General features: G+C 38.9%; 55 protein-coding genes, 1 pseudogene and 1 riboswitch (2 of these 57 cut by a window edge). Of the genes and pseudogenes, 12 read left to right on the forward strand and 44 right to left on the reverse strand.

Translation table 11 applies throughout. The features are described 5' to 3' along the window. The 5 genes from EL171_RS08185 to EL171_RS08205 all read right to left on the reverse strand — a co-directional run. Positions 1-1,108: the 5' portion of a glycosyltransferase family 4 protein gene (locus EL171_RS08185; RefSeq protein ID WP_005385419.1), read on the reverse strand. The gene continues 44 nt to the left of window position 1, outside the view; the window shows 1,108 of its 1,152 coding nt (coding positions 1-1,108); the start codon lies at positions 1,106-1,108; its stop codon lies off the left edge, out of view. Positions 1,109-1,140: 32 nt separating this feature from the next. After that, positions 1,141-2,499 (reverse strand): PFL family protein, encoded by a 1,359-nt coding sequence (locus EL171_RS08190; RefSeq protein ID WP_005385418.1) that lies wholly within the window; start codon positions 2,497-2,499, stop codon positions 1,141-1,143. Between the two features lie 8 nt (positions 2,500-2,507). Further along, positions 2,508-2,783 (reverse strand): ACT domain-containing protein, encoded by a 276-nt coding sequence (locus EL171_RS08195; protein ID WP_039968964.1) that lies wholly within the window; start codon positions 2,781-2,783, stop codon positions 2,508-2,510. 134 nt (positions 2,784-2,917) lie between these two features. Beyond that, positions 2,918-4,555 carry a phosphoglucomutase gene (locus tag EL171_RS08200; RefSeq protein WP_005385414.1) on the reverse strand — a complete coding sequence of 546 codons (1,638 nt, stop codon included), beginning with the start codon at positions 4,553-4,555 and terminating at the stop codon, positions 2,918-2,920. Positions 4,556-4,638: 83 nt separating this feature from the next. Continuing rightward, entirely contained in the window at positions 4,639-5,568 is a 930-nt protein-coding gene (locus EL171_RS08205; RefSeq protein WP_039968962.1) for a YitT family protein, read from the reverse strand. Positions 5,569-5,773: 205 nt separating this feature from the next. Here EL171_RS08205 and ispE point away from each other — a divergent pair, with 205 nt between their 5' ends. The 4 genes from ispE (at position 5,774) to EL171_RS08225 (ending at position 10,495) form a co-directional block, all read left to right on the forward strand. Further along, positions 5,774-6,670, forward strand: coding sequence for a 4-(cytidine 5'-diphospho)-2-C-methyl-D-erythritol kinase (gene ispE, locus EL171_RS08210; protein ID WP_005385410.1), 897 nt, complete (start codon positions 5,774-5,776; stop codon positions 6,668-6,670). Next, positions 6,667-7,359: a GntR family transcriptional regulator gene (locus EL171_RS08215; protein ID WP_005385408.1), complete on the forward strand. Its 693-nt coding sequence runs from the start codon at positions 6,667-6,669 to the stop codon at positions 7,357-7,359. The genes ispE and EL171_RS08215 overlap by 4 nt, the downstream gene beginning before the upstream one ends. A 145-nt stretch (positions 7,360-7,504) precedes the next feature. Beyond that, positions 7,505-8,965, forward strand: a complete 1,461-nt coding sequence (locus EL171_RS08220; RefSeq protein WP_005385407.1) for an alanine/glycine:cation symporter family protein — start codon at positions 7,505-7,507, stop codon at positions 8,963-8,965. 273 nt (positions 8,966-9,238) lie between these two features. Next, positions 9,239-10,495 (forward strand): Glu/Leu/Phe/Val family dehydrogenase, encoded by a 1,257-nt coding sequence (locus EL171_RS08225; RefSeq protein ID WP_005385406.1) that lies wholly within the window; start codon positions 9,239-9,241, stop codon positions 10,493-10,495. Between the two features lie 84 nt (positions 10,496-10,579). Here the strand turns inward: EL171_RS08225 and EL171_RS08230 are convergent, their stop codons facing one another. The 6 genes from EL171_RS08230 to EL171_RS08255 all read right to left on the reverse strand — a co-directional run bounded on the left by EL171_RS08230 (position 10,580) and on the right by EL171_RS08255 (position 15,045). Beyond that, positions 10,580-11,071, reverse strand: a complete 492-nt coding sequence (locus EL171_RS08230; RefSeq protein WP_039968960.1) for a QueT transporter family protein — start codon at positions 11,069-11,071, stop codon at positions 10,580-10,582. 579 nt (positions 11,072-11,650) lie between these two features. Next, a complete protein-coding gene (gene queC, locus EL171_RS08235; RefSeq protein WP_039968958.1) occupies positions 11,651-12,340 on the reverse strand; it encodes a 7-cyano-7-deazaguanine synthase QueC in 690 nt (229 codons plus the stop codon). 68 nt (positions 12,341-12,408) lie between these two features. Then, on the reverse strand, positions 12,409-13,164 hold the full coding sequence (locus tag EL171_RS08240; RefSeq protein ID WP_005385403.1) for an exodeoxyribonuclease III: 756 nt from the start codon (positions 13,162-13,164) through the stop codon (positions 12,409-12,411). A gap of 149 nt (positions 13,165-13,313) precedes the next feature. Beyond that, the gene (locus tag EL171_RS08245; protein WP_005385402.1) at positions 13,314-13,538 is read right to left on the reverse strand and encodes a hypothetical protein; all 225 of its coding nucleotides are present in this window, start codon (positions 13,536-13,538) and stop codon (positions 13,314-13,316) included. A gap of 13 nt (positions 13,539-13,551) precedes the next feature. Beyond that, positions 13,552-14,370, reverse strand: coding sequence for a sulfurtransferase (locus EL171_RS08250; protein WP_005385401.1), 819 nt, complete (start codon positions 14,368-14,370; stop codon positions 13,552-13,554). Between the two features lie 222 nt (positions 14,371-14,592). Next, complete coding sequence (locus EL171_RS08255) at positions 14,593-15,045, reverse strand: hypothetical protein (protein WP_005385400.1); 453 nt, start codon at positions 15,043-15,045, stop codon at positions 14,593-14,595. Between the two features lie 203 nt (positions 15,046-15,248). On the opposite strand from EL171_RS08255, the gene EL171_RS08260 reads away from it, so the two are divergent. Further along, entirely contained in the window at positions 15,249-15,590 is a 342-nt protein-coding gene (locus tag EL171_RS08260; protein WP_005385399.1) for a hypothetical protein, read from the forward strand. On the opposite strand, the gene EL171_RS10090 is transcribed toward EL171_RS08260, so the two are convergent. From EL171_RS10090 to EL171_RS08305, 9 genes are all read right to left on the reverse strand, one after another. Then, the gene (locus tag EL171_RS10090; RefSeq protein ID WP_005385398.1) at positions 15,565-15,714 is read right to left on the reverse strand and encodes a hypothetical protein; all 150 of its coding nucleotides are present in this window, start codon (positions 15,712-15,714) and stop codon (positions 15,565-15,567) included. The two genes, EL171_RS08260 and EL171_RS10090, sit on opposite strands and share 26 nt — an antisense overlap. A 17-nt stretch (positions 15,715-15,731) precedes the next feature. Next, positions 15,732-15,911 (reverse strand): hypothetical protein, encoded by a 180-nt coding sequence (locus EL171_RS08270; RefSeq protein WP_005385397.1) that lies wholly within the window; start codon positions 15,909-15,911, stop codon positions 15,732-15,734. Then, positions 15,904-16,122: a hypothetical protein gene (locus EL171_RS08275; RefSeq protein ID WP_005385396.1), complete on the reverse strand. Its 219-nt coding sequence runs from the start codon at positions 16,120-16,122 to the stop codon at positions 15,904-15,906. Before EL171_RS08275 ends, EL171_RS08270 begins: the two co-directional genes overlap by 8 nt. A 51-nt stretch (positions 16,123-16,173) precedes the next feature. Continuing rightward, the gene (locus tag EL171_RS08280; protein ID WP_050755788.1) at positions 16,174-16,389 is read right to left on the reverse strand and encodes a hypothetical protein; all 216 of its coding nucleotides are present in this window, start codon (positions 16,387-16,389) and stop codon (positions 16,174-16,176) included. A gap of 50 nt (positions 16,390-16,439) precedes the next feature. Further along, positions 16,440-16,655: a hypothetical protein gene (locus EL171_RS08285; protein WP_005385393.1), complete on the reverse strand. Its 216-nt coding sequence runs from the start codon at positions 16,653-16,655 to the stop codon at positions 16,440-16,442. Positions 16,656-16,751: 96 nt separating this feature from the next. Further along, complete coding sequence (locus tag EL171_RS08290) at positions 16,752-16,955, reverse strand: hypothetical protein (RefSeq protein WP_005385391.1); 204 nt, start codon at positions 16,953-16,955, stop codon at positions 16,752-16,754. 128 nt (positions 16,956-17,083) lie between these two features. Next, the gene (gene dcm, locus EL171_RS08295) at positions 17,084-18,376 is read right to left on the reverse strand and encodes a DNA (cytosine-5-)-methyltransferase (RefSeq protein WP_039968952.1); all 1,293 of its coding nucleotides are present in this window, start codon (positions 18,374-18,376) and stop codon (positions 17,084-17,086) included. A gap of 81 nt (positions 18,377-18,457) precedes the next feature. Further along, positions 18,458-19,288: a hypothetical protein gene (locus EL171_RS08300; protein ID WP_005385388.1), complete on the reverse strand. Its 831-nt coding sequence runs from the start codon at positions 19,286-19,288 to the stop codon at positions 18,458-18,460. A 7-nt stretch (positions 19,289-19,295) separates the two neighbouring features. After that, positions 19,296-20,681: a Sau3AI family type II restriction endonuclease gene (locus EL171_RS08305; protein ID WP_005385386.1), complete on the reverse strand. Its 1,386-nt coding sequence runs from the start codon at positions 20,679-20,681 to the stop codon at positions 19,296-19,298. A gap of 277 nt (positions 20,682-20,958) precedes the next feature. Between EL171_RS08305 and EL171_RS08310 the strand changes: the two genes are divergently transcribed. Continuing rightward, positions 20,959-21,894 carry a DUF3829 domain-containing protein gene (locus EL171_RS08310; RefSeq protein ID WP_005385384.1) on the forward strand — a complete coding sequence of 312 codons (936 nt, stop codon included), beginning with the start codon at positions 20,959-20,961 and terminating at the stop codon, positions 21,892-21,894. A 106-nt stretch (positions 21,895-22,000) separates the two neighbouring features. Here the strand turns inward: EL171_RS08310 and EL171_RS08315 are convergent. The 11 genes and pseudogenes from EL171_RS08315 to EL171_RS08365 form a co-directional block, all read right to left on the reverse strand. Further along, a pseudogene (locus tag EL171_RS08315) lies at positions 22,001-23,389 on the reverse strand (ABC transporter substrate-binding protein); the annotation flags it as partial. Between the two features lie 364 nt (positions 23,390-23,753). Then, positions 23,754-24,569: an ABC transporter ATP-binding protein gene (locus EL171_RS08320; protein ID WP_039968950.1), complete on the reverse strand. Its 816-nt coding sequence runs from the start codon at positions 24,567-24,569 to the stop codon at positions 23,754-23,756. Further along, positions 24,562-25,359 carry an ABC transporter ATP-binding protein gene (locus tag EL171_RS08325; protein WP_005385379.1) on the reverse strand — a complete coding sequence of 266 codons (798 nt, stop codon included), beginning with the start codon at positions 25,357-25,359 and terminating at the stop codon, positions 24,562-24,564. Before EL171_RS08325 ends, EL171_RS08320 begins: the two co-directional genes overlap by 8 nt. A 12-nt stretch (positions 25,360-25,371) precedes the next feature. Further along, on the reverse strand, positions 25,372-26,940 hold the full coding sequence (locus EL171_RS08330) for an ABC transporter substrate-binding protein (RefSeq protein ID WP_005385376.1): 1,569 nt from the start codon (positions 26,938-26,940) through the stop codon (positions 25,372-25,374). Between the two features lie 149 nt (positions 26,941-27,089). Then, positions 27,090-27,911 (reverse strand): nickel transporter permease, encoded by an 822-nt coding sequence (nikC, locus tag EL171_RS08335; RefSeq protein WP_005385374.1) that lies wholly within the window; start codon positions 27,909-27,911, stop codon positions 27,090-27,092. After that, positions 27,911-28,849, reverse strand: coding sequence for a nickel ABC transporter permease (gene nikB / locus EL171_RS08340; RefSeq protein ID WP_005385373.1), 939 nt, complete (start codon positions 28,847-28,849; stop codon positions 27,911-27,913). Before nikB ends, nikC begins: the two co-directional genes overlap by 1 nt. A gap of 148 nt (positions 28,850-28,997) precedes the next feature. Further along, positions 28,998-29,185: riboswitch (cobalamin riboswitch) on the reverse strand. A gap of 382 nt (positions 29,186-29,567) precedes the next feature. Continuing rightward, positions 29,568-30,884, reverse strand: a complete 1,317-nt coding sequence (gene potE, locus EL171_RS08345) for a putrescine-ornithine antiporter (protein WP_005385371.1) — start codon at positions 30,882-30,884, stop codon at positions 29,568-29,570. 618 nt (positions 30,885-31,502) lie between these two features. After that, entirely contained in the window at positions 31,503-32,930 is a 1,428-nt protein-coding gene (gene argH / locus EL171_RS08350) for an argininosuccinate lyase (RefSeq protein WP_005385370.1), read from the reverse strand. Then, complete coding sequence (locus EL171_RS08355; protein WP_005381291.1) at positions 32,930-34,141, reverse strand: argininosuccinate synthase; 1,212 nt, start codon at positions 34,139-34,141, stop codon at positions 32,930-32,932. The genes argH and EL171_RS08355 overlap by 1 nt, the downstream gene beginning before the upstream one ends. Positions 34,142-34,410: 269 nt before the next feature. Then, the gene (locus EL171_RS08360; RefSeq protein ID WP_005385368.1) at positions 34,411-35,109 is read right to left on the reverse strand and encodes a hypothetical protein; all 699 of its coding nucleotides are present in this window, start codon (positions 35,107-35,109) and stop codon (positions 34,411-34,413) included. Positions 35,110-35,227: 118 nt separating this feature from the next. Beyond that, a complete protein-coding gene (locus EL171_RS08365) occupies positions 35,228-36,034 on the reverse strand; it encodes a transglycosylase domain-containing protein (protein ID WP_039968945.1) in 807 nt (268 codons plus the stop codon). 372 nt (positions 36,035-36,406) lie between these two features. Between EL171_RS08365 and EL171_RS08370 the strand changes: the two genes are divergently transcribed. Beyond that, positions 36,407-36,685 (forward strand): metal-sensing transcriptional repressor, encoded by a 279-nt coding sequence (locus EL171_RS08370; RefSeq protein WP_004695033.1) that lies wholly within the window; start codon positions 36,407-36,409, stop codon positions 36,683-36,685. A 293-nt stretch (positions 36,686-36,978) separates the two neighbouring features. Here EL171_RS08370 and tnpA read toward each other — a convergent pair whose 3' ends face one another. The 3 genes from tnpA to ptsP all read right to left on the reverse strand — a co-directional run bounded on the left by tnpA (position 36,979) and on the right by ptsP (position 39,748). Further along, positions 36,979-37,440, reverse strand: coding sequence for an IS200/IS605 family transposase (tnpA, locus tag EL171_RS08375; protein WP_005380067.1), 462 nt, complete (start codon positions 37,438-37,440; stop codon positions 36,979-36,981). A 201-nt stretch (positions 37,441-37,641) separates the two neighbouring features. After that, positions 37,642-37,902 carry an HPr family phosphocarrier protein gene (locus EL171_RS08380; RefSeq protein WP_005385362.1) on the reverse strand — a complete coding sequence of 87 codons (261 nt, stop codon included), beginning with the start codon at positions 37,900-37,902 and terminating at the stop codon, positions 37,642-37,644. A gap of 118 nt (positions 37,903-38,020) precedes the next feature. Continuing rightward, positions 38,021-39,748, reverse strand: coding sequence for a phosphoenolpyruvate--protein phosphotransferase (gene ptsP, locus EL171_RS08385; RefSeq protein ID WP_005385361.1), 1,728 nt, complete (start codon positions 39,746-39,748; stop codon positions 38,021-38,023). Between the two features lie 338 nt (positions 39,749-40,086). Between ptsP and dapF the strand changes: the two genes are divergently transcribed. The 4 genes from dapF to EL171_RS08405 all read left to right on the forward strand — a co-directional run bounded on the left by dapF (position 40,087) and on the right by EL171_RS08405 (position 45,330). Then, on the forward strand, positions 40,087-40,920 hold the full coding sequence (gene dapF / locus EL171_RS08390) for a diaminopimelate epimerase (protein WP_005385359.1): 834 nt from the start codon (positions 40,087-40,089) through the stop codon (positions 40,918-40,920). 61 nt (positions 40,921-40,981) lie between these two features. Next, positions 40,982-42,319, forward strand: coding sequence for a Na+/H+ antiporter NhaC family protein (locus tag EL171_RS08395; protein ID WP_232013667.1), 1,338 nt, complete (start codon positions 40,982-40,984; stop codon positions 42,317-42,319). Positions 42,320-42,399: 80 nt separating this feature from the next. Continuing rightward, a complete protein-coding gene (gene pfkB / locus EL171_RS08400; protein ID WP_005385356.1) occupies positions 42,400-43,314 on the forward strand; it encodes a 1-phosphofructokinase in 915 nt (304 codons plus the stop codon). A 33-nt stretch (positions 43,315-43,347) separates the two neighbouring features. After that, positions 43,348-45,330, forward strand: a complete 1,983-nt coding sequence (locus EL171_RS08405) for a PTS fructose transporter subunit IIABC (protein ID WP_005385354.1) — start codon at positions 43,348-43,350, stop codon at positions 45,328-45,330. A 180-nt stretch (positions 45,331-45,510) separates the two neighbouring features. Here EL171_RS08405 and EL171_RS08410 read toward each other — a convergent pair whose 3' ends face one another. Together EL171_RS08410 and EL171_RS08415 are read right to left on the reverse strand one after the other, a co-directional pair. Further along, entirely contained in the window at positions 45,511-46,089 is a 579-nt protein-coding gene (locus EL171_RS08410; protein WP_039968942.1) for a hypothetical protein, read from the reverse strand. Between the two features lie 8 nt (positions 46,090-46,097). Continuing rightward, positions 46,098-46,679, reverse strand: a complete 582-nt coding sequence (locus tag EL171_RS08415) for a hypothetical protein (protein ID WP_005385350.1) — start codon at positions 46,677-46,679, stop codon at positions 46,098-46,100. A 291-nt stretch (positions 46,680-46,970) separates the two neighbouring features. On the opposite strand from EL171_RS08415, the gene EL171_RS09940 reads away from it, so the two are divergent. Continuing rightward, a complete protein-coding gene (locus EL171_RS09940; RefSeq protein ID WP_005385349.1) occupies positions 46,971-50,615 on the forward strand; it encodes a subtype B tannase in 3,645 nt (1,214 codons plus the stop codon). A gap of 150 nt (positions 50,616-50,765) precedes the next feature. Here the strand turns inward: EL171_RS09940 and cysK are convergent, their stop codons facing one another. From cysK to argS, 8 genes are all read right to left on the reverse strand, one after another. Next, positions 50,766-51,701, reverse strand: a complete 936-nt coding sequence (cysK, locus tag EL171_RS08425; RefSeq protein WP_005385347.1) for a cysteine synthase A — start codon at positions 51,699-51,701, stop codon at positions 50,766-50,768. A 15-nt stretch (positions 51,702-51,716) separates the two neighbouring features. Then, complete coding sequence (locus EL171_RS08430; RefSeq protein ID WP_004698292.1) at positions 51,717-52,166, reverse strand: RrF2 family transcriptional regulator; 450 nt, start codon at positions 52,164-52,166, stop codon at positions 51,717-51,719. 465 nt (positions 52,167-52,631) lie between these two features. After that, complete coding sequence (gene ahpC, locus EL171_RS08435) at positions 52,632-53,195, reverse strand: alkyl hydroperoxide reductase subunit C (protein ID WP_004698190.1); 564 nt, start codon at positions 53,193-53,195, stop codon at positions 52,632-52,634. Between the two features lie 605 nt (positions 53,196-53,800). Next, complete coding sequence (locus EL171_RS08440; protein WP_005385343.1) at positions 53,801-54,946, reverse strand: low temperature requirement protein A; 1,146 nt, start codon at positions 54,944-54,946, stop codon at positions 53,801-53,803. Between the two features lie 228 nt (positions 54,947-55,174). Next, positions 55,175-55,651, reverse strand: coding sequence for a helix-turn-helix domain-containing protein (locus EL171_RS08445; RefSeq protein WP_232013614.1), 477 nt, complete (start codon positions 55,649-55,651; stop codon positions 55,175-55,177). A 49-nt stretch (positions 55,652-55,700) separates the two neighbouring features. After that, complete coding sequence (locus EL171_RS08450; protein ID WP_005385339.1) at positions 55,701-55,916, reverse strand: hypothetical protein; 216 nt, start codon at positions 55,914-55,916, stop codon at positions 55,701-55,703. A gap of 9 nt (positions 55,917-55,925) precedes the next feature. Then, positions 55,926-57,536 carry a CTP synthase gene (locus EL171_RS08455; RefSeq protein ID WP_005385337.1) on the reverse strand — a complete coding sequence of 537 codons (1,611 nt, stop codon included), beginning with the start codon at positions 57,534-57,536 and terminating at the stop codon, positions 55,926-55,928. A 15-nt stretch (positions 57,537-57,551) separates the two neighbouring features. After that, positions 57,552-57,671, reverse strand: partial view of an arginine--tRNA ligase gene (argS, locus tag EL171_RS08460; RefSeq protein ID WP_005385335.1) — the final stretch only. The gene runs 1,614 nt beyond the window's last position; 120 of the gene's 1,734 nt are visible here — the last part of the coding sequence; its start codon lies off the right edge, out of view; its stop codon occupies positions 57,552-57,554.

Consider the following 57,671-nt stretch of genomic DNA (forward strand, 5'->3'; position numbering starts at 1 on the left):
ATTCTTCACGATCAAAGGAAATAGTTTCATCTGAATCGCTGCGTTCAATTGTAGGACGTGGTAGTGGATGACCTGCCGCATCACTGTGAGTAATAACACCAAGGCGACGAGCCACATAAATACTACCTAAGAAGATAACGAGTACTAATGCGATACCAATCCAAGCATTGACCTCTGCTACGATGACGGATACGCCACCAAAGAGAGCCGTTACAGCATACATCATTAGCACCGCTTGCTTTTGAGATAAGCCTTGTGCTAACAAACGATGATGCACATGGCCTTTATCAGGCTTGAAAATCGGACGACCGCTGATTTTACGGCGTACGATAGCAAATAATGTATCGAGAATTGGTAAGCCTAGCACGATTGCTGGTACTACTAATGCAATAGTAGCCGCCGTTTTAACGGCTCCCATTACAGAAATAGCGGCTAATGTATAACCAAGGAGCATAGAGCCCGTATCACCCATGAAGATTTTCGCTGGGTTAAAGTTATACCGCAAGAACCCTACTGTTGCACCTGCTAGTGCCAATGAAATACAGGCAAGGTCAGTTTGACCAAGTTGTAATGTCATAGCACAAACAGCAATACAAGCAATAAAGGAAATACCTGCTGCCAAGCCATCAAGTCCATCGATAAGGTTTACGATATTCGTAAAGCCTACAATCCAGAAAATAGTCAATGGAGCAGCCCAATATTTAAGATATACTACACCACCCCAAGGAAGGTTGATAAAGTCTACGCGAATATCGTAAGCTACCAAAATAGCTGCTGCTATAATTTGGCCCATCAACTTAGTCTTTGGCTCAATTTGTTTAATATCGTCCCAAATGCCAACAAGCACAAGGATAACGGTACCAAGTACAAAGCCAAATAGTTTATGGTCATGTGGGATAGATCCATTAAAGAGGACCGACCCGACATAACCGAGAAAGATTGCTAACCCACCAAGTCGTGGAATAGCACCATGATGTACCTTGCGGGCATCAGGTTTATCTATTGCCCCAACAGCAACGGCAAAGCGTTTCACCAAAGGGGTAAGTGCAAAGGTTATGATGAGCGCCAGAGCAAAGGCCCATACATAATCGAGCACATAATCACTCATAAGACACCTCCAACAACTGGGTTAAAACAATATTAGTTCGTTAAGCTACGAATAGGTGCAGGAATACGGCCACCACGTGCGATGAACTCAGCTGCACTATATGGACTCACTTCAATAATTGGAGCATAGCCTAACAAGCCACCAAACTCAACAACCTCGCCTACTGTTTTACCAGGTACAGGAATTACACGAACCGCAGTTGTCTTATTATTAATCATACCAATAGCAGATTCATCAGCAATGATTGCAGAAATTGTATCTGCTGTTGTGTCACCAGGAATAGCAATCATGTCAAGGCCCACAGAACATACGCATGTCATAGCCTCTAATTTATCGAGGGATAAACTGCCACAAGATACAGCATCAATCATACCCGCATCTTCAGATACTGGAATAAATGCACCACTGAGACCGCCTACGTGAGAAGATGCCATAAGGCCACCTTTTTTCACTGCATCATTAAGCAATGCAAGTGCTGCTGTAGTACCGTGACAACCACAAGAGGATAAGCCCATTTCTTCAAGAACGTGAGCTACCGAGTCACCTACAGCTGGTGTTGGTGCCAAGGACAAGTCAATGATACCGAATGGTTTGCCAAGACGGCGAGATGCCTCTTGTGCTACCAATTGGCCTACACGAGTAATTTTGAAAGCAGTGCGTTTAATTGTTTCTGCTACAACATCAAAGGATTGACCACGTACAGATTCTAGTGCGTGTTTTACAACGCCTGGACCAGATACGCCTACAGAAATGGCACTATCACCTTCAGTTACACCAAAGAAGGCACCCGCCATGAACGGATTATCCTCTACAGGGTTACAGAAAATAACGAGCTTAGCACAACCAAGCGCATCATTATCCTTTGTAAGTTCTGCTGTTTTCTTAACGATGATACCCATGTCGCGAACTGCATCCATGTTGATCCCCGTTTTAGTAGAGCCCACACCTACAGAGCTACATACGATATCTGTAGTTGCCAACGCTTCTGGAATGGAATCAATCAAAATGCGGTCAGCACGTGTAGCACCTTTTGTTACAAGAGCAGAGAAACCGCCGATAAAGTTTACACCTACTGTTTTTGCAGCGCGATCCATCGCTTCTGCAATAGGAACATAGGATGTTAAATCACTACCACCAGCCACTAATGAGATCGGTGTTACAGAAATACGTTTGTTAATGATAGGAATACCAAACTCGCGCTCAATAGCCTCACCAGTAGACACAAGGTGTTCTGCTTCTTTCGTAATGCGATCATAAATACGATCACACAACTCTTTACCAGAGCTAGATGCACATTCAAGCAAGCTAATACCCATTGTAATGGTACGTACGTCAAGCTTGTTATCATGAATCATCTGATTCGTTTCTAAAATATTGTCGATAGATAACATAGTGCCTCCTATCCTACACGGTGCATGCTTAAGAAAATATCAGCATGTTGTGCACGGATTTCAACACCAAGTTCTTTACCGAGTGCATTCAAAGCATCTTGAATAGATGTCAAATCTTTCACATCTTCAGACTTTGTTTCACACATCATAATCATATTGAAAACGCCATCAAGAATGGTTTGATTTATAGACATAATGTTTACGCCGTGGTTAGCAAGTACAGTACTAACCCCTGCAATGATACCAACGCGGTCAACGCCGACAACGGTAACAACTAATTTCATAACATCACCTTTTCTGAGCACTACAAACTATTTGCCCCATATAGGGTATTCAATAAACTATATTAATATATTATATCACATTTATTAATTTTCTACGGTGAAATCTTCATGAGTTTTCATGTAAAAATAGTATTTTACACTTCGTCGGATAATGCAGCCGTTACGATAGCCTCTCCTGCTGTCAATAACGCGACTAAACCTTTATCCCCTTTATAGCTTTCACCATAAATTTTATACAAATCCTCTGTACCGGACGGACGCGCTACAAACCAACCTGTTTCAGTTTCTACGCGAACCCCATCGATGGGCATATCCTTGTATAAGGATGTAGTGCGTATATTAGTAATAGCGTCTCCATCTACCTCTGTAGCCGTAATGGAACTTGCATTCAACTGTTTCAACTTAGCCTTTGCTGCCTTTGTACAAGCCGCATCAATGCGACCAAATCGTGGGTCACCACAACCTTCAACAATATTATTGTAGAGGCGATCAACAGTTGCGCCCATAACGGCATACATTTCCATTGCTAGAAGCGCCATTACCATGCCGTCTTTATCGGTAGTCCATACGGTGCCGTCCTTTTTAAGGAACGATGCGCCTGCAGATTCTTCACCGCCGATACCAATCTCACCATCAAATAATAAAGAGCTAAAATATTTAAAGCCTACCGGAACCTCATAAACCGGAATGTCTTTAACAGCCGCCCATTTATCAATCATAGTGGTACAAACAACGGTTTTACCTACCCCTTTATCTGTCCAACCACGGGTTGTAAACAAATAATCTGCAGCAACCGTAAGGAACGCATTAGGAGAAGCAAGTCCCTCTGCAGTAACGATACCGTAGCGATCATAATCAGGGTCATTGCCAACAGCGAGATCATAATTGCCAATTTGTTTAGTTACATCCGCCATCGCATATTCAGAAGAACAATCCATACGCACCTTGCCATCATGGTCATAGGTCATAAAGCTAAAGGTTGGATCGTACTCATCATTGATAATATCCATATTAAGATTATACCGCTCTTTAATAGCACGCCAATAACCAAGGCCACTACCACCTAATGCATTGACAAGAACCTTAGGTTTAGCACTTTGAATGGCCTCCATATTAATAATGGAGGATAGTTCTTCAACATATAAGCCCTTATAGTCATAAGGCACCTGTTGGTCTGGTTCAATATTATCAATACTAATGCGTTTGAACCCTTCTAATTCACAATAAGCACGAACGTACTCATTGGCGCGGGTTTCAATCCATTTTGTAATCAACGTATCTGCAGGGCCACCGTTGGTAGCATTATACTTAATGCCCCCATTATCTGGAGGATTGTGAGATGGTGTAATAACGATACCATCTGCTTTTTTATCGTTACTTTCATTATATCGAATGATTGCACGAGACACAGATGGCGTTGGAACAAAGTCCATATCCGCATCAACCATGGCAGTCACACCATTACCAGCAAGTACCTCAAGCACTGTTACTAATGCAGGCTGAGATAAAGCATGTGTATCTTGGCCCACAAAAATGGGTCCTGTCGCACCAAATTGACCACGACCATCACAGATTGCCTGTGTAATAGCCGCTACGTGTAAATCCGTAAAGGTACCATTTAAAGAGGTACCACGGTGGCCTGATGTACCAAAGGATACGAGTTGTGTCGGATCAGTTACATCTGGCGCATTGTCAAAATAGGCATCTACCAGAGTTTGTACATCTATAATATCTTGTTCTTGTACAGGCGTACCTGCTAATTTATGAGCCATAGGAACCTCCTAATCTCAAATGTATATGTCATTCATAAAATATTATATTTACACATGATTAAGATGAGATGACAAATACTTACTTATTGATTGTGTACAATCTCTGTATTGTCCTCTTGTGTAGTACTCTTATCTTTCAACTGTTCACATACTTCAGTCGGTATAATAGGCTGCGTAAAGCCTTGACCAATAACCTCTTGTGCATCGGTTATCAAGATAAATACATCTGGATCGGCCTCTTGAATAACCTCTTTTAATTTATTTACTTGCAAGAGATTAACGGCTACCATAACGATTTGCTTTGGCGTCCGTGTATAGGCACCCACACCATTAATAATAGTGGCTCCACGGCCAACCTTTTTGATGATGCATTCGCAGACATCATCGGTACGATAGGTAATGATGAAAGCTACCTTTCGTTGATTAAACCCGATAACCACCTTATTCGTAATGATGGTATACACATAGACACTAATAAGTGTGACCGCTACGGCTTCAAGGCCAACAACACCAATTGCGGCAACAAGAATGGCACAGTTTATGGCACTATTAATGGACCCCATTTGAAGTCCATAATATTTGCGTACAATGAGTGCAATAGGATCAAGCCCACCTGTGTTACCGCCTACGCGGTACACAATGCCAAGACCTACACCAGTAGTAATACCAGCCATCATGGAACTCAACAAAGGATCCTTAATAATCATGTCATATTGTAAGAAGTTAAATAAATCAACCATCCAAGACAGCATCAATGTGCCATACAAGGTTTTGATAACAACACGGGTGCCCAGCCACTTCCAAGCAGCCCAGAATATAGGAATATTTAAAATCATATTCCAAGAACCAACGGATAAGCCCGTTACATAATACAAAATCAAGCCTACCCCACTAATACCAGTACTCACCAATTTGTGTGGCAATACAAAGGCATCAAGGCCGGCACCAAATATGGCACATCCAAGAATGACCATAAGGCTTTCATAGATAACACTTTTATACTTAGCGAACATAGCTTCCTCCAAATTGCCATTTCACTATAAATATTCTATAATGAACTAACTAAAACATACGCTATTTACAATACATTTAGTAATAAAACAATATGCGTATACAAATTCATCATAAACCACTTAATGGTTATTTTCAATCACTTTATAAGAGTATAAAATAAACATATAAATTGCATATATTCTGTATGTTACAAACGAGGCTATCATGAGTAAAAGTTTTGAGCAACTCGGTTGCAGTAAAATCAATATTGGACTTGCTATTACGGGCAAGCGTGAAGACGGATATCACGATATCGACTCTATCTTCCAATCCATTCGCCTTAGCGACTCCATTTATTTTGCGAAGCATCATTCCGTAGTTTTCTCCGGTGGCGCTCCAGAATTACCTGAGTATATGCAAAAATTAGTTACTTACGGGGAAGAAAATCTTGCCCTCAAAGCATTACGGGCACTACAAGCTTATACCGGCTGCAAAGCGGGAGCTGCCATTCACCTATTAAAACGAGTACCTATTCAAGCCGGTCTTGGCGGTGGTAGTGCTGATGCGGCAGCTATGTTAGTAGGTCTCAATCGATTCTGGGACTTACGACTCACCCAAGAGGAACTTTTACAAATTGGTGCTACTCTTGGATCCGATGTGCCATTCCTATTGCAAGGTGGTACAGCACGTGGCACGGGGCGTGGTGAAATATTAACGTACGGAAAATCTCCAGATCCACATTGGTTATTGTTAGTAAAGCCAAGGGTATCTGTATCAACTGCAGCTGCTTATGGTCGCTTCACAAATAAGTCCGTAGCAACAAAACAAACCATCGATACAGTCCAACAACACTTAGAAAATAATGACTTAAAATCAGCATTCCTTACTAGTGCTAATACATTTGAAGAACTACTCTTCCCTGACCATGAAGAACTTGTCATTTGTAAAGAATTCTTCACTAGTCGTGGGTATCCAACGATTATGACTGGTAGTGGTCCTACAATGGTGGTATTGCTGGATAAACCAATGGAAGCATTACAACTGCAAGAAGAGATCAAAGCAGCAGGCCATGATTGGCTATCGCTCATTACAAAAACATGTACACAGGAGGACTTACCATGACAAAACGGTTACAACCAATACGCTTAGATGCGTATAAACCTCTACGCGAAGTCGTAAGTGAAACATTACGTCAAGCCATTCAAGACGGCGTGTTAAAACCGGGCGAACGCCTTATGGAAATCCCTCTAGCTGAAGAACTCGGTGTGAGCCGTACACCAATTCGCGAAGCCATTCGTAAGCTTGAGCTCGAAGGTTTTGTTGTCATGGTTCCTCGCCGTGGTACATATGTAGCCAATATATCGTTAAAGGATATTACTCAAGTATTCGAAATTCGATCTGCCCTAGAAGAACTCGCAGCAGGCCTTGCTGCCGAACGCATAACCGAAGAGGAAATCGAAACACTAGAACGAATGCTCGTAGAGATCGGCGACCATATGGAGAATAAAAATATGGAGTCCGTCGTAACAGCAGACGTAGAATTCCATGAAGTACTATATCGTGCATCTCGTAACGAACGTTTAGCAGATATCGTACACAACTTGCGGGAGCAAACCTATCGATTCCGTAGCTTCTCTATGAATCAACCGGGCCGACTAAGAAAAACATGGGAAGAACACCGTCAATTGGTAGAGGCCATTGCTTCACATAATGCTACTCAAGCTCGTAAGTTAGCAAGAATTCACATGGAACATTCCGAACAAACCTTATTACAAGGTATGGAGGAATCACCGGAATTCACTAAAGCTTAAAGAAACATCTTAGTTGCTATACAATAATAAACTATTAATAAAATCCTTCACTCTTGTGAGGGATTTTGTTTTACATAGTCTATAGAAATTGATACAATATCATTAATAATTATAAGAATTCTTTTTATGAGAAAGGAGCGTTTTTATGGAAGCAATGCTCAATGATGCTATTTCTACCATAAATGGCTATTTATGGAGTTATTTCATCATCTTTATCCTCATCGGCGCAGGTCTCTTCTTTACGATGACAACGAATTTTGTACAAATTCGTATGATCAAAGAAATGATTCGCCTTGTAATCAATGGTGCAGGTAGTTCTACAGAAAAAAATCATGTATCCTCATTCCAAGCGTTCTGTGTTAGTACCGCATCTCGTGTAGGTGTTGGTAACATCGCAGGTATTGCGATTGCTGTTGTACTCGGTGGTCCTGGTGCTATTTTCTGGATGTGGGTTATCGCTCTTATCGGTGCTGCTACAGGTTTCATCGAATCTACATTAGCACAAATCTACAAAGAACCTGTTGCTAAAGGCGGCTTTTACGGCGGTCCAGCATACTACATTCGCTATGGTTTAAACAACAAAGCATTATCTATTTTATTTGCAATTTTGATCAGTATTACATACGGTTGGATTTACAACTCTGTACAAGCTAATACATTAGCTGCATCCCTTCAAGTATTCAACTTTGATGTATCCTACACCGGTGCCGTTGTAGCAATACTTCTTGGCCTCATTATTTTTGGTGGTATTCATCGCGTTGCAAAAGCATCTGAAATCATCGTTCCTATCATGGCTGTACTATATATCGCTACTGCATTATTCGTAGTTATTATGAATATCACTCAATTCCCACATGTAATCTATACTATTATCTCCTCTGCTTTTGAACCAGTAGCAGCAGGTGGTGGCTTATTAGGTGCCACTGTAATGAATGGTATTAAACGTGGTCTATTCTCCAACGAAGCTGGTGAAGGTTCTGTGCCTAATGCAGCGGCTACTGCGGCTGTTAACCATCCTGTTGAACAAGGTCTTGTACAAGCATTTGGTGTATTCCTTGATACATTTATCATTTGTACAGCTTCAGCATTCATTGTACTCATGGTTGGCGACTATAGCACAACAGGTTTAACTGGTGTTGCTCTAGTACAACATAATCTAGAACAACAACTTGGTTCTTGGGCTCCAACAGCGGTAGCAATCTTTATCGTAATGTTCTCCTTCAGTTCCTTAATAGGTAACTATTACTATGGTGAAATTAATATTAGCCACTTAACAGAAAAGAGATTCTATCTTCATTTATTCCGTATCGGTGTAATCATCATGACATTTGTAGGCTCCATCGCCTCTCTTGATCTAGTATGGAATTTAGCCGATTTATTTATGGCCTTCTTAGTATTAACTAATATTAGTTCCATCGTACGTATGGGACGTACTGCAGGTCTTGCTCTTGATGACTATATCAAACAACGCAAGGCAGGCATCGAAACACCTGTATTTAACCGTTCTGTTCTTAATCATACATACGGTATCGTATGGTGGGGTGACGGCCAAACTACAGACTCTTCTGTACCCCCTACTCCAGTGGAAGATACAATGGAAAAATAAAATATATTCTCTTATGAGACCGGTGAAAGTATCTTTCATCGGTCTCTTTTTTTTGTAAAAGTATCCATTTATAGTGTAAAAACTACGATTTACTTCTAACTCCAGGAGTGACTATAATCACAGTAAATATCTATATTCTATACACTTTTCAAGCATTAAAAACTATAGAATATAGTTATAAAATTATAAAGGGTATTATGTATACAACGTCGAATACTACAGTATGTGTAAAATTAGCAAAACTTAATTTACTCTTATATACAGGAGGTTATTATGAGTGGTTATAATCCTTATGAAAACATGCTAAATACGTTAGATGTAGCAGCAGAAAAACTCGGTTATTCTCGTAGTGAGTACGAAGTATTACGTCATCCTGAACGAGAACTAAAAGTAGCTGTACCTCTTCAACTAGACAATGGTGAAGTTCGCGTATACGAAGGTTACCGTTGCCAACACTCCACATTACGTGGTAGCGCTAAAGGTGGTCTTCGCTTCCATCCTGACTCCGACGAAAACGAAGTTCGTGCATTGGCAGCTTGGATGACTATTAAAAATGCTATCGCTAACATTCCTTATGGCGGTGGTAAAGGCGGTATCAAAGTTGATCCTAAAACATTGAACCCTCGCGAATTAGAACGCTTGACTCGTAACTTTGTACGTCGTATTGCTCCTATCATTGGCGTAAATACTGACGTGCCTGCACCAGACGTAAATACAAACGCCCAAATCATGAGCTGGATTGCTGATGAATACAGCACATTAAAAGGCGAATGGAGCCCTGGTATCGTTACTGGTAAACCTATTGAAGTAGGCGGATCCTTAGGTCGTAATGAAGCAACTGGTCGCGGCTGTCTCATCGCATTACAAAGTTACTTAGCTAAGAAAAACTTAGACATCAAAAACCTTACTGTAGCAGTTCAAGGCTTCGGTAACGTAGGTTCCGTAGGTGCTCGCCTCATCGCACAAGCAGGCGCTAAAGTTGTTGCTATCGGCGACGTAAGCGTTAACATCTACAACCCTAACGGTATTGATGTGGAAAAAGCATACGAATATGCTAACTCCCATGGTCGTTCCCTTGAAGGTTACAGCGAACCAGGTATGACTACAATTGGTGCCCAAGAATTATTGGCTCAACCAGTTGATGTATTGTACATGGCAGCTCTTGAAAACCAATTGAACAAAGACAACATGGAAAACATCCAAGCTAAAATCATCTTGGAAGGTGCTAATGGCCCTACTACTAATGATGCAGATAAATACTTCTATGAAAAAGGTATCGACATCATTCCTGACGTTCTTGCAAACGGCGGCGGCGTAGTTGTATCCTACTATGAATGGGTCCAAAACAAAGCTAGCTTCTACTGGACTGAAGAAGAAGTTAATGAACGCTTAACTAAAAATATGCAAAATAGCTTTGAAGCAGTTTGGGAAATGCAACATAAATACAATGTACCACCTCGTCAAGCAGCGTACATGGTTGCCCTTGAACGCCTCGTAGTAGAAACTAAATGGCGCGGCTACAACTGCTAATACTTTCAACCTCCATAACATTTAGCCATAAAAAAGGCGTAAGCTCACATCGAGCTTACGCCTTTTTATTTACCTATGTACTTTTTATTTGAAAGCACCTAATAAAGCAGCCATGCTAGGACGGCTGATCAATGCTTTCACCAAAACAGAGCCAAGCACTGCTGGAATTGTTTGGCCTACGATGAGGTTCAATACCAATGGCCAGTATGGAAGACCAAGTAATGGGCTGAGCCATAACGGTACACATAATGCTGGAACAAAGATAATCGGTAGAACCGCCCACCAAGCGCTAAGGCCAAGCTTACGCATACCTACGATTATACCTGTTGTTAAAATACCAACGCCAAAACCTCCCATCATATCGAGGATACCAAGACCACCGAATAGGAAGTTAGAAATGAGGTTACCAATCCCCATGGGAATTACCAAAAACGGAAAGGCATAAGCAAGTGCATATAATGATGTTGCTATACGAATTTGATACGCTCCGAAAGAAACGCTTTGCGTTAAATACAGTACGACGATGTACAATGCCACAACCATGGCAGAAATAGTCAATTTACGTGTAGTAATCATAACACTCACCTCCTCAAATAAAAAAAGCATGGCAAAACTACCATGCTATAAATGCTTATGAATTTCCGTAGTTTTGTTTAGAGACAGGATGGTTTCAAACTGTCTTATTTAGTTGTACGCTTATAATATCATGTATTCTCGATATTTACAAGTCGAGAGAAGTTTAAAGCGGCCTGTTACATTAACTACTATCTATGTAATATTGGCAAGGATGGGGTGGTGGCAGATACCTTTCCTCATTGCTCCACTGGCTAAACGGTCATCGGCCGAGGGCCTAGACCTGCCAAAGTCGCTCTTTGAAAAGGTATCTACCACCACTGCGAATTTAGCAAATCAACGTTACGGATATTAGTAATTCTAAAGGCCGCTTTAACTCAGCATCCTCCAAATGGTAAATAATACGAAATATATTACTCATCAAAGCGCCTCAACTAGTCTAAGCCAGTTGAGGAGAGTTAGCGACGTAGAAGTCCGCCTCAAGGCAAACATGGTGTCTTATCTATTAGTTTATATGCAAAGTAGCCGCCTAAATGGCGGCTACTAATATGATCCAGTTTTGGTGGATGTAGAGAAGTTCTATTATTGTGCTGGGTCTTCAACGCCGTTGGCGCGGAATGCTTCGGCTCTGTCGATGCAGGTACCACAGTGTCCGCATGGTTTGTCGCCGCCTTCGTAGCAGGACCATGTTAGGTGGTATGGTACGCCGAGTCGTAGGCCTTCTTTTACGACGTCTGCTTTGTTATGGTTGATGAATGGTGCTTCTAAGGAGCATTCTTTACCGGATCCTTCGAAGATAGCATCGCCCATGGATTTATAGAAGTGTTCTGTACAGTCTGGGTATGCGTTACCAGCCGCATCATCGCTATGGGCACCATAGTAGATATAGCCGCAGTCTAGAGATAAGGCTAAGGAAGCCGCTGCAGATAGGAATAGACCATTTCTAAATGGCACATAGGTGCTAACCGTACCTTCCCCTTCTGTTTCTTGTTGTTCCTTGTATGAACCTTGAGGTATTGCCTCTGTGGATTGGGTCAATAAAGAGCAATTGCTGAAGGCAAACAATTTAGTGACATCCATCGTTTTACCTTCAATGCCATAATAAGCGAGAATAGATGCAGCAGCCTCTAGTTCTTTACTATGTTTTTGACCATATTGAATGGATAACGGCACTACATTGTCTTTGCCAAATCTTTCAATAGCTAGCGCTAAACATGTAGTACTATCTACCCCACCGCTGAATAAGACAACAGCCTTTTGTTTTTGTGCCATAAGGTCTCCTTTCACCTATTACAACAGCCCCATCCTAAGATGAGGCTGTAGATTATACTTTCAATATATTATAAATCGATATCTAATTCTACTGGGCAATGATCAGAGCCAAAGATTTGTTGGTGAATTTTAGCTTCTTGAATTTTGTCATCAAGACGTTTAGAGGTGATAAAATAGTCAATTCTCCATCCCGTATTTCGTTCACGAGCCTTGCCCATATAAGACCACCAGCTATATTCCTCAATAGCATCTGGATAAAGGTGACGGAATGTGTCTGTAAAACCAGCACCTAATAGTTCGGTCATTTTTGCACGCTCTTCATCAGAGAAGCCTGCATTTTTACGGTTTGTCTTAGGATTTTTAAGGTCGATTTCTTGATGTGCTACATTGAGGTCACCACAGAGAATGACTGGTTTTTTCTTATCTAATTCAAGCAAATAGTTGCGGAATGCGTCTTCCCAAGCCATACGGTACTCAAGACGAGCCAATTCACGTTGGCTATTTGGCGTATAGCAGCATACTAAATAGAAATTGTCATATTCAGCAGTAATAACACGGCCCTCTTGATCGTGTTCTTCAATGCCGATACCATTAGTTACGGACAACGGTTTAATACGCGTGAATACAGCCGTACCACTATAGCCTTTTTTCACAGCACTATTCCAATATTGCTCATAACCTGGCAACTCCAAAGAAATTTGGTCAGGTTGTAATTTAGTTTCTTGTAAGCAGAAAATATCTGCATCCAACTCGTTAAAGGATTCCATGAACCCTTTTGTTACAGCCGCACGAAGGCCGTTTACATTCCAAGAAATTAATTTCAATGCTTACTCCTTATTCTAATAGTGCTTTTACATACTAATATAGTTTATGAAAGCCTCTATTTCAACAATTTCTTTATATTTCAAAAAGATTCTTATTTATGCTAGTAATTATAGTATGTTATACAGTTTAGCCAGAAAGTTGTACATTACTATTGTTTGTGTTTCTTTGCATGTCTTGCTTCCGCACGAGCCTTTCGAGCGTTTTCATTTGCTTTAAGATTACTTTCACGTTTTTCACGGAAATAATTAGCTATGGAAGATAAAACAAGAATTACCAACACCGTAACATTAAACATGCCGGGCCCGAAGGTATAGATGTGATAACACAAATAGCCAAACGCAACAAGGGTTAGTAGATGTTTTAAAATTTTCATTTGCCCTCCTGTATTATCGTAATGTTTCTACACCAGTCTTAAGTGGGAAACCGTCATAGGTTACCCAATCACTAGAGCTACCAACATATAAAGCCGATTCAAGCCCTACTTCGCTCATAGTTAATAGCGCATTACAAGCGGTTACTCCTGAGCCACAGTAAGTCACAACAGGTCTATTTTGGTAGATTTCATTATAGTACTCGGCTTCTAAATCTTTTACAGACTTAGGACCATCTACGGTATAACCACTTTCATAAAAATGATTAACAGCACCAGGAATGTGACCAGTCATGCCATCCATCGTATCTACTTGAGACCCATCGTAGCGGAACGGCGCACGAGCATCAATGATAACATGGTCACCCGTTTCACTAGCCTTGAGAACCTCATCACGACTCATAACCATATGCGTTTGTAATTCATAGTTGAAAACAGACGGTTCTGCAGGTAACGGAGTTGGTTCTTTAGTTAGAACATGACCTTCCTTAATCCAGCGTTCAACACCGCCAGACAATACGCGTACATCCGTTAAACCCATGTAGCGCAACGTCCACCATAAACGTCCCGCCAAAAAGAGCCAAGAGTCATATACAACGACCTTGGAATCACGAGTGATTCCGTAAGACTCAAAAGTATGAGCCAAACGCTCCATATCCGGCAATGGATGACGACCGCCATGCTCGCCCAAAGGACCTGTTAAATCCTTATTTAAATCCACCGCATAAGAGCCTTTAATATGACCTTTTTGATAATCTTGATAACCTCGAGCATCTAAGATAATAACCTCATCGAGACAAGATAGTAATTCTTTAGGAGTGATGAAATTTGACATATGTACTCCTTTCTTTTAATTATATCGAAAAATACAAATTTGATAATATTATTATATAACGATATGAAAGTATGGACAATGAATATCAAAATATAATTTAAACAATACGCCAATATGTTCTAATAGCTCTTTCACATTACAAATATCCTATCCATACAAATAAAAGGTACACCTATGTAGTATTATAGGCGTACCTTTATATTGTATGCTAATGTATTTCAATTATAAAAGAAAAGAATTCCCACAACGTAAACATATATATGTATGCTCCCAATCGCGACGTAATCCTGGATATGTATCTCTATTCCATACATAACGTTGATATGTTTTGTAGATTAACAACGCATAGGCACCAAAATAAATAATTAGTGAAGCCTCATGTTTACTTAGACCGGAAATCCAAAGCAATAATACGAGACCAAATTGAATCGCAATCCACCACTTTAAAATAAATGTAGCAATCGATTTTTTCATCGGAGGTTTTGCCATCATAGAAAGTGCTGTTTGTTGAGTACCTACAGTATTGCCAATACCAACACCTACTCGACCACCAGCACCAATACCTACACCTGTAGTTACACCATTTACATTAGAAAAGCCACCAGCATAAGCAATATTATAACTTTGAATATTTTCCGACTGACAATATGGACACACGTATGCATTCTCGCTCATAAATCTCTCTCCTATTATATTTCAACATATTATAATAGTTTATATCCTACTTAGAATTAATGAGAAAGTAATGAGAGTCACAATAATTTTTAATTCTATTATAGTTATAAGGCAATATATAAAATAATCTCAATGCCTATTCCCAATTAACACTAATCGTAGTACAATATTTTGATTGGTTTTTATATTAGGAGGCGATTAGCATGGTCAAATTTAATACTAGCCAAAAAGAAATAACATTAGAAGAAATTCAAAATATTACTACGCCACTATTCAAAAAATATGGTTTTAAATCAGCTTATTTATTTGGTTATTATGCCTCTAACACAACAATTATCGATATTGATATAGAATTTATGGTAGAAGACTCTGATAAAACTGAAGAGTTAGATATGTTAGACTGGTATGATATGATTGATGATTTTGAACATACGCTTCAACTACCTTGTCAAATCACAGATATAGATATTTTAAAATCTGATAATCATAACTACCTAAAGAAAAAATATTACGATAAATCTATTTTAATTTATAAGGAAAATTGAAGTAGCTCAACAAAGGGCCTGTAACAAAACCTATATCTGCCCCAACTAACTTTTGCAATTTAACAAAATTAGGATGATATCTTCTAAATTGATCACCATCAATGACTAATAAATTATTATTCAATCTTTCTTTTGCTAACTCTACAAAAACGGATTTACCAGCACCAGGTGTTCCCCAGTAACAATACCTTCTGGTTTATCTACTGGTGATAATGCATTATATTTTTTTGTAATTATATCTTTCCAGATTTTTTCAGTAGCTTCTAAGGCTTTTTTCTCTGTAAATGATTGTAAATCTTTTACTTTATCTATATTATCCATTATTAATGCCTTCTAATATTGCTTGCTTATCTTTTATAAATTTTATCTCTTTTTGATACTCTATGTCTTCTGGCTTTAATCCATATAATTCGTCTCTTTTATAAATTAAAGATAATCTATCTGGGTTCTCAAATTCAACAGTTTTAGAAGTTAAGCCTAAAATATGTGAAATAAGTTCGATCAATACATACTTTTCCATAAATGTAGCCATAATAATACATCTTTTCACTAACCAAAATAAATATTATCCACAAAAGTTATATTAGTTACTAATACTTTCTAATATAGCTTTTTTTTCTTTAATAAAATCTACTTCTTTTTCATAATCTATTTCTTCTGGGCTCAATCCATACAATTTACCTTGTAAACGAAGTAGTGAAATAACATCTTTGTTATCAACATCAACATCACGAGCTGTTACAGCAACTACATGACTAATAAACTCAATTAATACATCTTTCTCCATCCAAGTAGCCATAATAATACCTCTTTTCACTAACGAAACAAATATTATCCACAAAAGTTATATTAGTTACTAATACTTTCTAATATAGCTTTTTTATCTTTAATAAATGACAATTCTTCTTTATAGTTTATTTCTTCTGGCTCCATACCATATAATTTATTTCTTAATTCTAGTAACTCTATTCTTGCAGGATGATCTAAATTATTATTATACGCAGTTAATCCTAGTGCAGTTGAAATACACTCAATTAAAACATCTTTTTCCATAAATGTAGCCATAATCAATTACTCCTATTTATTCATTTTGTCCATGTAATCACGTAACAACATACGAATTGTTTTAATTGTTTCTCAACATTACCATCAATCATTATTTTAGCCTTTATATGTTTCAATAACTTGTTTAATATATTGACTCATCTCATTAAAGTCCAATTCTTCTGGAACAGAGCAATATATTTTTTCTTTCAAATCTAATAAAACTTCTCTATCTTTACTATTAGGATTTTTATTAATAACATATCCTAAAGCTTGAAATACACCTTCTAATAAAACATCTTTTTGCATTAAAGTAGCCATATTCTTCCTCCTATATACATTATTTCTATAACTATATTATATAGTATAGTTTTATATAAAAATATTATTTTACATAAAATAGAAGGGGCTGTAACAAAACAGCCCCTTTCATATATACTTATAAGTTTTTACTTATCAATTTTTTGTAGTTCATCACCAATACGTTTTACGATACCGGTTACCAATGCATTCCCCATAAAGAACATACGCATACGATCAGAAACCTCTACTACTTCACCTTTCGCATTACGTTTATAGCGTGTCCAATCATCAGGAAAGTCTTGCAAGCGCTCAGCTTCAATTGGAGTAATGAGACGATATTTACCATTAATTTTCAAAAGATGTGTAGAGCGATTTACACTACCTTCAGAAGTAAGCATTGTACGCCCCGGCAGATCAAGAGAGTCATATTTACTCATACCACCTTCAGAGAAAGTATAAGTATGTCCATTAGCTGCAGTCCGTGTAATTTTCTTAGGCCCCCGAAGATATTTAAACTTCTCTAATTTTTCACCATCAATATAATACTCTTCTGGCACTTGATCAGGTGAAACCACAATCTCTTTCATTGGTATTGGTTCTTCATCACTTTTAGGTTCAGTTTCAATCGTATAATAGTACCCGTTTGTCATGAGTCCAGAGTTCCACATTTTACCATCTGAAAAGTTTGCAGAAACTTCAGCAATATCATCATCAAGCTTATTTGCATTAATACGTTTCTTAACTGCTTCACCTTTAACAGGGAATTGACGAGCAAAAAGCCCATCTTGAAAGATATAAGGTGTATAACAAGCTAAACGAGTACCTAAATCGGCATCAGTAGGCAATGTGGCTTCATATTTAGTATGTAGTCGTTTTCCCCACTTTGTATCATTTCTAAATACAAAGAAGAACACACGACGTCTCCGTTGTGCACGACCATAGTCAGCAGCATTGATAACACGCCACTCCACAGAATAACCTAATTGATTGAAAGCAGCCAACATAATCGCAAAGTCACGACCACGTTGGTTGGAAGGAGCCTTCAATAAACGGTCAACATTTTCTAAAACCAAATACTTAGGTCTAATTACCTCAGTAGCACGGATAATTTCCCAGAAAAGAACGCCTTTTTTCCCTTCAATACCAAGCTCATTCTTTTTACTACGTGCTACAGAATAGTCTTGGCAAGGAAAGCCTCCAACAATCATATCTACGCCATTAGATTTCATTTCCCCAAACTTTTCATTTGGAATTAAAGCTACATCGGTTGGAATATGTTCCATATCAGGAAATCTATACAAACCTACTTCATAGGCATCCTGAGTCTTACGAGATGGCTCATACTGGTTAGAATATAGCGTTTGGAAAACTTCTTTAGACGAATTCTCTAACCCTACTATAAACCCACCTACACCATCAAACATAGAGAATATTTTCATTACTTTACCCCTTAATTTATCAACTTCATAGATCCTTATTATAGCAGAAATACTAAAAAAGATCAAGATCAAATTTAGGCATTATTTTTTAGATACAGATTTTTTTACCTCTACACCTTCAGGAGTAACAATCCAATAACTGTTAGCCAAGTTGATTAAATCTTCACGTTTAATAACTATATTTAAAGGCTGTTCATAGAGCTTCTCAGGTAAGGTTAAAACCCACTGAGGATATTTTCTTGCAACCAATAAATCAGTATCAAATTGTAAATGTGCCTTATTATAGTCAGGTCTATCGTCTAAAGCATTAATTAAAGAATCCAATTGATGTTCCAATTCTAAACGATATACTCCACGCTCTTTCATTTTTTTACGTAATATATCCGCTTTAGACTCAAATGTTTTAACCTCTTTATTGCCCATAGCACGCATTATAAGTTTATCTCTTATCTTTACTTTAGGAATTGACAATACTTCGATTTTTAGAATATCCTCACAGCCTAAATTATATTTATTAGCATCAGGTTTAATCCAAAGCCAGCAAAGAAAATAAGCATGTGTCTCCTTATACTTTTCATTTGTAAGCCAGCCTCGCTTTAGTTCTCCATCTTTTAAATAAGAAACTTCAAAAGCAAACGTTGATAAAGGCTTATCACCCAAATTGTTTCTAGCATAGTGTATAGCTGCCTTTTCATCAATATTAATACATCTTGCCGCTTCTTCAGTCTCATCATTAATTATATACATAATTGTATCAATACCTTTGTGTTGTTGATCCAATGTTGTATTAGAATTAAAAGAATCAATTATCCCATCATCAACTAAATAACTATACAAATACTTTCGTAAAAATTCATTTACTGCTCTCTCACTTTTTAAATCACCTTTAAAGGTAGATTTTCTCTCTGCCATAAGCCCCTCAACTTAACTCTTTTACTATTTCTGCTATATACTCTCTATTTAACCAATAGCATTGTTTTGTTATACGTTGTCCATCTGGTAATTCTACTTGATCCTTTCCATCTCTAGCCTTAGGTCGAATATGACAAATCCCATTAAAGCTAGCACCTGGCAAGTTATTTGATACGCCATTACGTACAAACTTAAGTTCAACGCCAGTTTCTAAAATTGATTTTGTAGTTTTCCAAAGGTCTTTTAATTCATGTTCAATGACAACTTCTGGCATATTCCAAAGCATAATACCTTTTAAGTAAGGTTCTCTATTTTTATTTTCCTTCTCAGTCTCATCATATTGAAATACTACAAATAGATATTTTGTATACTCAAATTTTTCATAAAGCTGAGAGTTTTCCCATGCATCGTTAACCCAACGATGAAAGTCTATTTGTTCAAAGGATATGTGTTCCTTTGGAATTCCAGTAGGCTCAAGCCGTATGGTTTTAAACTTAATATTTGCTTTACTAAATTCTCTAAGTGATTCTAACTTGGTCCCTTTTACACCCAAAACCGCACTAATAAGATTGGCATTAAAAGCCTTATTTTTAGTTACTGGAATATCTACGAGTTTTGCAATTTCAGATACTCGTTTACCAATATATGGAGCGAATCGTTCTTGTAATAATTGTAATGTAGTCTTACTTTTAAGTTCATTAACATTAAATAGTGATGGTATTAATTGTCTATCAATAACACGGCGAGCAAAGGCAGACATGTAAGAACTTTTAAGAGAAAATGCACGTTGTTTAGCTAGTATATTAGAAAATGGTTGTTTTCTTATGGACTTAGCATTAGCCCCTTTAGTACAGGCAGCCAAATACATCGTATCGCCTTCCGAAATATTATGGGCCTCACCAGCTTTAATCTTATCTATAATAGTTTGCCAATCCTGTTTTATAATTTCTAAATCCACAGGATCAAAATTATGTAAGACCGACTTTATGATAGGAAAATCCTTTTTATCTAATTCATCTTTATATAAGTAGAAAATAATTAGTAAATTCTTATTTTTTTGCCAAAATGATGATTCTTCAAAAGAGTCTTTATAATCCTCTTCATAGTTAATAATATTTAAAACTAACCGTTCTTTTGCAGAGAAGTCATTCTTTTTATTTTCTTTTATAGCAGTAACTTTTAGCTCCAAACCCAAATCAACAAAGTCTGCTTCTGCTCTGCTATTAACGGCCATTTTAAATAAGCCTTCTTCTAAAACCTGACCTATACCGCCCTTGTTTCCCCTACTATCCAGGCGATTATTTATATCAAACTCACCAACAGTTTTACCCTCTGCAGATTCGGCTATATCTAATACTTCTTCAATGGAGTTATAAATCTTATCCGTGCTCATTAAAATCCCCTCCAATCATATATATGTAAATTATATCAAAGGTATTAAGAAATATACTAATTTAACTTTCACAGAGTATATTCATCTATAAATAGCGAATTATAAATATTAATATATGTTCATATCCAATGATTTCATCTATTCCTTATGATTCTCCACTCTATACGTCTTTTTTGGGACGTAAGTTTATGATATAATATAACTAATTACTCTTAGGGGCGTAGTCCGCCCAAACGGATCCAAAAAGAGTTAGTGTATTTTCAAGGAGCGTGCGCAGTTGAAAAAGGGGTACATCAAGTTAATAGCAGCCGTTATACTTGGCATCGCTATTATCGGTGGTGGGATCTACGGGGTGTATACACTCTTGTCATCCAATACAACGACAATTTTATATCGATCAACCGTTGACGACAAGATCAACGCTATCCGACCTTATATCGTCGCATTAGACTCATATAACGCGTACAGTGTAGCCTATGCAAATCAATTACAACCAACTCTTGAAGAGTTACGTAATGGGTCCCATAACACGACGATTACATTACCTAAATACAAAGATCTTAAAACAGCATTAGAGGCTGCAAAGCAAGATAGCCCTACTCCATACGAAGATGTAAACCAATCAACTAATGATGTATTAGCAGTGCTAGATCAATTGATTCCTGTTGCGGATCAATTGCAAGCCTACTATGTAGAACGTCGTTTTGAAAAAGATAATTTCAAAGGTAGCGATGAGTTAGCGGCACAGTATGTACCTCTAGCTGAACAATTCTACGCTACATACAATGCTTTAGATTTAGCCTTAGATAATCGTAATAATGAGCTCTATACAGAACGCATGACTGAATATCAAGGTGAAAAACGTGAAAATGCAGTTAACTTCATCGAGTTAAATCTCATGACTGCCCAAACAATCGATCTTATCGATCCAGATGGAAATACGGATACCCAAAAGGTTGAAGCAAACTTGCAACAAATCACGCAACGCATCAACAAATTACAACCTGGTACAACATCAGAAACGCAAAACGCAGTTCGCGAGTATCAAGATTCTGTAAAAGAGTTTGTCGCAGAGGCTCGCAACTATATCATCATCAATTCTTCCTACGGCGAAGCATATACACAACTATTTATTAAATATAACAAAATGGTTGGCAAAGCAAATGTCGTGAATATGGCAGAGCTTGATGCAACAGATCAAAAGAAAAAATAACTAACTACAAAAAGAGGACTAGCCGTGGCTAGTCCTCTTTTGCTATGTCGACAACTACGTTAAATTATATTAACAAGTTTCATTACTATAGGTTTATATAATAAAATTATTTCCGTTTTAAGTCTTTTGTAATGATATAGTATTCAGATGGAGATATCTTAATACCATCGATATTGTTATTCCCTACAATATTAATCTTAGGATATCCAAGGAAGAGTGCTATCGAATCATCTAGCATCAATTGTTGTGCATTGATCACCGCATTACGACGAACCACTGGATCATTAGCGCTTTCACCAAGAGCCAACAATTCATCGAAACGTGGATTAGAGAATCCAGAACCATTTGCCTCAGCACCGGTCCCCCAGTATTGTTTCAAGAACCATACAGGTTGGCCAGTATTAGCAGTAACTACACTAGAGATGAGCATATCGTAATCCCCAGATTGCGCCAATGTATCAATCACAGCATAGTCTATGATTTTAATTTGTAAATCTACACCGATTTTTTTGTAGTCCGCTTGTAATGCCTCTGCATATAATGGCAATTCAGGACGAGATGTATAGGCATAGAAATCAAGCACTAGGTTTTCACCATCTTTATCTACAATCCCATCACCATTTGTATCAATATAACCTTCACGTTTAAGTAATTCTTTAGCACGTTCAACATTATATTTATTAGGATCCCGCAATTGATTGAATCCATAATCAATGGACGGTGGCAATGGAGCCTTACCGGCAATAAAGGTATCCTTCATAAGCTTCTTTGCATAGGACTCACGATTCGCTCCGGCAATGAGGGCCGCTCAAAGATTAGCATTCTTAAGCTTGCCTTTTTGGCTCATCCGAACGAATACATCACGTAAAGATGATTCTTCATAAATAGTAAATTTCTTATCGTTTTGGAAGATACCATATTCGCCAGGTCCAATGCTAACGGCCATATCTACATCACCCGCTTGCAATGCCATAGCTCGTGTATTGGCATCGTTAATAGATGGAATTTCAACCTTAGCAAAGCCTGGCTTGCCATCCCAATAGTTATCATTCCGTGCTAGCTCAGCACGCTCTTTTGTAAATGATGTCACTACATAAGGACCAGTACCAATAGGACCTTCCTTCGCAATATCACGACCATTTGCCTCAGCAGTTACATCCATAACAAGGAACAATGGATCCCCCAACAAGTTTGGCAAATTATAATAAGGCTTATCGGTCTTAATTGTGAGCTCTTGACCATTAGCCGTCATTTCAGTGTAATTAAAGAATGTTTTTGCCCGTTTACTCTTCACAAAGGTTCGTTCCAAAGATGCCTTTACGGCCTCAGCAGTAAGGGCATTACCGTTAGAGAACTTAACCTTATCGTTGATGGTGAAAGTCCAAGTCAGCTTATCATCACTTTGTTTCCAAGAGGATGCTAACCAGGGTTTAGCATTCATGTGATCATCAAATTTTATTAGTGTTTCCCCTACACCATATCGTACAACGGCCCAGCATCATACCAATCAGTAACGCCTTACGTAATCCCTTCATTCACACACCTAACCTTTCTCTATATGTATATGTATATCATTTCATATGAGTATATTTAATTATACCCATAGGGGTATATTGCTTAGTCAACTATACTATATATTTAGTGTTAACACAATCATTTTTGAGAAAATTTTCGATATATTTATATATGTGAGCAAATCTGTATAGATACGTAACATACAAAAATAGCAGTTAGCGCTAAAGCTAACTGCTATTATATATGTACCTACTGGATTTTACCCATATTAGTAGGGCAAATCCTCTGGTTGAATACACTAGGCGATTGCTACAATGAGAGGTCTGATAAGTTGTATTAAAGTCCTATGCTTCTACAGCCGCTTCTTCTAAAGTAAGTGGCTTATGATCTTTGCCAATTTCAAAGATAGAGCTCAATAGAACCTTTGTATAAGGATGTTTTGCATCTGCTAAATGGAATGCATCTAGCTCTTCAACGACAGCACCTTTATGCATAACAACTACCTTATGACACATCGTGCGAATGAACGCAATGTCATGAGCAATGAATAGGTATGTTAAGTTTTTCTTTTTTTGTAAACGCGCTAGTAAATAGGCGATGGAGTCTTGTACAGACACGTCTAGAGCACTTGTTGCCTCATCTAGAACAAGAATTTCTGGTTCAAGTACAATGGCACGAGCAATGGCCACACGTTGACGTTGACCACCAGACATTTCATGAGGATAACGATGCATGAACTCGCGAGGTAGGTCTACCATTTCAAGATAGTCACCTGCGATTTGTTCTTCTTTTCCTTTTTCAAGAAGCCCAAAATTGTATAACGGTTCAAGGATAATATCCTTTACCTTCATACGAGGATTGAAGGCTGCAGATGGATCTTGGAATACCATTTGAATTTTCTTGCGGTATTCTCTCGTTTGCTCAGAGTTCATATGTTGAATCTCTACACCATCTACATAAATCTCGCCTTCCGTAATAGGCAGCATCTTCATAATCATACGAACCAAAGTCGTTTTACCAGAGCCAGATTCCCCTACAATCCCAAGGGACTCGCCTTTTTCTAAGGTGATATTAATACTCTTACACGCTTCGAGCTCACCACCAGTAGGAAGTGGGAATCGTTTACATACATTTTTTAATTCTACAGCGTAGTTAGTCAATGTAACGACCTCCTTCCAATGTTGGTACAGCATCTTTTAATTGCTTCGTATATTCATTAGATGGGTTTTCCAAAATGTCTTGCGGTGTGCCAGCATCAACAACACGACCCTTTTTCATAACAATGATATAGTCGGACATATAGGCCGCTACACCAAGGTTATGCGTAACCATTACGATAGCAGAATTATGCTCTTTAGCAAGTTCTAGCATTTGCATAACAACTTGTGATTGTGTTGTTACATCTAAAGCAGATGTAGGTTCATCACCAATTAATAACGCAGGATCCAGCGCTAATGCCATAGCAATGCCCACACGTTGGCGTTGACCGCCGGATAACTCATGTGGATAACGGCGCAATATATCTGCCCCATTAGGGAGAGAAACAGATTCTAATAACTCAATTGCTCGTCGATCACATTCATCATTGGTAATTTCTATATGAGATTTAAATAATTCTCTAAACTGTTTACCAATGCGAACTATTGGGTCTAAAGCACTACCACTATCTTGGAAAATCATGGCCATGTCTTTACCACGTATAGCTCTCCATTCAGACTTAGATAGGGTGCGAAGGTCTTGACCATTAAAGAGCATTGTACCATCTGTGACCTCACCACCTATAGGCAATAAACCCATGAGGGCCCGGATCACGGTAGTTTTACCGGATCCAGATTCCCCTACAATGGTCAATACCTTACCGCGTTCCAAGGTAAAGTTTACATCCATAACAGCAGGCACACCTTGGTACGCGATGTTAAGGTTCTCTACAGTTAGTATGTTTTCTGCCATTATAGCTCCTTATTATTTTGTAATTTTATTAGTAATCCAGTAGTAGTCACTTGGGTACATGACAGCACCTTTCAAGTAAGAACCAGTAACGATATTAGTTTTAGGGTAACCTAAGAACAATGCAGCACCATCATTCATCAATAATTGTTGAATTTGAATTGCATAGTCACGACGTTTTGCAGGATCAAATTCAGTTTCAGCAGCATCTAACAATTGGTCAACTTGTGGATTGGAGTAACCAGAACCGTTTTGAGGGTTGGAACCATCCACATTAGTATGCCAGTAGTTAGCTAAGAACCAGATTGGATCGCCTGTATTAGCAGTTACGATGTTGGAGATAAGCATATCATAGTCGCCATCTTGACCCATTTTATCAATCAAGTTATAGTCAACTGTTTTGATTTTCATGTCGATACCCACTTTTTTAAGGTCTGCTTGAACAGCTTCTGCATAAAGTGGTAATTCTGCACGAGAATTATATACTACGAAGTCAAATGTTAATGGTTTGCCATCTTTATCAAGGATGCCGTCCCCATCAGTATCTTTCCAACCATCTTCTGCTAATAATTGTTTAGAACGTTCAGGGTTATACGCATTAGGATCTTTCAAATCTTTGAAGCCATAGTCCATGGATGGTGGAATTGGTGCGGAACCAGGAATGAATGTACCTTTTAACAATACATCAGCATAGTTTTTACGGTCTGTTGCGGAAATAACTGCAGCACGTACTTTGTCATCACCAAGAACACCTTTTTGGTTGATACGAGCCAATACTACGCGAAGAGATGCGATTTCATCAACCTTGAACTTATCGTTATTTTGGAATAAGCCCATTTCACCAGCACCGATATTAACAGCCATATCTACGTCGCCAGATTGTAAGCTCATAGCGCGAGTATTAGGGTCATCGATGGAAGGAATTTCTACAGTTTTAAATGGTACTGTACCATCCCAATAGTTTTCGTTAGCAGCCATCTCAGCACGATCTTTTGTGAAAGATTTAACTACGTATGGACCTGTACCGATAGGACCTTCCTTGGCAAAGTTACGACCATCTTTTTCAGATTGAACGTCAACGATTAGGAACAACGGATCCGCTAAAAGGCCAGGCATATTAGGATATTCTTTTGTTGTATGAATAACTAATTGTTGACCATTAGCTTCCATAGAGTCATATTCGAAAAATGTTTTTGCACGATTGGATTTTTCAAAAGCCCGTTCGATAGATGCTTTAACTGCTGCAGCATCAACTTTTTTACCATTAGAGAATTTCACCTTATCATTGATTGTGAAAGTCCACGTTTTATGGTCTGGGGATACTTCCCATTTAGATGCAATCCATGGTTGAGGTTTCATATGTTCGTCAAACTTAGCCAATGTTTCGCCTACACCATAGCGCATAACAACCCATGCGAAGAAGTTTTCTGTAGGTTCTAATGTGGATGCGAAGTTAGTTACACCAACTTTTAAAACATCCTTATTAGCAGCACCATTATTATCAGAGCCGCAACCAGCAATGAAGGAACCCATCATTACAATGCTAAGACCTGCTAAGAGGGCTTTTTTCCAAGATTTTTTCATGTAAAATCTCCTTGTACCATTACATATAAACATAAAACATACACATCATGACCACTACAATCTACAATAGTCATAATGGAAAAACCTTATTACCGCCTATTTATATAACAACTTTCACAACACAACCTATAAATAAGCATCACACGTAACTAACCTTGGTTCTTAGGATCCACTACGTCCCGTAAGGAATCAGACCAAAGGTTAAAGATAGCAACTACGATAAGGATGGACATACCAGGGAATGCCATCAGCCATGGACTGGTTTGTAAATATTGACGACCTTCGTTAAGCATAAGGCCCCATTCTGGTGTTGGTGGTTGAGCACCAAATCCAAGGAAGGAAAGACCTGCTACTTCAATCATGATAGCCCCAATATCAAGTGCCCCTGTTGTAACAACAAGAGGAAGGATATTGGGAATGATATGACGTCTTAGAATAGTCGTTGTAGAGGCCCCCATCATGACAGCCGCCGTTACATACTCTTCACCGCGAACTTTCAACGTCATAGACCGTACAAGACGAGCATATTTTGCCCAACCAACTACAGATAGCGCTATAATCGTATTCACAATGCTACCACCCAAAATACCAGCAATAGCAATGGCTAACACAACGCCTGGGAAGGATAACATAATATCTGCAAGACGCATGAGGACCATTTCGATTTTACCACCGAAATAACCAGCTACGGCACCGATAATAGTACCAATGCTTACCATGATAACAACAATACTGACACCCATAAACAAGGATAACTGTGTACCATAAATGATGCGAGACAATACATCACGACCAAGCTTATCTGTACCAAACCAATGTTGACTACTTGGCGCTTGTAATGCTTGACTCAGATTTGAGCTAAAAGCATCACCCGGAGCAAGCCATGGTGCAAAAATAGCAATGAGTACAACAATAATCATCAATGTACTGTAGAAAGAGAACAGTTTATGTTTTTGAATAAATTCTGCCATTATGCTCTCTCCCTTTTTAATCTAGGGTCTAACAAGATATATGACGCATCAACTAATGCATTAATACACATATATGCTAAGGCAACCCACAACACAAAACCTTCGATCAATGGATAGTCGCGCATAGTAATGGCATATACTGCCATATTCCCAAGACCAGGCCAGGAGAATACCATTTCAATAACTGCAACACCGCCTAATAACCAACCGATGACAACGCCCAGTATAGTGATAAGTGGTAATACCGCATTAGGCAAAATATGACCGAATAAAATTTTCATCTCACTCACACCACGAGCACGTGCGCCGATAACATAATCCTTTTGCATTTCTTCAAGAATAACGAGACGAACTTGGCGCATGTACTTGGACCCGACTACAACAGCTAATGTAACGGCTGGTAGAATTACACCGATAGGAGTTACACGAGAAGATGCAATAGGAACAAGTCCTAATTTAAGGCCAAAGATATAAATCAGTACAAGGCCTAACCAGAATGATGGCATAGACACGCCTACAAAGGAAGCAACGCGCAACAGATAGTCGATCCATTTGTTTCGATTTAAGGCGCTTATAATCCCTGCCGGCAATGCATAGAGCAATGTAAATACTAATGATGTACCTGCTAACATAACTGTCCCTGGCAAAGCCTCCAACATACGATCTACAACAGGCTTTTTAGCAGAGTAACTCATCCCTAAGTCACCTTGTGCAGCATTCACAACCCAGTTTGCATATTGCACTAAGAACGGTTTATCTAACCCAAGCTGAGCTCGAGTTTCATCGATAAGCTCCTGAGACACGATAGTATCTGCCGTTTCTAGTAACATCGTAACTGGATCGCCTGGTGCTAAATAAGTGAGACAAAATGTTAAAAAAGTAATGCCAAACAGTGTAACAATGAATTGACCTAGCTGTTTAGCAAAGCGTTTGCCCATAGGCGCCTCCTCCTATACTCTCTAAATACTACAATAATCTAAATGAACAACTAATATGCTTATCTCTCCCGATATAGCAGAGGTGCATATAGGAAAACGACAAAAAAGGTTAGTCCACCTGACTAACCTAAATTAAGTATAGTATGTACAATACCATACATTTAGAGCAGGCTTTCTGACTCATGATTCATCGCAACATTTCGGCCTTCCCAGTTTCCCAGTGACCCTATAATGAAACCTTGCTCCTCATTACAGCTATTTGCATAGTATGGGATTTACACCCATTTTCCTCTTTTACGCTCGGTGAATACCGACACTCACTAGTTCATTCATTTTTATCGATTATAAATATACTATATTAATATCCTATTTACAATACATATACCCCTTATAGGTATATGTACATCGTAGATTTTCAATATAATTTTTATACTAATAAAAATTATCGATTACTGATTAAGTCTCTATTTATGTATAAACCTATGCAAATCACTTTATATATATGATTTTTTCTGTATTAACTGTATGCAACTGTATATATATTAATTATTATTATAATGGTAATTTTCTCATAATTTTTTTTTTATACATGCCAAAAAACTTTTAATCACTTAATCAACTATCAATTATTTATAATCAATAAAACCATAATTAATAAGTTTGATTAATATACCAAAAAGAGGCTGTTACTAAGTAACAGCCTCTTATAAGACGAGAGTTATTTAATTAATCGATACTTTCTTGTAAGCGGTGCGCTTTGCGTGTAGATCACAAGACCAATGCTTACTGCCACTGCACTACCAAGCATAGCATCAACACCACATGCATAGACAGCATACAAGCAGTAGATAACGCCTGCACCAAATACGTAATTGGAGCGTTTAATACGGCTTTCAGCTACACCAGCCATACGCATCATTGTAGGTACTGCTAAGATGCACAATACATATGGTACTACGTTAGTTACAACCGCCAAGTTTACCAATACTTCAAATTGCTCACGCAAGGAATCACTTGCAGTGAACAATGTAAGTAATGTTTCAACAGCGAGTAGAATGAATACGCCGCGAACAGGAGCATCCTTACTATTTACACGAGCGAATACTTTAGGGAAGTAACCATGTTCCGCTGCGCTTTTAAATACACGAGACAATGTGAATTGCCAGCAAAGTAAAGCGCCAAAGCAAGAAATAACCATTGCAGCCATCACGATGTTTGCAATTGTATCATTGAACATGTATACGAATGTCAAACCGAATGGTGCGTTAGAATTTAATAAGTCGATGTTAGGCACGATACCGGCCATAACATTTGTGGACAAGATGTAAACCACTGCCACTGCTAATGTACCCGCTACAGTTGCGATAGGTACGTTTTTCTTTGGATTCTCAACAGCATCAGCATTAGCCGCTGCGGACTCAAATCCTAGGAAGCCCCACAAAGTGAGGGAAATGGATTGTTTTACTGCATCGTAAAACGGAAGATCATTTGGGTTCCAAGCCGCCCAATAAATAGACGGGTCAAACCAATACCATCCGATTGTACCAATTAATAAAACCGGCACAATAGAGCCCCAAATAGTCATGTTGCTGAGTCGACCTGTGAAGCGATTACCACGGAAGTTCAAAATCGCTGCAAACCACAAAAGCACAATTGTTACTTGGCTTGTTTGTGTTGCATTAAGGTCAACACCAAAGAAAGCTGCGCCATAACCTACGGCAGATACCGCGATGGCGATATTAGCAATGATGAGAGATATGCTGTAAGCATAGCTCGCCATAAAATGTCCAGTTTTACCGAAGCGGTGTTCTGCATAACCGCCCATGCCCCCTCTAATCTGGGAGAACATACCCGCTTGAGCAAAAATATACGCTAACAGAAGCGCACCCACAGCTGTTACGAGCCAAGATAAAACTGAAATAGTACCAACTTGAGCCAAATTAGTTGGTAACATAATGATCCCAGCTCCTAGCATATTGGCTGCTACCATTGTGGTTAGCTGGAATACAGACATTTTTTTAGCGGTGGTTTTCATGTATCAATCCCCTTTCAAAAGGTGAATTTTTTCTCGTCCATAATTCACTTAAATATAATATACCGCTAAGTAAATTCAGTTCGTGCTGTGATGGGCTTGAATGTGAATTTACCGTTGTTATTCTTATTACGAATTAAATAATAACACCTATGAACCCAAAATGAAAGTACTTTATTGGCGGACAAGCATTATTACACGAATTGAATAAATTATAGTTAATTTATCATCTAAAACGAACAGAACTCATTTTAACAATGACAATGTATATTTTTACCCCATTTTCTTCTTTGTATATATGTGATTTTTACTATCTATCACGGTTATAGTTTCGTAGTACAAGACTATTGTTTTCGCGTAGTCCACTGTATACGTACATAAATTTACACCATTTTAATAGTAATTTATCAATTAGAATAACTCTTTTCTAGAAATTATCTATCATTCAAATAAAAAAATCGATATACACATAAGCTTAAAGGTTAATATAAAGCGCTTTAACATAAGACTTATATGTATATCGATCTTAAATTTTCAATGTCACAAAAGCTACTATTACTTTGAATGTTACTCTTGTACAGTATGTGGCCCTAAATCATAACATTAGGCTTACTAAATCAGTTATGCTTGCACAGATTCAACAATTGCTTTCCACTGAGCAATTTGTTTTTCTTCTCCGACGATAACAGCTTTACCATTGTTCCGTTGTCTTTCCACACATTCTGGAGCAGTACCAGAATAGTTATTACGGCCAGCTATGCAAGCTTCGATGGAAATGGCATCAAGGATATCTGCATCAAAATGGTCGGATATAGCTTTAAAATCCTCAACAGATAAATCAAGCAATACGCAACCTTTTTCAATGCAATGATGTACAGCATTACCTACGATTTCATGAGCTTCACGGAATGGAACGCCTTTTTTCGCAAGGTAATCGGCCATATCTGTAGCATTAGAGAAATCATCATCGAGGACAGCTTTCATATGCGCCCCATTGACCTTCATACCACGGACCATAGCCGCATTAATGGACAATGCAAAGTGTACTGTATCGATAGCATCAAAAATGCCCTCTTTATCCTCTTGCATATCTTTGTTATAGGTAAGTGGCAAGCCTTTTAATGTAGTTAATAAACCTAACAAGTGGCCATAGGTACGACCTGTTTTACCACGAACAAGTTCACATACGTCAGGATTTTTCTTTTGTGGCATAATACTAGAGCCTGTGCAGTGAGCATCATCGAGTTCAATAAAATTAAACTCATTGGTAGACCACAAAATCAATTCTTCGCTAAGACGGCTCAAATGCATCATCACAAGAGATGCAAAGGACAAGAATTCAACTACATAGTCACGGTCGGATACGGCATCCATACTATTTTCGTAAATACGAGAAAAGCCGAGTAGCTTTTGCGTATAGGTTTGATCAATACCGTATGTAGAACCTGCTAAGGCCCCTGCACCAAGTGGCATGATGTCTGCGTGTTTAAAGACCATCAACAAACGGTCAAAGTCGCGTTCTAGCATAGAGAAGTATGCCATCATATGATGCCCGAATAATACAGGTTGTGCCCGTTGTAAATGCGTATAGCCAGGCATGATAACATCGCTGTATTTTTCAGCCGTTTCAATGAGGGCTTTTTGCATATCTACGACGAGCTCGCCCATTTCTACTACGGCTTTACGCACGTACATATGTAAATCTACTGCACATTGGTCATTACGGCTACGGCCTGTATGTAAACGACCACCTGCTTCGCCAATATCATCGGTTAAGCGCTTTTCAATATTCATATGAATATCTTCAAGAGCCACGGAGAATGGGAACTCACCTTTATCGATTTGGTCTTTAATCTTTGTTAAGCCCTCAACAATAGCGTCCCGATCTGCGTCGGAGATAATATTTTGTTTTGCTAGCATTGTAGCATGTGCTTTACTGCCTGCAATATCTTCGGCGTACATCCGCGCATCAAAAGCGATAGAGGATGTAAAATCCTCTACCGCTTTATCAGTGCCTTTTGTGAAACGCCCGCCCCACAATTTAGCCATTATTTACCTGCCTTTTCTTTCATCAATGCATTAATTTTAAGAGGTAAACCGAACAAGTTAATGAAACCAGCCGCATCAGCTTGGTTGTATACATCATCTTCTTCGAATGTTACGAAATCTTCGCTGTACAAGGAGTATGGAGAAGTTGCACCAGCAGAGATAATGTTGCCTTTGTACAATTTAAGTTTTACTTCACCAGTTACAGTTTTTTGAGTTTCATCAACGAATGCTTGCAAAGCGTTCATCAATGGTGCGAACCACATGCCATCGTATACAAGTTCAGCGTATTTGTTAGCAATGAGTTCTTTGTAGTGGTATGTAGCTCTGTCGAGGCAAAGGTATTCAAGTTCTCTGTGAGCATACATGATGATGGATCCACCTGGGTTTTCATAAACGCCACGGGATTTCATGCCTACTAATCTATTTTCAACAATATCTACAACGCCTACGCCATAGTGCGCACCGATTTCGTTGAGTTTTTCTAACAATTGTAAAGGAGTACCTTCTTGGCCATCTACTGCTACAGGTACGCCATCTTTGAAGGATACAGTTACATAACCAGCTTCATCTGGAGCTTGTTCAGGAGTATGTGTTACCAAGTACACATCATCTTTAGGAGCATTTGCTGGATTTTCAAGATCGCCGCCTTCATGGGACAAATGCCATACGTTTTGGTCCATGGAATACGGATGGGATTTCGTAGCTACAACTGGAATATCATGTTTAGCAGCATATTCCATGCAGTCTGTTCTGGATTTCAAATCCCATTCTCTCCAAGGAGCGATGATTTTCATATTAGGAGCCAATGCTTTGATAGCAAGTTCGAAACGAACTTGGTCATTACCTTTACCAGTCGCACCGTGAGCGATAGCATCAGCACCTTCTTTTTTAGCAATATCTACAAGGATTTTACCGATTAAAGGTCTAGCGAAGGATGTACCTAATAAATATTTGCCTTCATAAACTGCACCCGCTTTTACTGTTGGCCATACATAATCTTTTACGAACTCTTCTTTAGCATCAACAATGTACGCTTTAGAAGCACCAGATTTGATTGCTTTTTTCTCAACTGCATCATAATCCTCAGGTTGTCCTAAGTCTACGCATACTGCGATAACTTCAGCGCCATAATTTTCTTTTAACCAAGGAATGATAACAGATGTGTCTAAACCACCAGAATATGCGAGTACTACTTTATTTGCTTTACCCATGATAACACCTCATAAAAACTTACTATGTATTTAAACTCATATAATCAATATTATATCAGATAATTGTGAAAGCACCGTGGCATCTAGCTCAACGGTCATTCCCTCTTTCTGACAAAAAATAGTATACACCTGTATAATTATAAATGCAAGCATTATTTTTATTCAATTCAATAATATATTTCGTTTCCGAACTAATCAATTATAAAAAAGCTATATCTAGTAATTTAGCACTAGATATAGCTTCACTTCTTACGATTATCCGTCTGTCCTTACTTGATATCAATAGGTGAAAATTGGTAATCCAAAGCAATCTCGTAGTCAGTTGTTTCAATGGGTTCTTTTACCCTTCCCACTACCAAAGACTTAATTTCATTTATGATGGAATGAAGATTACTTTGTTCCTCACAGATAATAGCTTCAATACGAACATCTAAATCATAAGATCTTGTAATTCTATAATTACCTTTAGAGTAGTCTACATTCTCAAATAGTTCTAATATATTCATCTTAGATATCGCTGCATCAAAAGTATTTATACTATTTAAAATATTATGTTTTATCGTTTTATCTACACCAATAATAGTTTGATTACTAATATGGGGAATTTTATCAACGATATATTTTTCTCTTACTTGCACCCTTAAAGATTCATCTGCCATTAGAATATCTCTATCTAATGCTTTATCCCAAAAGCAATATCTTACAGCCATACAATCATGTTCATCATCGTAATAAACTATCCAGTTTTCTATTTTATTAACATCTGCTTGTTCAATATAAAATATTTCACGAGCATAAGAATCAACAGCAAGTACTTCAGACTTATAGTCTAATCCTCCAGGTCCTCTTAAATAATAAGATATAAAATTCTCCAATCTAAGCATAGCAAACCTAATAATAGGTTTTGCACCTATATAAATAGATAAATAATTACCTTTCTCATACTGCTTTAATTCAACATTATCCAATATTTACACTCCTAATAGTTAAAACTCTCTCTAAATGTGTCTATTATTTAATATAACAAAAGAATCTCTGTTAGCCAATTACCAATCAACTAACAGAGATGTTACTATAGTTATTTAATTATTCGTCCACAAGGCCCAAATCTTGTTTGTATGCATAATCAGCTTCGGCTTGTGTAATCATACCTTGGTCTACCATTTGTTCGAGCACTAGTTTTTGTCGTGCCTTAGCCCCTTTATAGTTCGTATAAGGATCTAAGTAGGATGGTGCATTAGGTAAGGCTGCGAGCATAGCGCTTTGACCTAATGTCAATCGGCTCGGGCTTGTCCCAAAGTAGCCATGTGCTGCTTCGTAGATACCGTAGTAATTGTGACCATAATATACGGTATTTAAATACATGGTGAGGATTTCGTCCTTCGTGTAGTAATGTTCCATTTCACTCGCCAAGATAGCTTCTTCTATCTTACGGCTCATAATGCGTTTTGATGAAAGGAAAAGATTTTTTACTACTTGTTGTGTTATGGTACTGCCACCCTCTACAGTTTCACCAGCAATTGTATTGGTGTAAAAGGCGCGAATGATACCAAGTACATCTATAGCGCCATGCTTATAATATCGCTTATCCTCTATGGCGATGAGTGCATTCTTTGTATATTCTGGAATGACATCTCCCTTTACCCAATGTTCTTTAGAAACACGTTGGTTCAGTGCCGTCTCTACCTTTTCTTTAAAGGTAAATAATCGTATAATACGATCTGTGCGACTAAGGGTATCTTCACCTTGTTCTATGCGTTTTTCAACAGTTGTATGCGCGTTACTTTCACGATCTGTACCTTGAACCCTATGGTATCCATCATATATAAACACGGCCAGTATCATAACTAGCACAAATACCACTAGGTTCCGAAGGTAGCGAAACACTTTCATTGCTTTCACCTATTTCATAAAGGCCCGTAGTATATACCTATAGACAAATTTAAATTCTATATGCATTACAGTACCTTATATACATATACAAACACATTGTGTATTAAATGTATTGTATCACATCAATTAAGAAGAAGATATATATTACAAGGTCTAAATAGATGTGTATAATATAAAATACATGCCATGCTATTTTAAAAGTATATATTTAAATGTACCTTTGAATACAGATATTCACATACATCCATATACAATATAAATCTATATATGTAGATTTAATGCATATTAGGTATACTTATTAAGTTGTATTACAAACTTTACATGGAGTATAATAATAAGGATGATAAAAAACATGCCCATTGGAGGAGTATTATGAAACAATGTATGGATTCAGAAAATCTACATCGTCGATTGCGTAAAATCCTTGGTCAAGTGCAAGCTATTGATCGAATGATTGAAGAAGACATTCCATGCGAAGATGTGTTGAGCCAAATTAATGCAGCTAAGTCTGCACTACATAAAGTAGGTCAAGTAGTCCTTGAAGGGCATATCAACCACTGCGTACGAGATGGTATCGAACACGGTGACGTAGAAAAAACCATTAGCGACTTTACAAAGGCTGTAGAGCGCTTTGCAAACATGGGAAAATAAAGAAGAGGCTAAACCGCCTCTTCTTTTTTTACTTGAAACTACATGCTAATAGTTTTGTAAATTCGCCATATTAAATTAAAGGTAACATTTAATCAAATCAACCAAAACATAAAACATATACAAAAATCATATACATAAAACATATAGATCAATCAGAACCACCCGTAAAACGGGTGGTTTGCTCACGGGCTATAAGCCCGTAGTACTAGGCCAGCGTCTAAAGGCGCTGGCTTTCACTGCGTTCAAGCCGCATAGCCATTGACTCGTAACATTCCCCTTAAAGGGGATATGTATTACTTGCTACCCTTAAAAGGGTCCTCATATTCTTTTACACTAAGTTTATCTTTCATTTGGTCATGTAACTCTTGCTCACGTATATACTTCTTTACGGTAGCCTCATTTAAACCTACTGTACTAACATAATAACCCTCGGACCAAAAGTGCCTATTTCCAAATTTATACTTTAAGTTTGCGTGTTTATCGAACATCATTAGTGCACTTTTCCCCTTTAAATATCCCATAAAAGATGAAACTGATATTTTAGGTGGGATTAATACTAGCATATGCACATGATCGGCCATAAGCTCCCCCTCTATAATCTTGACGCCCTTATATTCGCATAAACGTCTCAGTATTTCACGTAAACTATTTCTGTATTGATTATATATAACTTTACGTCTATACTTAGGTGTAAATACTATGTGGTATTTGCATAACCATTTTGTGTGCGCAAGGCTCTGTGTCTTTGTTGCCATATAAAATCACCTTTCTTTTGCATATAATGCGGCTTGAACACCTACATTATACTTAAGCAAGGTGATTTTTTTGTATAACTTTCGTTGCCGCACCCGCATAGCGGGTGGTTTTATGATTCGCGACTACGTCGCGAACCAGTCTAAAGACAATAACAAAAAAGGACTCTACATTCGTAGAGTCCTTTGTATTACCACATTGTATTAGTCGTGGTTAGTTGTTAAGAATTCGCTTAATGCAGCAAGTGCATCGTCTTCGTCAGCACCGTCAGCTGTCAATGTAACGGATGTACCTTTTGTAGCGCCCAAAGTCAATACAGTTAAGATGGATTTAGCATCAGCTGTTTTGCCGTTAGCAGCGATTGTCAATTTGGAAGCATATTTAGCAGCCAATTGTGTGAAAGCTGTAGCAGGACGAGCATGTAAACCAGATTCGTTAGTAATTTCTACTGTTAATTCTTTCATGATAACCTCTTTCTATCTTGATAGGCTGTGCCTATCCCATACGTTCTAATAGATATATTGTATCAATTTCAAGCCTTTCAATTCAAGTATATTGAAAGTTATTTGCTATACAACAGAATTATAGTAAGCCTTTTTCAGCTAGTACAGATTTAGCATAGTCTGTAATTTCTTCTGCTGTATCTATGGAAAGTGCTTTATTAGCCACGTCTTCACATTCTGCTTTAGAAACAGAGCGCAAGATTTTCTTAATAAGTGGTATAGAAGACGCTGTCATGGAGAATTCGTCAAGGCCTAAACCCAATAAAATCATTGTAGCCACAGGATCACTAGCGAGTTCACCGCACATACCTGTAAATTTACCTTGTTCATGGCTCGCATCGATAACATGTTTGATAAGACGTAATACGCCTGGATGCAATGGTTGATATAGAGAACCAATAGATTCATTCATACGGTCTACGGCCAAAGTGTATTGGCATAAATCGTTGGTACCAATACTGAAGAAGTCTACGTATTTTGCCAAGATTGGAGAAATAACAGCCGCCGCTGGTACTTCGATCATAATACCAACCTTAATATTCTTATTGAATTCTTTGCCTTCAGCTGTAAGTTCTGCCTTACATTCTTCAAGCATAGCATTCGCTTGTTTCACTTCTTCTACGGAAGCGATCATAGGGTACATGATATGAATATCACCAAAGGCACTAGCGCGCAATAACGCACGCAATTGTACTTTGAAGATATCTGGGCGGTTCAAGGAAATACGAATGGCACGGTAACCAAGGAATGGATTCATTTCCGTTGGCAAATCAAGGCATTTCAACTCCTTGTCACCACCGATATCCATGGTACGAATGATAACAGGCTGTCCCTGCATATCTTCTGCAACCTTTTTATATTCTTCGAACTGTACATCTTCTGCTGGCAATTCATCATTTTCCATGTACAAGAATTCTGTACGGTATAAGCCGATACCTTGTGCGCCCATTGTAAGAGCACGTTTAGCATCTTTAGACTTACCGATATTGCCAAATAATTCTACATGATGACCATCTGTAGTCTTAGCTTCAAGATTGGCAGATTCGCGTAGGCGTTTTAATTCCTCTTGGTAAGCAGTAGCTTGATTTGTATATTCAGCCCAATCCGCATCAGATGGATTTGTTTCGACAATACCATCTGTACCAAGTACAACGGCTTTCTCGCCATCAACAAAGCCTTCAATATCACCAACGCCCATAACGGCAGGAATTTCCAATGTACGTGCCATGATAGCCGCATGAGATGTAGGGCCACCAGCAGCTGTTACAATGCCTTTTACAACATTTTTATCTAGAGATGCCGTATCGGATGGCGCCAAATCATGAGCCACCAATATAACCTCCCCAGAAATATGGGATAAGCCACGAGGGTTCATACCTAACATATTGCGCATCAAACGATCACCGATATCTTTGATATCTGCACCCCGTTCGCGCATGTATGGATCTTCCATACCGAGGAAGATATTGGCAAAGGTTTCAATGGTTTGAGCTGTAGCCGCTACAACGTTAGTATGGCTAGACTCAACGAGGGATTTAATACCATCAGATAAAGATGGGTCTTGAGCAATTTGCATATGTGCTTCAAAAATAGCCGCCTCTTCAGGGCCCATTTCTTTCAAAGCCTTTTGACGGATTGTATCCAATTGCTTTAAGGTAGATGCCATAGCAGCAGCAAACTTACCAATTTCCGCTTCTACCTGATCCTCTGCTACAGTGTAATCAGGAATGACAATTTCCTCTTGAATATATCTATATACATTGCCTACTGCAACGCCACGAGATCCAGAAATCCCTTGAATTCGCATGTGTGTTCCTCTTTCTATTACGATAAACTACATTACTCTTTATTTTATCATTTCTACGGTAAACAATAAAGTAATAGAGCCCTATATATCCGCCTTTCAGGTTGTCCCACGTGGGTTAATTTTTACCTCATGTTCATATTTCTCAACCGTCTTAATACGTACTATAACAAGTACTTTAAAAGGAGGTCATTTTTTGCTTATTTTTACTTTAATTTTATAAAGTTACACCCCATAATTGAAAGCCATTTATGATATAATAATATAGAATATATAATAATATACATATGAGACTTTCACGGGCTTCATGGTGAAAGTCTTACTTATTGATAGGAGACTTTATGAAATTAACAAAAATGCATGGTCTTGGCAATGATTTTATCCTCTTTGCCGACCCTCAAGGTGCTAACAAGGACTATACTGATTTAGCCATTCGCCTTTGCGATCGTCGTACAGGCATTGGCGCTGATGGTTTAGTTATTGTTGTACCATCTGACACATGTGATGTGCGCATGCGCATCATCAACTCCGATGGCAGTGAAGCTGAAATGTGCGGCAATGGTATTCGATGCTTTGCCAAATACGCTTACGAACACGGAGAAATTACAAAAGAAACTTTCACCATCGAAACATTAGCAGGTATTATGAAGCCAACCTTAACCATCGAAAATGGTGTGGTTACACTCGTCACAGTAGATATGGGCAAGCCATTCTTTAACAGTAAAGATGTACCTATGAATGTAGACATGGATAAGGTCATCGACGTAGACATCGATGTAAATGGCGAAACTGTAACAGTGAGCTCCGTATTGCTCGGCGTACCGCACACAGAGGTTTACGTAGAAGACATTACAAAGGCCCCCGTTACGACACAAGGCCCAATCCTTGAAAAACACGATGCATTCCCATCCAATACAAACGTTAACTACATTGAGGTAGTAAACGACAAACACATTAAGGTTCGCACATGGGAACGCGGTGCTGGTGCTACACTAGCATGTGGTACAGGCTCTTGTGCCTCTGCCGTTATGTCCTTTGAAAAAGGCTTAACAGGTCGCGAAGTAGACGTAGAGCTTTACTTAGGAACATTGCATATTTCATACTTGGAGGATGGCACGGTGCTTATGACAGGCCCTGCTGAGGAAGTCTTCGAAACAGAACTTCCTATCGATTAAGATGAAGTGGTTACAACTCATATTAAATGCGTTTCTAAAGTATCAACAAGGCCGTTCAATGATGCCGAAAAATACAGAGCCCCTCATAGGCTTACTTCTATCCATACTCGTCATCATCATCGCCGTAGCTAATAGCATTGCCATCGGTTACGCCTTGATTGTGGTATGGTGCATTATGGCTTATGTGTTCTACCGCAAAGGGTACCAACCAAAGGAACTACTAAACCTATCATGGACAGGTGCTAAAACCTCCATTGTGGTGATGCAAATATTCCTGCTCATCGGTTGGCTCATCGCCATGTGGCAAGCTGCAGGCGTTATCCCTATGATTATCGCCACAGGCATCGACTTGATTGATCCTTCTATCTTTATCGCTTGTGCCTTTTTATTAACAGCACTAGTGAGCATGCTGTTAGGAACTGCCCTTGGCACTGTGGGTACCATAGGTATTGTACTCATTACGATGGCAAGAGCTGGTAATATTCCAGAGAATATCGTAGCAGGTGCCATCATTGCTGGCGCTTACTTTGGGGATCGGAATGGTTCTTTATCGTCTAGCGCCTCTCTCGTAGCAGCCTTAACTCATACAAAGGTATCGACTAACATTCCTATTATGTTTAAGGATGGTCTACCAGCACTTGTTATTTCTACAGTGCTCTACCTAATACTATCCCAGTGGTTCCCTCTCAACTATGCAAATAGCTTACTGTCTGATACGATCCACTTTGTGTTCAACATCGATTGGACCTTGTGGATTCCTGTGATCATCGTCATTGGTCTGTTACCTTTGAAAGTATCTATCCGTTGGCCTATCGGCCTTAGTGCATTAGCAGCGGCAATTTTGGCTTATACCAATCAGGGCGCTACCCTTTCTGATTTAGGCTGGTATACCTTAACAGGCTTTGAACTACCACATTATAATCCACTAGCAGATATCATTCACGGCGGTGGCTTACAAACGATGTTCATCCCTACCCTTTCCATTTTTATGGCAACTGCCATTTCTGGCATGCTCGAAGGGGTTGGCTTCTGGAACGATATTCGACAACTATTAGAGCGAGCAAAAACACGAAGCGATGTATTTGCTGCAAACGTAGGTCTTGCCTTTTTAACAGGTGCTGTAGGTTGTAGTCAAGCTATTGCAGTAGTGATGACCCACTCTATTATGCGCATTACCTACGCACAACGAGGCATTCAGGACGAAGATGTGATGCTCGACTTTGAAAATAGTGGCATCGTCATTGCTCCATTACAACCATGGAACATCGCTGCCTACGTACCTGTAGTTATGATGGGTACTAGCACCGCTGGCTATGTACCATTCGCCTTCTTCCTATACCTCGTACCGCTCCTTTACTGGTTACGACTACGGAATCAAGATCAACCAATTATACGTTAATTACAAAATCAATCAAATTTACACTAATTACAAGATTAACCAATCATAGGCTAATTCATTTATCTTAAAGGGGAATTTGTATGATTTACACCATTACCTTTAACCCAGCCCTCGATTATATCGTACGTCTTGATCAACTCAAGACGGGCACCATTAATCGCACCACACAAGAGTACGTTCTCGGTGGCGGCAAGGGTATCAACGTATCCATCGTGCTCAACAACCTAGGCATGGATACAACGGCACTCGGTTTCATTGCAGGCTTTACAGGGGAGGAAATCGTAACACAACTGAACCAATTCGGTGTGAAAGAAAATTTCATCCGTCTTCGCGAAGGTTTAACTCGCATCAATGTTAAGGTGAAAGCCTCTGACGAAGAAACAGAAATTAACGGCCGTGGTCCCATCATCGCAGACGACGAACTAGAAGCCCTCTACAAACAGCTCGATACATTAACTGAGCAGGATACTTTGATCCTTGCAGGTAGCATTCCTTCTAGCTTACCAAGCGATATGTACGAACTCATTATGGAGCGCTTACAACATAAAAATATTCGCATTGTGGTAGATGCTACGAAAGACTTACTCACACGGGTCTTGCCATATAAACCGTTTTTAATTAAACCAAATAATCACGAGCTTAGCGAAATCTTTGGTCGTACCCTTTCCACAAAGGATGACCTCGTAGAGGCAGCTAAGGCATTACAAGAGAAAGGCGCACAACATGTGCTCATCTCCATGGCTGGTGATGGAGCTATCTTGGTCGCTGCTGACGGTACGGTATATACGAGCCCTGCCCCTAAGGGTACACTCGTAAATTCCGTAGGCGCCGGCGATTCCATGGTGGCTGGCTTTATTACAGGCTTTGAAAAAACAGGTGACCTACAAGAGGCGCTCTACTGGGGCATCTCTAGTGGCTCTGCCTCCGCTTACTCTGAAAATCTCGCTACACTGACAGAAGTAGAAGCATTACTTTCACAAGTACGAGTTAACTAGTTTTACATTTTATTTGCATCAAGGAGTACACATATGCAAATCACTGATTTATTAAAACCTCAATCCGTCCTGCTAAATGCGGACCCTGTTACAAAGGCTGACGCTATTTATACCTTAGGCGAGTTAATGGAAAAAGGCGGTAACCTCATCGACAAAGGTGAGTACTTAGCAGCCGTTTTCGCTCGTGAGGAATCTGGCTCTACCGGCCTTGGTGACGGCATCGCTACACCACATGCTAAGTCCGCAGGCGTAAAAGAAGCAGGCCTAGCAGCTATGGTTGTGCCTCACGGCGTAGACTTCGAAGCACTCGACGGTCAACCATCTCGTTTATTCTTCATGATTGCAGCTCCAGAAGGCGCAGCTGACACTCATGTAGAGGTATTGAGCCAATTAGCTATGATGGTTATCGACCCAGATTTCAAAGAAGCCCTCATCGCTGCTCCAACTGTAGAACGTTTCTTGGAGCTCGTAACAGCGAAAGAGCAAGGCAACTTTGATCCATCTGTAGAAGGCTTTATTAAACAACCTGAACCTCAAGAAGCACCAAGCCTCACTGATACTATTGAAGAAAAAGCTACAGAAGCTATCGAAAAAGTAGCTCCTAAAATTTCTGTAGATAATCCTCACTATGAAGTATTAGCCGTTACAGGTTGTCCTACAGGCATCGCGCACACCTACATGGCTGCGGAGTCCTTAGAGCGCAAAGCTAAAGAAATGGGCATTTCCTTAAAGGTTGAGAAAAACGGTGCATCTGGCGTAAAAGATGCGCTTACAGCAGAAGAAATTGAACATGCCAAATGCATTATCGTCGCTTCTGACCGCCAAGTAGAAATGGCTCGCTTCGATGGCAAGCCTATGATTCAAACAAAGGTAGCTAACGGCATCAATAAAGCAGAAGAATTATTGCGTGAAGCTACAGCTGGAACAGCACCTGTATATCATGCCTCTGCAGCTGACCGCGAATCCGCTGAAATCGCTGCTAGCGCATCTGACAGTGTAGGTCGTCAAATCTACAAACACTTGATGAACGGCGTATCTCACATGTTGCCATTCGTTATCGGTGGCGGTATCTTGATTGCCCTTGCATTCTTGTTCGATACATTCGATCCTGCGAATCCTAAAAACTTCGGTTCTGGTACACCTTTATCTGGCTTCTTAATGCAAATCGGTGGCGCATCCTTTGGCTTCATGTTGCCAGTGCTAGCTGGTTACATTGCTATGAGTATTGCTGATCGCCCAGGTCTTGTAGCTGGTTTCGTTGGTGGCTTATTGGCTAACCAAGGTGGCTCTGGTTTCCTTGGCGCATTAATCGCCGGCTTTGCAGCAGGTTATTTAGTATTATTAGTAAAAAAATTAGTATCTGGTTTGCCTCAAGCGTTAGAAGGTACAAAACCAGTTCTCTTCTATCCTGTACTTGGTGTATTGTTCATAGGTCTTGCCATTACCTTCGTAATCAACCCTCCTGTATCTGCACTTAACCACTGGTTAATGGACTCCTTGCAATCCATGGGTACTACTAGCCGCATATTGTTAGGTCTCATCTTTGGTGCTATGATGTCCGTTGATATGGGCGGTCCTGTAAACAAAGCGGCTTACGTTATCGGCACTGGCGCACTTGCTACTGGTGAATATGGTATTATGGCGGCTGTAATGGCAGGTGGTATGGTTCCTCCGTTGGCAATCGCTCTTTGTACTACATTCTTCCCTAGCCGCTTCACAGAAGCAGAACGTAAATCTGGTATTACAAACTATATTATGGGTCTTTCCTTCATCACAGAAGGGGCTATCCCATTTGCAGCGGCGGATCCAGTTCGCGTATTACCAGCTTGCATCATCGGTGCTGGTACAGCTGGTGCATTGTCCATGTTCTTCGAATGTACATTACGCGCTCCACATGGCGGTATCTTCGTAGTACCAACAATCGGTAACCCACTTCTTTACCTTGCATCCATTGCAATCGGCTCCGTTATCGCTTGCATCATCTTGGCACTATTAAAACCAAGCTTGAAAAAATAATCTCACAATTAAATCATCCAGCTCAATCATTTATAAATAATTAGTTGATGACCAATTGTCTATTGTGAAAGCTAGCGAAATACTAAAATACAGAAAATTGTACATATAATAAAATAATAATTAGTACATATAGCAAAAGGACTAGAACTCCTAGAGTTCTAGTCCTTTTCTTATGTAACACTATCGGATTACATCATCATAAAATACGCCAAATACTTTCTTGAAAACTCGATTTGCAACGTGATAGCTTTCAAAATCAAAGTCTGTAGGTGTTAAGAAGGTAACATGCTCATACCCTTTATAACCTGGTTGTGTAGGTTTACTTTCACCATGCAGCGTGTAATCCTGTTGAGCCTTAACAGTACCAACAATTCCAGAATCATCCATTTTTATATTCCATATTTCACCTAAATAGAAATCCGGAAATTGTTGTTTAAACTCTGGCATTTTGGCTACTAAATTCGCAAAAGAATAATTTAAGTTATAGTCATAATGAATGGTGTATTCTCGAATCAAATTAGACGAAGGCAATACAACATAAATCTTAGCCTCTATACTTTTGGTACTATCACTTGTAGACACATCTTTGACTGTACTCAACTCAATGTATTTACCATCTCCACCACCAGTATCACCTTTAGATATAATATGTTCAAAACGACTCGTATCTCGTAATTCAACATTAGAAACGGCTTTCACAGAAGTAAAAGACACGCACCATACGCATAAGATGGCCATAATAAATAAGAAACGTTTCATATGGCACCTCATTTCAAGACAATATCATCAAAATGTTGCTGATAAGCAACGACAAACATGGCATCTGCTATGGCGAAGAGATCCTGATCCGAACGACTACGGTCAAGCGGTCGTAATTGATGTAGCAATCTAGCTGGGCTATTAACCACAGTGCCATCCCAAGTGTATCGTTTGACCGCTTGTAACTCAATCTGTATACCAGAATCATCTTGTGCAGCCTTAATAACAGCATACATAGCTGGCGACGGTTTTACACTCTGCTGGGCTTGTATTAAGCTAGCCAAGGAATAATTCGTATCATAGGTAGCAGTCAATTCATATTCTGTAATAGCCCAATCACGAGCACGTTCGTCTACAGAATAAACAGTACCTTTCAATTTATAATGTGGTGCTGCATATTCTAGAGACTCTACAGAATAGGTATTTAAAAAGAATACATCCCTATTACTTGAACCATCACCATAAGAATATGTTTTTTCATACACATTTTTAAACTGTGGTGATCCATTCAACTCATTAATCGATATAGCTTGTGTCTGTATGGTGAAAGTTCCTAGCACCATACACGCTAGTAAGATTTTTCTAAGCATACTCTCTCCTTTATAATTGAAAGTCAATCAAATTACCAAAAGCATATCATATATTACGGAAATATGTACATATAATAAAAAACTACTTCAAATCATTAGAAGCAATATGTAATATTCTATGCACTTTAAATTTATTTATATTTTCCTATTCTCATCTTCTTTACACCCATCCAGTATTCATCTATATTTTCATAAATTGTACAAATATATCGATTTATGTTAAACTATATAAATATAAATAAATTTTAAAATTATAAATTATTATTTGAAATCTAGTTCGGAGAGTAATTCATGAAATCATCTAGGAAACGTAAGGTTACCGCTGCATTTTTTGCAGCTGCAGCGTTGGGTGGTGTTGCCCACGCAGCCCCTACCCTCAATATGAATGATTTGGTAGGTTCGAACACTACCACTGAATCAACGACGCAAGGTACTACAAATGTAGCAACCCCAGTCGTGCGACCTATGGCTACTCAGCCTACCCCTGCAACTACACAACCAATAGTTGTTGCACCACAACAGGCAGCCGTAAAACCTATACAGGCACAACCAATGGCTCCGGTTCGCGTAGCACCACCTCAAATGGTTCCTACACAAGCACAACCGGTAATGCAAACACAACAAGTTATGCAACCAAGTGCTACCACACAAGCGGATCCAAAGGTAACACCTTTAATTCCCCGTGTACGTCCAGTACCGGTAAACGATATAGCAAAAGCTTTATCTGATCAACAAAGAGCCGTTTCACAGCCACAATATGTTGTTAATAAACAAACTAATGCTGTAATGGAACCAACATTGGCTATGCATAGCTTGATGAATGTACAACGTAAAACTGAACCTGTTACAGTACAAAAACAAGTTGATGGCAAACAGCAAGTACAAACGACACAGGTACAACGTACTCCTGTAATGGTTCAACAAGAATCTACAACACCTTTAGTTATTGCTAATACAACTCAAACTAAAGCCGTTGTAGCAAAACAAAAGTTAACTATTCGAGATATTCAACGTGCAGAACGTGAAAGATTAGCTCAACTAGCAGCTGAAGAAGCAGCACAACAATCAGGTGCAAATCAAGTTGATCAGCAAATGGTTGCGCAAAAGCAAGCTGAAGCACAACGTCAAGCGGTAATTCTAGCAGAACAACAACGTCAAATGGCTATGCAGGCAGAACAGCAACGCGTAGCACAACAACAAGCCGAGGCGCAACGTCAAGCGACTATGCAAGCCGAACAACAACGTTTGGCGGCTCAACAAGCTGAGACTCAACGCCAAGCGGCTCTAAGAGCTGAGCAAGAACGTATTGCCGCGGAGCAAGCTGAACAAGCTCGTATCGCAGAAGCTCAACGTCAAGCTGCAGAACAAGAACGTCTTCGTATCCAAGAAGAACAACGCCGTATTGCAGCGCAACAACAAGCTGAACAACAACGTTTGGCAGCTCAACAAGCTGAAGCTCAACGTCAAGCGGCTTTGCAAGCTGAACAACAACGTTTAGCTGCAGAGCAAGCTGAAGCTCAACGACAAGCGGCTTTGCAAGCTGAACAACAACGTATTGCTGCAGAGCAAGCTGAGGCTCAACGTCAAGCAGCTATGCAAGCGGAACAACAACGTATCGCTGCAGAGCAAGCTGAGGCTCAACGCCAAGCTGCCTTAAAAGCTGAACAACAACGTATTGCTGCTGAACAAGCTGAAGCTCAACGTCAAGCTGCTATACAAGCAGAGCAACAACGTTTAGCTGCTCAACAAGCTGAACAAGCTCGTATCGCTGAAGCTCAACGCCAAGCTGCCTTAAAAGCTGAACAAGATCGCATTGCAGCTCAACAAGCAGAGCAACAACGTATCGCTGCAGAACAAGCTGAAGCTCAACGCCAAGCGGCTTTGCAAGCAGAACAACAACGTATTGCAGCAGAGCAAGCTGAAGCTCAACGACAAGCTGCCTTAAAAGCTGAACAAGAGCGTATCGCAGCAGAGCAAGCTGAACAACAACGTATTGCTGCCGAACCAGCTAAAGCTGAACGTGAAGCAGCAATCAAAGCAGAACAAGATCGCATTGCTGCACAACAAGCAGAAATGGCAAGACAAGTTGCCATCAAAGAAGAGCAAGAACGTTTAGCTGCCGAGCAATTAGCAAAAGAAGAAGCAGAGGCTGCTGCTAAAGCACAAGCTGAATCTGCTGCTAAGGCTCAAGCTGAAGCAGAGGCAAAAGCTAAAGCTGAAGCGGAAGCCGCCGCTAAAGCTCAAGCTGAAGCAGAGGCAAAAGCTAAAGCTAAAGCTGAAGCGGAAGCTGCCGCTAAGGCTCAAGCTGAGGCAGAAGCAAAAGCTAAAGCCGAAGCTGAGGCACAAGCTAAAGCTCAAGAAAATAAATTACCTCAATCTTATGTAGATGCTCGTAATGAAGCTTCCACAAAAGGTGCTGGTGTAACGGAAGATAAAAATATTCTTTCTCAACCAATGGAACCACCATTACAAGCCGATACATCTGCGAAGATTAGCCTTGCTTTCGACGTGAAAAATTACGAATCCATGTCTACTACAGTAGATAATAAGGAAATCAAATATCGCGCCTTCGAATATATCCCTTACGTGGCTAATCCAATCGATATCGATCAACAGTACATGAACATTTATGTACCAGAAGAATACTTCAACAATGGCACTGTAAATGGTTACAATACGCAAACAGCCCCTATCTTCATGCCAAATGCGGTAGGTGGTTATATGCCAAGCCAAGCTATGACTCCAAAAGTGGAAAATGGCAAACCTAATAGTGTTCTTTACGCATTATCCCGTGGCTATGTAGTAGCTTCCCCGGCTACCCGTGGTCGTACAAATAAAGCATCCGATGGCAACTTTATCGGTAAAGCGCCTGCAGTTATTGTTGACTTACAAGCTGCAACAGCATACTTACATGCTAACGATTCCACAATGCCAGGTAATGCAAATCGTATCATCACTAATGGTACAAGTGCTGGTGGTGCTGTATCCTTATTGCAAGGTGCCACTGGTAACAACTCTGACTTCCAACCATATTTACAAGCATTAGGTGCTGCTACAGCGGCAACCAATGTATATGCAGTTTCTGCCTATGCGCCTATTACAAACCTTGATGCGGCTGATATGGCCTATGAATGGAGCTATAAAGGTATTACATCTTTCAATAAAGTAACGATGGGCCAAGGCGAATTGCCTCAAGCCAACGTAGGTGGTAATACAGCTCCTCCGCAACGTACAATGCAACGTGTAAACTTGAATGCTGATGATGTAGCATACTCTAACTTACTAAGTGAACACTTCCCAGAATACGTAAACAATTTACAATTGCATGACTCTATGGGGCGTGTATTGAAACTAGATAAGAATGGCAATGGTACTTTCAAAAATTATGTGAAAGCATTCATCATCGATGCAGCTAATAAAGCACAAGCTAAAGGTACTGATTTATCTAAACATACATACTTTGTACGAGATAATAAAACAGGCGATATTAAAGATATTAACTGGGAAGCTTATAATCAATTTGTAAGTCGTTCTAAAGCACCAGGTGCATTCGACTCCCGTTCTAATGACTCTGGCGAGAATAGCCTATTCGGTACAAGTGCTACAGATAATAATCACTTTACAATTACTGCTGCATTACACGATACAACACCTAACCAAGATGTATACGTAGAAAATGCTAAAATCGTTACTATGATGAATCCAATGAACTATCTCGGTTCTCCAGCAGCGACAAATGCACGCTACTATCGTATTCGCTATGGTACAGCTGATAGCAATACATCCGTAGCCATCCCATTGATTGTAGGTACACGTGCTCAAAACCTTGGGTACAACGTAGATATGGCAACACCATTTGATGTAGACCATTCTGGCGACTACGATTTAGACGAATTATTCAACTGGATGGACAATATCGTTAAAAACGGTAGATAATAATAACTAAATACATACCATAACAAAAAAGGAGCTACCTAATAGCTCCTTTTTCTTATATAAAATTGTAACATTAAAAAAAAGCCCCTCTACCGAGGGGCTCTACTATCTTAGGAAAGCCAGATTATTGCTTTCACTAATCATATTCTATTATACTTCTGGGAATAATGCAGTGGACAAGTAGCGTTCACCTGTATCAGGAAGAATTACTACGATGTTTTTGCCTTTATTCTCAGGACGTTTAGCCAATTCTTGAGCAGCCCAAAGAGCAGCACCAGAGGAAATACCAACTAGGATACCTTCTGTATGACCAAATGCTTGAGATGTAGCAAATGCATCATCATTAGTTACTTGGATTACTTCATCATAAATGGAAGTATCTAAAGTATCAGGAATGAAGCCAGCGCCTAAGCCTTGGATTTTGTGAGGACCAGGTTTGCCATTGGACAATACTGGGGAATCAGTTGGTTCAACAGCCACAATTTTTACGTCAGGGTTTTGTTCTTTTAAATAACGACCTGCACCAGTCAAAGTACCGCCTGTACCAACACCAGCTACGTAGATATCTACTGTACCATCTGTATCTTGCCAGATTTCAGGACCAGTTGTTTTATAGTGAATTGCTGGGTTTGCTTGATTTACGAATTGACCCGCCTCGATGGCACCAGCTGTAGCTGTTACGATTTCTTTAGCTTTTGCAATAGCACCTTTCATGCCAAGAGAGCCATCAGTCAACACGAGTTGAGCACCATAGCCAAGCATCAATTTACGGCGTTCGATGGACATTGTTTCTGGCATTACGATTACAACTTTATAGCCAAGAGCAGCACCAACAGCGGATAAACCGATACCAGTGTTACCAGATGTAGCTTCTACGATTGTACCACCTGGTTGTAATTCACCAGATTCAACAGCTGCTTGAATAATTGCTGCAGCAATACGATCTTTAACAGAGCCACCTGGATTAAAGTATTCCAATTTAGCAAAAATATTTGCATCTGCGCCATATTTTTTACCAAAACGTGTAGCTGCCAACAAAGGTGTTTTACCAATTAATTCAACGAAAGATTTTGCAATATTAGACATAATAGTTACTCCTTATTAAATAGAACCATCCCAATTATCATATTTTGTATCAAGTTTAGCGTAAGTTCCATCAATTACATCTTGAAGAGTTACGTTTTCTAGATAATCATGAATATAGTTTTGTAATCCCGCCCAGAAACCAACAGTTCTCTCATTGATTACTGTATCAGTACTCACCCCTTCATCAAGAGTGGAGATAATAGCCATGGATTCTTCCGTGGCAAGCAAAATTTCAATAATAGTGTACTCTTTAGGGCTTTTAGATAAGCGATAGCCTCCGTATTTACCACGAATACTATCCACTAGGTTAGCGGCACCCAAACGAGCCACAATACCCTCAAGGTATTTCTCAGATATACCTTGTCGTTCTGCAACGGATCGCAAGGAAACCGGTTTATCCTGACCTTGCTCTGCTAAATCGATGAGAACCATCAATGCATAGCGACCTTTTGTGGAAATCCTCATATATCTTGCCTCTCTTTGTAAAAGTTAGTGCTAACACACCCCATGTTATAAAGCACTTATCCTACTTCATTTATAAAACCTTGTGTATCACTAGGAATTAATTTCATTATAGACCACTAAATCTAAAAATGCAAGAACTTATTTCCTACTTTTACAAGGGGGTATTTAAAACCCTTATATTTATTGGCCTAAGCCTATATTATTGATTTATTTTATTTTATTCTATTATTAGACTAGCAATCACACATATCGATACATTAACTATTTTACATAACACAAAAGGACTAGCCCGAAGGCCAGTCCTTTTGCGTATAGTTTGTAGTTTGTTATATGAGGTTTACCATGATGAATTGGAGAGGGTTCATCTGGTATTGGGACTTACCGTATCGTCAGGAAAACGATGCGCGCCCGTTTTGTCATTTGAGGAGTTGTCTAGATTATTCTAGCGTTTAAGTTATTTCTAAATTAGATTTTACCTACGAGATCAAGACCTGGTTTCAATGTGTCTTTACCTGGTTTCCAACGTGCAGGACACACTTGGTCACCATGTTTTGCTACGAATTGAGCCGCTTGTACTTTACGAACCAATTCTTCAGCAGAACGGCCGATACCCATGTCATGGATTTCAGCTGTACGAACGAAACCTTCTGGATCTACTACGAATGTACCACGGTAAGCCATAGCGGATTCTTCTTGGAATACGTCGAAGAAATCAGCTAATTCATGTTTTTTATCAGCTAACATGTAGTACTCGATTTTATTAATGCTTGGAGAAGCATCAGACCATGCTTTGTGAACGAATTCAGAGTCACAAGATACGGAGTAAACTTCGCAACCTAGTTCTTTCAATTCTGCATAAGAGTTTTGTACGTCTTCTAATTCTGTAGGGCAAACAAATGTGAAGTCTGCTGGATAGAATACGAAGATGGACCATTTGCCCAACACATCTGCAGTACTAACTTTTACTAATTCAGGTTTTTTGAAAGCATCTAGAGTAAATTCAGGAAGTTGTTTACCAATAATAGACATGTTATGTCCTCCTTAATTGAGTTCTAATGTAACAGTTATATTATTATCGGTGTACTTATCACCAAATCTATATCTATCTTTGTCTATATAATAACAAATATCATTCAAGATTGCAAGTGTTATTTTTAAATTTATCGATATATTTTTCAAGTTTTTTCGATATAAATAAAAAAGAAGAAAGATGCTCATTTCTGAGCATCTTTCTTCTTTTTACGTACTACAACAAATTTACTGCTTATAGCATGATCAAAGGATATTAGTCCCGCTAGGTTAGCAACACCTCGTCGTGCTATATGCCCCCTACATGAATTTGTAAGAACTTTTCATATTGAAAATAAACAAAAATGTTGAAATATAGCTGATTTTAGGGAAATACTTTTAGGTATTTTCAATGTCAGGATTTAAAAATGGGGCAAAAGTGGGGCAAAAACGAATGACTCACATTTGGTTTGAAAACCTATAATACCTAATGATTATGCCATACTAGATATATAGTGTTGTTATAAATAAATGTCAGTGCGAGTTCAAATCGGAGGATAAAATGGAAAAACAAATTAATGAAAAAAGGCCTTGGTTCCCAAAGCTTTTTTTATGTTATAATCTCATTAAAATATCCCCCAGTTAGATTTGGAATATTTTTTATTCTGTGTCACATAAAAATAAATAAAATGACTAGCTATAGCTAGAGCAAAAATGGTTGCAACACTCAGCACTATTATAGGATTAGAAGCGAAAACCAAAGCCAGAATCAAGGCAACCAGATAGAGTGTCGCTTGGATACAGTAGTAACTTTTCGAATAGCTAAGATAGTGTTTGTTATAGGGCCCATTTGCTAGGACAGCAGCTTGGAAGAGGCCAATTCCGATATAAAAGAAGCTGATTGAAGCGAGAAGATTAGCTTCAGGATTCAGAAGAAAACCCATCGCAACTGTCATCAACATAAGCCCAATGAAAATAGGATAGTGACTGTAAATTTGAAATAGTCCCTTTTGATTAGATTTTTCATCAATAGCATGGTCAAATTCACCAAAATAAAACAGGAACAGAGAAAGCATGATAATGAAATTTAGAACCGAATAAATCGAGAAACTCTCGGCTGTAAAGAAGCTAACTAGATTAATAACCATCTCTCCAAACGTAATAATGACAAGAAGGGAGACGCGCTCGATTATATGGGGAAGATTTACCTGGAAATGCTCATCTTTAGTAATCAAGAAAATTGGCACAATAAATGTTAGCAGAATACTAGCAATAAAGATATAGACTCCAACGTAAATAGGAAAAAGAGCTGCCAGATAGGCTCCTAAACTTTGTAGACCTGTTAACCATAGAAAACCTTTGATACTTTCCCGATTAGCATTATCGGTTGATTCTCTAAAAAATTCAACCAAATATTGAAAAAATAAGGTAAGGGTTAATGTGCCAACAGCCCAACAGGTATGATAGTACCATTGTTGCCAATTGTATCCAATCATATTGGATATAAAGAGCAGAAGTCCCATGTTGATAAACATGATTACCATATTAAATAACGAGTTCTTTCCATAGCGATTGGTATAAATGGTTTGAATCATCCAGGAATTGATGATAACCATGACAGAGATGAAGAAATCAAGTAAAGAATCCCAAGACAAAACAACGCTATGAAGAGGGTGAATTAAAGCAGTTGCTTTTGAAATTGCAAAAACAAAAACTAGGTCATAATAAAGTTCTGAAAATTCTACACGTTTATGTTTAATAAGAGTTGTCATCTTAAGTCCTTTCTATTTTAGAAGTACTATTTATTATAACAGAAAATGGTAATGAAAGAGAACGAGATGCTTAAATAACTTCATGTGACGCGAATTGTCAAAACCTTGGAGCACATTTTCACGTACCAGCTTACAGGCGGAGGGTTTGACGATTGATAATGAAGAATAAGATTATACAATAGAAAAAGCGAGCCTATGATCTGCACCCATTTTCTTGGACAGATATAATTAAGCTACTTTTTGGGAATGAGTTCGGTATTCTACCGGACTCATTCCTTTTAATTTGAGCTTAATGCGTTCCTTATCTGATTTTTGGGTTGAATCTATTTGTGTTTTAATTTCTTTCTTAGTCTTCATAGGTGATCTACCTTTAGGCTTGGGTTGCAACCCAAAAATTCCGTCATCTAAATACCGCTTTTGCCATGCTGCAATTAGACTAGGGTTGTCTAAATTAAATAATTCTGCTGTTTCTTTAAAGGATAACTTATTTTTCCACCTAGTTTCAAGAACTTTACGTTTAAAACCTGCTGAAAATACTTGTTTACTAATTTTATGGTCCAAATTATGACTAAGGTTAAACTTGTATATCCAGTTTCTTACAGTACTTTCAGGAATTGAAAGCTCCGTAGCAATTCTAAAGGGGCTTAATCCTTTTTCAAAAAGGCTAATGACTTTTTCTTTAACTTCTTTTGTGTATTTCGACATAAAAAACTGCGCCTCCAAAAATTGTGTCCAATTTTTGGGGTGCAGTTCATCATTTCTGAGCATCTTTCTTCTTTTTACGAACTACAATAGATTTACTACTTACAGTAGAATGATCAAAAGCGATTAAACCCGCTATATTAGCAAGCCCTCTCCGTGCTATGTGACCAGTTGTAGATTGTTCTTTTCCAGATTTACCATATACAAACTGCTCTAGTTTGAGTGCAGCTAATATAAAGATACCTATAATAGATAAAATGGATCCCATTTCTATTCTCTATTTTTTAAGTTCCAAAATCGCATCTACGAAGCCGCGGAATAATGGATGTGCATTATTCGGACGGGATTTAAGTTCTGGATGCGCTTGTGTACCGATGAAGAATGGATGGTTTTTCACTTCAATACTTTCCACAAGGCGACCATCTGGAGATGTACCAGAGATAACAAGTCCCGCATCAGTCAATTGTTGACGATATTCATTGTTAAACTCATAGCGATGACGATGACGTTCATAAATCAAATCTTCGCCATAAGCTTCATGAGTTTTTGTACCTGCTTCTACTTTGCATGGATAGATACCTAGGCGCATTGTACCGCCTTTTTTATCTACATCCACTTGATCACTCATCAAGTCGATTACTTTGTACTTAGCATTTTCGTCAAATTCGCTAGATGTAGCACCTTCCATACCACATACGTTGCGAGCAAATTCCATTACTGCAGATTGCATGCCAAGGCATAGACCAAGATATGGAATATTGTTTTCACGAGCGTATTGGATTGTGCGGATTTTACCTTCTACACCACGGGAACCAAATCCACCAGGTACGATGATACCTTCAACACCATCAAATACCTCTTTAGGATCTACAGATGTATCATCAAGTTCTTCGGAGTCAATCCAACGAATATTTACTTTAGTACCCGTAGCAATACCAGCATGATCTAGAGCTTCAACTACGGATAAATACGCATCATGTAATGCTACATATTTACCAACGATAGCAACTGTAATGTCTTTACTAGGGTTCAAGATTTTATGAACCATTTCTTTCCATTCAGCCATATCGCAAGGGCGTTCTTCAAGGCCTAATTTTTTGATAACAATGTCATCAAGACCTTGGTCTTGCATCATCAATGGCACTTCATAGATGGAGCTACAAGTTTGATTTTCAATAACTGCTTCTGGTTCTACGTCACAGAACAAAGCAAGTTTTTCTTTCATTTCATCAGAAATATGTTTTTCGCTGCGGCATACCAAGATATCTGGTTGAATACCAATGCTGCGCAATTCTTTTACGCTGTGTTGTGTAGGTTTAGTTTTCAACTCGCCTGCTGCATTGATGTAAGGTACCAATGTTACGTGAATGTAAAGTACATCATTACGGCCTACTTCTTTTTTCACTTGGCGGATAGCTTCCATAAATGGCAAGCTTTCAATATCACCTACAGTACCGCCGATTTCAGTGATAACTACATCTGCGTTATCCTCTTTACCTACGCGGTATACGTTTTGTTTGATTTCATTTGTAATGTGTGGAATTACTTGTACAGTGCTGCCCAAGTAATCACCTTTACGTTCTTTATTGATTACAGACCAGTACACTTTACCTGCTGTAATGTTAGAACGTTTACTAAGGTTAATATCGATAAAGCGTTCATAGTGACCCAAATCGAGGTCAGTTTCAGCACCGTCATCTGTTACGAATACTTCACCGTGTTGGTAAGGGCTCATCGTACCAGGGTCGATATTAATGTATGGGTCAAATTTTTGAATCGTTACATTGAAACCGCGGTTTTTAAGCAAGCGACCCAAGGATGCTGCTGTAATCCCTTTACCAAGAGAAGAAACAACGCCGCCAGTTACGAAAATATACTTAGTTGCCATGATGCCTCCCACCTATTACATTTTTTCCGGAGCGGAAATACCTAAAATACCCAAGCCTTGACGAAGTACGAGGGCAATCGCTGTGATTAATCCTAGACGAGCTTGTTGCAACGCTGGATCTACGCCAATGATACG

It is taken from the genome of Veillonella dispar (assembly GCF_900637515.1).
Lineage (GTDB): Bacteria > Bacillota > Negativicutes > Veillonellales > Veillonellaceae > Veillonella > Veillonella dispar.

Bases quoted from the DNA above. Each gene is read 5' to 3' on its own strand.
- EL171_RS08190 (WP_005385418.1), bottom strand. From the start codon at position 2,499: ATGTTATCTATCGACAATATTTTAGAAACGAATCAGATGATTCATGAT.
- EL171_RS08195 (WP_039968964.1), bottom strand. From the start codon at position 2,783: ATGAAATTAGTTGTTACCGTTGTCGGCGTTGACCGCGTTGGTATCATT.
- EL171_RS08200 (WP_005385414.1), bottom strand. From the start codon at position 4,555: ATGGCTCATAAATTAGCAGGTACGCCTGTACAAGAACAAGATATTATA.
- EL171_RS08205 (WP_039968962.1), bottom strand. From the start codon at position 5,568: ATGTTCGCTAAGTATAAAAGTGTTATCTATGAAAGCCTTATGGTCATT.
- ispE (WP_005385410.1), top strand. From the start codon at position 5,774: ATGAGTAAAAGTTTTGAGCAACTCGGTTGCAGTAAAATCAATATTGGA.
- EL171_RS08215 (WP_005385408.1), top strand. From the start codon at position 6,667: ATGACAAAACGGTTACAACCAATACGCTTAGATGCGTATAAACCTCTA.
- EL171_RS08220 (WP_005385407.1), top strand. From the start codon at position 7,505: ATGGAAGCAATGCTCAATGATGCTATTTCTACCATAAATGGCTATTTA.
- EL171_RS08225 (WP_005385406.1), top strand. From the start codon at position 9,239: ATGAGTGGTTATAATCCTTATGAAAACATGCTAAATACGTTAGATGTA.
- EL171_RS08230 (WP_039968960.1), bottom strand. From the start codon at position 11,071: ATGATTACTACACGTAAATTGACTATTTCTGCCATGGTTGTGGCATTG.
- queC (WP_039968958.1), bottom strand. From the start codon at position 12,340: ATGGCACAAAAACAAAAGGCTGTTGTCTTATTCAGCGGTGGGGTAGAT.
- EL171_RS08245 (WP_005385402.1), bottom strand. From the start codon at position 13,538: ATGAAAATTTTAAAACATCTACTAACCCTTGTTGCGTTTGGCTATTTG.
- EL171_RS08250 (WP_005385401.1), bottom strand. From the start codon at position 14,370: ATGTCAAATTTCATCACTCCTAAAGAATTACTATCTTGTCTCGATGAG.
- EL171_RS08255 (WP_005385400.1), bottom strand. From the start codon at position 15,045: ATGAGCGAGAATGCATACGTGTGTCCATATTGTCAGTCGGAAAATATT.
- EL171_RS08260 (WP_005385399.1), top strand. From the start codon at position 15,249: ATGGTCAAATTTAATACTAGCCAAAAAGAAATAACATTAGAAGAAATT.
- EL171_RS08270 (WP_005385397.1), bottom strand. From the start codon at position 15,911: ATGGATAATATAGATAAAGTAAAAGATTTACAATCATTTACAGAGAAA.
- EL171_RS08275 (WP_005385396.1), bottom strand. From the start codon at position 16,122: ATGGCTACATTTATGGAAAAGTATGTATTGATCGAACTTATTTCACAT.
- EL171_RS08280 (WP_050755788.1), bottom strand. From the start codon at position 16,389: ATGGCTACTTGGATGGAGAAAGATGTATTAATTGAGTTTATTAGTCAT.
- EL171_RS08285 (WP_005385393.1), bottom strand. From the start codon at position 16,655: ATGGCTACATTTATGGAAAAAGATGTTTTAATTGAGTGTATTTCAACT.
- EL171_RS08290 (WP_005385391.1), bottom strand. From the start codon at position 16,955: ATGGCTACTTTAATGCAAAAAGATGTTTTATTAGAAGGTGTATTTCAA.
- dcm (WP_039968952.1), bottom strand. From the start codon at position 18,376: ATGAAAATATTCTCTATGTTTGATGGTGTAGGTGGGTTTATAGTAGGG.
- EL171_RS08300 (WP_005385388.1), bottom strand. From the start codon at position 19,288: ATGGCAGAGAGAAAATCTACCTTTAAAGGTGATTTAAAAAGTGAGAGA.
- EL171_RS08305 (WP_005385386.1), bottom strand. From the start codon at position 20,681: ATGAGCACGGATAAGATTTATAACTCCATTGAAGAAGTATTAGATATA.
- EL171_RS08325 (WP_005385379.1), bottom strand. From the start codon at position 25,359: ATGGCAGAAAACATACTAACTGTAGAGAACCTTAACATCGCGTACCAA.
- EL171_RS08330 (WP_005385376.1), bottom strand. From the start codon at position 26,940: ATGAAAAAATCTTGGAAAAAAGCCCTCTTAGCAGGTCTTAGCATTGTA.
- nikC (WP_005385374.1), bottom strand. From the start codon at position 27,911: ATGGCAGAATTTATTCAAAAACATAAACTGTTCTCTTTCTACAGTACA.
- nikB (WP_005385373.1), bottom strand. From the start codon at position 28,849: ATGGGCAAACGCTTTGCTAAACAGCTAGGTCAATTCATTGTTACACTG.
- potE (WP_005385371.1), bottom strand. From the start codon at position 30,884: ATGAAAACCACCGCTAAAAAAATGTCTGTATTCCAGCTAACCACAATG.
- argH (WP_005385370.1), bottom strand. From the start codon at position 32,930: ATGGCTAAATTGTGGGGCGGGCGTTTCACAAAAGGCACTGATAAAGCG.
- EL171_RS08355 (WP_005381291.1), bottom strand. From the start codon at position 34,141: ATGGGTAAAGCAAATAAAGTAGTACTCGCATATTCTGGTGGTTTAGAC.
- EL171_RS08365 (WP_039968945.1), bottom strand. From the start codon at position 36,034: ATGAAAGTGTTTCGCTACCTTCGGAACCTAGTGGTATTTGTGCTAGTT.
- EL171_RS08370 (WP_004695033.1), top strand. From the start codon at position 36,407: ATGAAACAATGTATGGATTCAGAAAATCTACATCGTCGATTGCGTAAA.
- tnpA (WP_005380067.1), bottom strand. From the start codon at position 37,440: ATGGCAACAAAGACACAGAGCCTTGCGCACACAAAATGGTTATGCAAA.
- EL171_RS08380 (WP_005385362.1), bottom strand. From the start codon at position 37,902: ATGAAAGAATTAACAGTAGAAATTACTAACGAATCTGGTTTACATGCT.
- ptsP (WP_005385361.1), bottom strand. From the start codon at position 39,748: ATGCGAATTCAAGGGATTTCTGGATCTCGTGGCGTTGCAGTAGGCAAT.
- dapF (WP_005385359.1), top strand. From the start codon at position 40,087: ATGAAATTAACAAAAATGCATGGTCTTGGCAATGATTTTATCCTCTTT.
- EL171_RS08395 (WP_232013667.1), top strand. From the start codon at position 40,982: ATGCCGAAAAATACAGAGCCCCTCATAGGCTTACTTCTATCCATACTC.
- pfkB (WP_005385356.1), top strand. From the start codon at position 42,400: ATGATTTACACCATTACCTTTAACCCAGCCCTCGATTATATCGTACGT.
- EL171_RS08405 (WP_005385354.1), top strand. From the start codon at position 43,348: ATGCAAATCACTGATTTATTAAAACCTCAATCCGTCCTGCTAAATGCG.
- EL171_RS08410 (WP_039968942.1), bottom strand. From the start codon at position 46,089: ATGAAACGTTTCTTATTTATTATGGCCATCTTATGCGTATGGTGCGTG.
- EL171_RS08415 (WP_005385350.1), bottom strand. From the start codon at position 46,679: ATGCTTAGAAAAATCTTACTAGCGTGTATGGTGCTAGGAACTTTCACC.
- EL171_RS09940 (WP_005385349.1), top strand. From the start codon at position 46,971: ATGAAATCATCTAGGAAACGTAAGGTTACCGCTGCATTTTTTGCAGCT.
- cysK (WP_005385347.1), bottom strand. From the start codon at position 51,701: ATGTCTAATATTGCAAAATCTTTCGTTGAATTAATTGGTAAAACACCT.
- EL171_RS08430 (WP_004698292.1), bottom strand. From the start codon at position 52,166: ATGAGGATTTCCACAAAAGGTCGCTATGCATTGATGGTTCTCATCGAT.
- ahpC (WP_004698190.1), bottom strand. From the start codon at position 53,195: ATGTCTATTATTGGTAAACAACTTCCTGAATTTACTCTAGATGCTTTC.
- EL171_RS08440 (WP_005385343.1), bottom strand. From the start codon at position 54,946: ATGACAACTCTTATTAAACATAAACGTGTAGAATTTTCAGAACTTTAT.
- EL171_RS08445 (WP_232013614.1), bottom strand. From the start codon at position 55,651: ATGTCGAAATACACAAAAGAAGTTAAAGAAAAAGTCATTAGCCTTTTT.
- EL171_RS08450 (WP_005385339.1), bottom strand. From the start codon at position 55,916: ATGGGATCCATTTTATCTATTATAGGTATCTTTATATTAGCTGCACTC.
- EL171_RS08455 (WP_005385337.1), bottom strand. From the start codon at position 57,536: ATGGCAACTAAGTATATTTTCGTAACTGGCGGCGTTGTTTCTTCTCTT.